This window comes from Paenibacillus sp. sgz302191, assembly GCF_057749925.1.
In genome coordinates, this window is sequence record NZ_JBYLHY010000029.1 from 57,239 (window position 1) to 107,555 (window position 50,317).

The following is a 50,317-nucleotide window of genomic DNA, read 5'->3' on the forward strand; positions in this document are numbered from 1 at the left end:
TTATTGACACTTTTTCGTGCAGTGCACGTACATGTATAGTAAATTTCATACCCAAGTTCGGCAAGGAGGGGTGTCTTATAGTTTCGGTTTTTGTTTACGGCACGCTTTTGGCAGGGGAGAGCAATCATCATGTAGCGGCGCCGCATGTTTTGTCCGTTCAGCCGGGGGCAGTCCGGGGGCGTTTGTACGACGTTGGCGCTTATCCGGCTCTTGCGCTCTATGACGAACGGGAGGCCTTTTCAGAAGGGACGGTCGTCGGCGAGTGGCTGGAAGTGACCGAGGAGGGACTGAAGGCGATGGACATTTTGGAGGACTACTACGGACCTGGCGGGCAAAATGAATACGAACGCGTGTGGGTGGCGGATATCAGCGGCCTTCGGGAAGGCTGGGTCTATGTTTGGAAAGATGTCACAGGACTTAAGGAAATTGCCGGCGGTTCGTGGAAAAAGTACAGGATAAAATGATATAATTGGCACGAATACATGTTATAAGGAGAGCATTCATGTCTGCGCATAAGATTTTGCTGGCTGACGATGAGGTGGCGCTGCGGTTTTTGCTCACGGAAACATTATCGGATGACGGCTACGAAATTACGGAGGTCGAAGACGGCCTGCAGGCGATCGACCGGCTGCAAAAGGAATCTTACGATTTAATTATTTTGGATTACATGATGCCCGAGCGAACCGGCGTCGAGGTATGTGAATGGCTGCGGAAAAGCGACAATGCCAACCGGAGCATTCCCGTGATTTTGCTTACCGCCAAGGCGCTCGACAAAGATAAGGAAAAGGCGAAGGCGGCCGGCGTCACAGCCTACATTGTGAAACCGTTCAGTCCGCTTCAATTGCTGGAGACGGTCGGACATTTGCTGAAAAACTGACACAGTATACGGGAGGACTTCATTCCTCAAAGATAAAGGGTGGTCGAACACGATGAACAACATCAATGAGGAACATGCGTCGGACAAAGATGCGAGAATTTTGCGGCAGGGCAGGAAGCTGTTCGTTCAAGAGCTCCATAAACAGTTGGACCAGATGGAGAAGCTGCTGCGTTTAATCCAAGTGCAGCCTGAATTTGATCCCGTGGCCAGGTTTTACCGGATTGCGCATACGCTTAAGGGCAGCGCGCCGATTTTTGGCTACCACCGGATCGGCAAGCTGGCGGAAGAGCTGGTGCACTGCTGGGAATGGAGCCAATCGATGACGAGCGAGAATGCGTCGTCCGTGATCATGCTGTCCCCCGTAGACGATAACATTGCATTTAGCCGGCGATCCCTGCTGCAGTTGAGCATGGAGCTTGATATTTGCGAGACGGAGCTTCAACTGGACGAACAGAAAAAGCCGGGAGGCGGCACGCTGCTCGGAACGTTAAAGAGCCGTCTTCTGCTCGTCGACGACGATGAAGTGCTGCGTTCTTATTTGACCCGCCGTTTGCAGCTTGACGAATGTATCGTCGATGAAGCGTCGGACGTTGAATCGGCCAAGAGGCTGCTGCGCGAGCATAACTATGATTTGGTGACGCTGGATTTGCTCATGTACCCGCAATCCGGATATGAGCTGTTTGAATATTTGAAAGAAGATCCGACGTTGAAGTGGCTTCCGCTCATTGTTCTTTCCGGGCGCGACGACTTGAATGACAAAGTCCGCTGCTTTCATCTCGGGGCCGACGATTACGTAACAAAGCCTTTTCAGTATGAGGAGTTGGCGGCGCGGATCTACAGTATTTTGAAAAGGACGAAAAATTTCGAGCAGCTCGCATTTCGCGATCCTTTGACAGGCGCGTTCAACCGCCGTTATTTCGATCTGCAGATCGGTTTGGAGCTGCAACGACTTGAGCGGTATCCGGCGCCGATTTCGCTTGCTTTTATCGATATCGACCGCTTCAAATCGATTAACGATACGTACGGGCACCATGTCGGAGATCTGGTGCTTCAGGGATTGGCGCATTTGCTGCAGGTGAATCTGCGGTCAACCGACTTGCTCGCGCGTTTCGGCGGCGAGGAGTTTGTCATCGCTATGCCGGGTGCTTCAGTCGGGCAAGCGGTACAAGCTTTGGAGCACGTTTTGGACAAAGTGCGGCAAAATCCCGTCGCCCAAAATGAAGGGCAGACGTTCTCCATTACTTTTTCCGCAGGCATAGCGGAATGGCAGCCAGGCATGGCCATGGAGGAGTGGATCGACCGGGCGGACAATGCGATGTACCAGGCGAAGCAGCAGGGCAGGAATCGCGTTGCCGCCGCCCGGGATGCGGAAGCAACGGACCGCGAATCCAAGCCCGCGCCCGACGCTCCAGCCAGAAAGAAGCTGCTTATCGTTGACGACGATCACATTTTGCGCTCGATTTTGACGTCTCACTTGGAGCATTTGCCTATAGATATTACGCTTGCTTCGGATGGCGAAGCTGCTTACCGGATGCTGCTGGAGAAATCGTTCGATGCTTGCATTTTGGATGGAATGATGCCCAAAATAGACGGTTTCAACTTGCTGGAGCAGCTTAAAACGAATCCCGTTCTGTCGCAGCGACACATGAAAGTGCTGATGCTTTCCGGGAAAAAGCGGGAAGACGATTTGCTCAAAGGCTACCATATGGGCGCCGATGACTATATGACCAAGCCGTTCTCTTTGGTGGAATTGGAAATACGGGTTCGCCGCTTAATGAAGCTGCCGTAAATAAGGGGATGGGAGCCGAGCCCGTTCCTTTTTTGCTGCAATAAAAGTTTGCCTGGAGAGGAGGCTTCACTCTATGTCCGATAAAGATGCGTTAGTCCGCTTCGGGATTTCGATGCCGCAGTCGTTGATCGAACAATACGATCAATTGATCGCCTTGCAGGGCTACGACAATCGTTCGGAAGCGATACGGGACCTCGTGCGCAAAGCTTTGCTCGTAAACAGCTCCATGCAGGAGGAGGAAACGGTGGCGGGCACGATTGTAATGGTCTACGATCATCACGTGAGCGACCTGCCGATTACGCTGACAGAGCTTCAACACGATTATCATCATGAGATTATTTCCACCATGCATATTCATTTGAATCATCAGCAATGTCTTGAAATTCTTGTCGTTCGGGGAAAAGTACGTCTGCTCCGGACGCTTCAACAGCGCATTCAGGTTCTTAAAGGAGTCAGTTATGCGGAATTGTCGGTCACGCATGTAGACGAGGCGCATGGACACGGTTCGTAGTCATGCCGGTTTTTTGATAGAATCGAGAGTAGGAGGTGCCGGAAGTGTCGGGAAAATATTTTACTTTGCAGCAGGCGAATGAGCTGTTGCCTGCAATCGACAAGGAACTGCGGGCCGTACAAGCGTTGAAACGGCAATTCGAGGATAAATACCGGGCGCTTCGCCAAAGCAAGGAGGAGTACTCGGGAGAGCAGCTCGGGGATGGAGAAGATCCGTTCTTTTTTATGGAGGCGGAACTGGAATTCATTCAGATCGAGGCGCGGGGACATATTCAAGGGTTTCAGCTCAAGGGAGTGGAACTGAAGGACATCGATATGGGACTCGTTGATTTCCCGGCTTTGATCGACGGCGAAGAAGTGCTTTTGTGCTGGCGGCAGGGAGAAGAAAGCATCCGCTATTATCATAGTAGGCAAGATGGATTCGCCGGCCGCAAGCCCATTTCGGAATAGAGGTTGAATGATGATAAGAAATCGTTATAACCGCCGGCTTGCCAAGCTTCGGCTGGCGGTCGTTTTGCTGGCATTCGCAGCGGTTATTCTGGGGATGATTTCCACCCCTCAGAAGGCACTGGCCCATGCCTCGCTGGTACAAGCCGTACCGGAAGCAAACAGTACGCTGAAGGATTCGCCCGCCCAAATATCCGTTACGTTCAATGAACGACTGGATGAGGGGCTCTTTTACATCAAGGTGCTCAACAGCAAAGGCAGCGAAGTTACCAAAAGCAGGGCGGTCATGAACCCGGAGCACACCGGTATGGTCCTTGCGCTGCCGAAGCTTTCCGAAGGCGTCTATTTGGTCAGTTATCATGTGATTTCGGAGGACGGCCACCCGGTTGGGGGCAGCTATCCGATCACGGTCGGCAATCCGCCGCAAGAGGAAAAGCTTCAGCTTCCGGCGGGTCAGGTCAACCATCAGCATGAGTTTACCGGTTCGTGGAGCAACAAGATTATGATTCAATACGCGGTTCGCGGGCTGTGGTATTTGGCCGTGCTGGCGCTGGCGGGTTGGGTCGTTTGGTTAAGGATCGACCGCAGAGGGGGAGCCGAAGCGCGGAAATCTTTATCCGCCTGGACATTGAATTTGCAGCGGGCCCAAGTGCTTGCGCTGCTGCTGCTGATTTTTACGCATATCGAGGATCTGCTGGGCGGCGGAGGTGCGGAGGAGCTGTGGCAGCTGTTCAGCGCGACGAGTATCGGGATCAGCTGGCTGCTGCTGCTGGTGCTCTCATGTTTAGGTTTTGCGATCGTGGGCAGGCTGGCCTGGCTTGATATATTGTGGGCGCTCGCCCTGCTGGCCGCCAAAAGCTTCAGCGGCCATGCCGCGTCCTATTCACCGGTCAGCGCAACGGTTACGCTGGATTTTATTCATTTGGCGGCCGCGGCGCTTTGGGCCGGCGGGCTGCTGCTCCTGCTCGTCAAGTGGCGCAAACGCAGCGAAGAGACGCCTGATTTTGTGAAAGCATTCTCGAAAATGGCTTTCGTGTCGATCATCGTTCTTACATTGACAGGCGCGGCATCGATTCTATTGTTTTTGCCCGGTTTGCACTACTTGCTTTACACGACATGGGGAATTTTGATGCTCGTGAAAATCGGGGCGGTCCTGCTGGTCATTGTCGCCGGAATCGTAATCCGCATGTATGTACGCAAGCGGAAGGCCCCGCAGGCTTACTTGTGGGTGAAAATCGATTTCGCCTTGATGGCGGTCATCGTAATTTTGGTCGGGCTGATTACCTACATGGCTCCCATCCCGTCCAATCAGCCTTTGGTGTGGCACGTTATGGGGGACAAGGTGCACATGACCTCCGGCATTAGCCCGAAGGCGCAGGGAACGAACACTTTTGAAACGAAGGTGTTTCTTCCGGAGAAGGCGGGCAAGCCAAAGCAGGTGCAAATGATTCTGCATTATACGGACGATACGGATATCGCTCCGATTCAAATTCCTTTGCAGCCTTTTGCCGATGAGAAGCAGGAGGAGTCTTACGGTTTTGTCAAATATAGCTACACAGCTTCGGGCGCATACTTGCCTTTCCGCGGCAACTGGGATTTGGAAGTCAGAGTAATGGACATGGAAGATAACGAAACCGTGTACCATAAGGATTTTATCGTGTACTAGAAAAAACGGCCCTTTTGCCAGAGGGCCGTTTTCATTTTGGGCGGCTGCAGCGATTGCTTTACAGCCTTATTGTTTCCACGCTTGCGGGTGATTGTCGCTGATCAGCTCGACGGCGCTTGCATTGGCGGCAACCTGCTCAGGGTTTTTGCAGCCCGGGATGACGGCGGTCACGGCCGGGTGCTTGAGGCACCACGCAAGCGCCCATTTGGCCATATCCATGCCCGCGGGAACCTCTTCCTGCCGGATGCGCTGCACTTCTTCCAGCTTCAACCGAGTGCTCTCCTGATCGTGGCGGTGCCGAACGTCCGTCGTATCGAAAACGGTGCCGGGCTTGTATTTGCCGCTAAGATATCCGCTGGCGAGCGGCACCCGGGCTAAAACGCCCAAATCCTGGCGCTCGCAGGATGGGAATACTTGCTCTTCCGGCACGCGGTCGAGCCGGTTGTAAACGACCTGGATCGCCTGCGAGTTGACCTTGGTCGACGCGTCCGTTTGGTGGATGTTGGCATTGCTGCCGATAGAGGTGCCCAAATGGCGTATTTTGCCGGCTTGAATTTGCTTGTCCAGCGTCGTCCACAGCTCGTCGTTGTCGAATGCGGCGTCCGGACCGGAATGGAATTGGTATAAATCTATGTAGTCGGTCCGCAGCGCTTTGAGCGAAGCGTCCAACTGCTTCACAACATCTCCGGCGGAGTAATCGTCGGTTCTGGTGAACCGTTCGTGGAAGTGATGACCGAACTTGGTCGCTACGACCCAATCCTCACGCTTGCGCCGCGACAAATAGTCGCCTATGAACGATTCGGACAAGTGATCGCCGTAGCACTCTGCCGTATCGATCAAGTTGATGCCGAGTTCGGCCGCCTTGTCCAGAATAGCGTCGGCTTCCGCCTGCGTGAACTCCAGTCCCCATTCTCCACCGAACTGCCAGGTGCCTACGCCTATGATGGAGACCTTTAATTCCGTTTTTCCGAGTCTGCGGTATTTCATTTCGACCACTCTCCTTATAAGGGTATCCAAATTCATTAAACGACAAAGCGGATGCCATGTCAAAGACAACGCTTTCTTTAACATTTTTATGTCAGATTAATGTTTGCCGGGCTGCGATCGTTTACAGTAAGACTTATCATGTTCACAAAGGAGAGAGCCATGAAGAAAAAGCTACTGTCCCTCGTCAAAGAGTGGGTGCCCAGCATCGCTTTTGCGGTGGTCCTCGCGCTGTTCGTCAATACGTACGTGGCCCAGGCGATGAGCGTCCCTACCGGGTCGATGCTGCCGACCATACAGCTGCAGGACGAGCTGGTTGTCGAGAAAATGAAGCCGCTCACCCATTTTGAATTCGGCGACATCGTCGTGTTCTGGCCTCCTCTGCCGGACAATAAGGACCGTTATGTGAAACGGCTTATCGGCTTGCCGGGTGATACGATCGAAGTGAAGGGCGGCGCTTTGTACCGCAACGGGGCAAAGGTGGACGAGCCGTATGTGAAAGAAGCGATGAATTATACGTTTGACAAAGTGACCGTACCTGCGGGCGAATATTTTTTCCTCGGCGATAACCGGAACGACAGCTACGATTCGCATTTGTGGCCGACGCCTTTTGTGCCGGAAAAAGACCTTATCGGCAAAGCCGTATTCCGGCTTCTTCCGCTTAATCATATGGGCAAAATCGAATAAAACCCAAAAAGCTCCCTTCCGGCGGAATCCGGTTGGGAGCTTTTTTTATTAGGCGGGCTCGGGAGCCGCCGCCTCCGTTTTTTTGGATTTTGGGTTGGAAATTTTGATCGGGCCGATAAAGAAAGTAACGACGGCGCCCAGCAGCACGAAAACCAATCCGTAAAAAAATACTTGGTGAAGCGAAGCGACAAGCGCATTTTTGATAATCGGCAGCAAATTGTCCACGAATTCTTTAGGCATCTTGGCCAGCGTCTCGGGGCTGAGCAGCGAAGAATACAGCCCTTGCGGATTCGTATGGATCATCGAGGTCAACTGGCCGGCCATTTGGCCGGATTGCGCAGGCAGCTGTTTGATGACGGGAATTAAGTTGTCTTCAAGCAGCACTGTCGATTTATGATTCATAATTGCGCCGAGAATCGTCATCCCGAACGTACCGCCGATTTGCCGGAAAAACTGGCTCGAAGACGTTACGACCCCAAGCTCGGATTTGGGGAAGCTTTCTTGCAGCGCGAGTGTAAGAATCGGCATAACAAGCCCCATGCCAAGACCCAGAATAAGCATGTAGCCGGAAGCGGTCAGTTTGGTCGTATCCATGCCCATCGTGCCGAGCAGCAGGAAACCGGCCGCCATAATGATCATTCCGATCAGCATCTGTCTGCGCACGCCGACTTTGTGAATGAACTGCCCGGAAACCATGCTCGCGATAATCATGGTGATCATCATCGGCGTCATCACGGTGCCGGAAGCGGAGGCGCTGATGCCGACGATGCCCTGCATGAACAAAGGGACGAACATGATCGCGCCGAACATGCCGACGGACATCAGAAACCCGACGCCGTTGATCGTTGTGAACGTCCTGTTCTTGAACAGGCGGACGGGAAGGATCGGCTCTTCGGCCCTGTTTTCGATAAAGGCGAAGGCGGTTAGCGATACGACGGCAATGGCGAACAGGCCGATAATTTGCCAGGAAGCCCAGGCGTAATCTTTGCCGCCGAAAGTTAAAGCGAGCAGCAGGCTGACGACGCCGATAATCATGGTGACGATGCCGGGCACGTCGAATTTTACATTGCCGGCAGCTTTGTGCTTAGGCAAAGCGATCGCGATCAAAACAGTAGCGAGAATACCTACGGGAAGGTTGATGTAAAAGACCCAGCGCCAGCTCAGGGAGTCTACGATCCAGCCGCCGACCTGCGGGCCGATTACGGTCGCCAGACCGAAGATCGCACCGAAGACGCCCTGCCATTTGGCCCGCTGCTTGCCGCTGAACAAATCCCCAATAATAATCATCGCCATCGGCATCATAATGCCGCCGCCGATTCCTTGCAAGCCGCGGAACCAGATCAGTTCCGTCATATTTTGAGCCATTCCGCACAGGGCGGAGGCGCCGATAAAAATAATCAGCCCGGTCACATAGACGACGCGGCGGCCGATCAGGTCGGCCAGCTTGCCCGCGATCGGCACGACGACCGTCGAGGTCAGCATATACGCAGTCGTCAGCCAGGCCATCAGGCCGAGACCGCCGAACTCCCCGACGATGCGCGGCATCGCGGTGCCCACGATCGTTCCGTCCAACGCCCCGAAAAGCATGGCGATGATCAAGCCTGTCAACAAAAGGCCGCGGTTTTTCACGGCCGGCGATGCGGATTCTTCAAGCGGACCGGATGTCTTCGTATGATTGTTTTCCACTCTACTCACTCCTTGTTTTCAATGCCTCAGACTGTTACGGCGAAGTATGAAGCGATTTTTTCAAATGACTTGACGAAAATGTCAAGCTCTTCAGACGAGAGCTGCGATAAAGCTTGCGCCGAGACTTCCTTGTGAACTTCCATCGCTTTTTGCACGATTTGGTCGCCCGACTCGGTCAGTTCGACAAGCACAATACGGCGGTCCGTTTCGTGATGTTTTCGAATGACGTAACCGTTTTGAACCAGCCGGTCGATCATCACCGTAATCGCGCTGGGCTTGACGCCTAATTTGTCCGAAAGCTGGGTTTGCTTGATGAGGCCTTCTTTTTTAATGATAAAAAGCATGAAATACTGAGGCCCCGTAATATCAAATTCCAGCTTCGAAAGTACGGCATGGCCCAGTTTGCGGTGAGTCATTTCGAAAGCGGTCCGAAACCGGTCCGTATATGCGTGAATGGACTCGTCCATAGCAGTCCTCCTTTGTTATAATGGTTAAATTTTAAATGATATAATATTTAAATGATTTAAATAAATTATAAGCCGCTTCGCAGTATATGTCAAACCTTTTAACTCGATTATGAAGAATGCCCACTTGCATATAAGGCGTATCTTGCATATAATTACTCATAAATATACGAGCAAATGCTTTGACGGAGAAGAGTACGCAGTGCTTCTTGACAGGGAGGGAAAGCCGAAGATTGAGAGCTTGCCCCGGGAATCAGGCTGCCGAAGTTCGCTCCCGAGCAGTCTTTTGAACAGGTTGGGCTTATGGAGCCACGGCCTCAGTAGAGAGAACCGGACGGTTCGTCCGTTATCCGCAATGAAGTGAGATTCGGCTTGTGCATAACAAGTCCGGGTCTAATTAGGGTGGTACCACGGCTTTTTCGTCCCTTGTCCGGGGATGGAAAAGCCTTTTTGTGTTTTTATTAAAGGTTCTGCGTTTGAGGGACTAATTTCAGGAGGGATTTCGATGAAAGAGCGGTTAGAGGCTTTAAAGCAGGAAGCGCTGCAAGAGCTCGGAAGCGTTCAGAGCCAGCAGGAACTGAACGACCTGCGAATCAAATATTTGGGCAAAAAAGGACCGTTAACGGAAATTTTGCGCGGTATGGGCGCATTGAGCGCTGAAGAGCGCCCTGTCATCGGACAGGTTGCCAACGATGTCCGCGCGGCCATTGAAAGCGTAATTGAACAAAAACAAGCGGCCTACCTGCAGCAGGAAACCGACAACCGTCTCCGCGCCGAGACGATCGACGTCACTTTGCCGGGCCGTCCGTCGCAGCAAGGGGCCGTTCATCCTTTGAACAAAGTTATTCAGGATATTGAGGACATCTTCATCGGGATGGGCTATACCGTGGCGGAAGGTCCGGAAGTGGAACAGGATTACTACAACTTTGAAGCGCTGAATTTGCCGAAAGATCATCCGGCCCGGGATATGCAGGATTCCTTCTATATTACGGAAGAAATTCTTATGCGCACTCAGACCTCCCCCGTGCAAGTCCGCACCATGGAAAAACGCAAGGGCGAAGTGCCGATCAAAATTATTTGCCCGGGCAAAGTGTACCGCCGCGACGATGACGATGCGACCCATTCGCACATGTTTACGCAAATTGAGGGTCTTGTGATCGACCGGAATATCCGGATGAGCGACTTGAAAGGAACGCTGCTGCAGTTCGTTCAGGAAATGTACGGCAAGCAGACCAAAATCCGTCTGCGTCCGAGCTTTTTCCCGTTCACGGAGCCGAGCGTCGAGGTGGACGTAAGCTGTGCCATGTGCGGCGGCGCAGGATGCAGAACGTGCAAGCAAACCGGCTGGCTTGAAATTCTTGGCGCCGGCATGGTGCACCCGAGAGTACTTGAAATGGGCGGATACGATCCGAAGGAGTACAGCGGATTTGCCTTTGGCATGGGCGTTGAACGGATCGCCATGCTGAAATACGGCATCGAGGACATTCGCCATTTTTATACGAACGACTTGCGTTTCTTGAAGCAATTCTTGCACGTGTAGGCATAAAGTGAAACTTATGCTTGCCATGCAAATTTTGCGGCGGCAAAACTTTAAGGAGGAATGAGACCATGAAGGTATCCTATCAATGGTTATCGGAATATGTAGACGTATCCGGCTATACGGCGGAGGATTTGGCGGAAAAACTGACCCGCAGCGGGATTGAAGTTGATATCGTAGAGGATCGCAACAAAGGTGTGACGAACGTAGTCGTAGGTTATGTAAAATCGCGCGAAAAGCATCCGGACGCAGATAAGCTCAGCGTTTGTATCCTCGACGCGGGGCAAGGCGAAGACTTGCAAATCGTCTGCGGCGCAAAAAACGTAGCCGCAGGGCAAAAAGTGCCCGTAGCTCTCGTAGGGGCCGAACTGCCGGGCGGCTTGCAAATCAAACGCGCCAAGCTGCGCGGCGTGGAGTCGCAAGGCATGATCTGTTCAGCCAAAGAACTGGGGCTGAACGATAAATTGCTGCCTAAAGAAATCCAGGAAGGCATTCTGGTCCTTCCTGAGGATACCGTTGTAGGCAGCTCTATCCTTGAAGTGCTGGCGATCAGCGACAAGGTGTTGGAGCTTGATCTGACCCCGAACCGCTCCGATGCGCTAAGCATGATCGGAGTGGCGCACGAGATCGCTGCGATCCTCGACCGCAGCGTCAAGCTGCCGGATGCGGAGGCCGCACTGCAAGCTGCGGAAGCAGCTGCAGTTAGAGCCGCGGACCGCATCAGCGTGAACATCACAGCGAAGGAGCAGTGCACCCACTATGCGGCGCGCCTCATCGAGGGCGTCCGCATCGGCACTTCCCCGCTGTGGATGCAAAACCGGTTGATGGCCGCGGGCATCCGCCCCATCAACAACATCGTCGACATCACGAACTTCGTGATGTTAGAGTACGGACAGCCGCTGCATGCATTTGACGCGGATCAGCTGAACAACGGCCACATCGATGTACGGCTTGCCGAGCCGGGCGAGAAGCTCGTCACGCTGGACGATGTGGAGCGCAATCTTGAGCCGCACATGCTGCTTATCACTGACGGCACGAAGCCTGTCGCGCTTGCGGGCGTAATGGGCGGCGCCAACTCCGAAGTGACCGAGAGCACGACGCGGATTTTGCTGGAATCCGCGAGATTCGCGGGCAGCTCCGTCCGCCGCACGTCCCGCCAGCTTGGCTTGCGCTCCGAAGCGAGCCTTCGCTTCGAAAAAGAAGTCAACCCGGAGGCCGTGCTTCCGGCTTTGAACCGCGCTGCGGCCCTGATGGCTCAGTATGCAGCGGGCCAAGTTGCCGACGGCATCGTCGAAGCCGTCGCCGGATCGCACCAGCCGGTCCGTATCGAGCTTGCGGTGGACCGCGTCAACAACTATCTCGGCACCGCGCTGACGCTGGCCGAGATCGAGAAAATCATGGAGCGTCTCAGTTTCACCTTCGTTAAGACGGACGACGGACAGCTGCTCGTTCACGTTCCGAGCCGCCGCGGAGACATTACCCGGGATGTCGATCTGATCGAAGAAGTTGCACGCCTCTTCGGCTACGACAACATCCCAACGACACTCATGAGCGGCGTAACGACTCCCGGCTCATTGACCAAAGAGCAGTCGATCCGCCGCATCGCGCGGAATCTCCTGACACAAAGCGGGCTGCATGAAGTTATTACCTATTCCTTCACGCACCCCGATCAAAATTCGCTGCTTGCAGGCCTCTATCCTGCAGCAAAACCAATTCCTCTCGCCATGCCGATGAGCGAGGAGCGCAGCCAATTGCGCACAAGCCTGCTGCCTCATTTGCTTGAGGTTGTCAGCTACAACCGCAATCGGAGCAACGACGACGTGGCTGTGTTCGAGACGGCCAGAGTTTTTGTCAGCGAAGAGTCCGTCCTGACCGCTTTGCCGCAAGAAAAGCTGCTTCTTTCAATCGCCATGACAGGCAAACGCCGCCAGCCGCATTGGGGGCAAAAATCGGAGTCCGTCGACTTTTTTGATCTAAAAGGGATCTTCGATCGTCTAATTCATTATTTGGGAATTGAAAACCTGGAGTACGTTTCTGCAGCTCCTGAGGGCTTCCATCCGGGCCGCACGGCCGAGCTCTACTTGCATGGCGCAGGGGGAAGACAACTTATTGGAAGAGCGGGCCAGCTTCATCCCGCGCTTCAGCAGCAGCGCGATCTTGACGATACCTACGTTCTCGAAGTCGAGATGGGGCCGTTAATGGCCGCGGCAACCCATTCGATTGCCTACAAGCTTCTTCCGCGTTACCCGGCAATCGGCAGAGATATAGCTGTCGTTGTGAACGCAAACGTTCCGGTCGGTCATATGGAAAACACGATCCGCGAAGTGGCAGGCGAACTGCTGGAATCCATCCAGGTGTTTGACATTTATACGGGCGAAAGACTGGGGGCCGGCAAAAAGAGCGTAGCGTTCGCATTGATTTATCGCCATGCCGACAGGACATTGCTTGATGAAGAAGTAACGGACCTCCATGCAAAGGTCGTTCAAGCCCTTGAACGGCAATTTGAAGCAGAGCTAAGAAAATAGTGTGACTTATAGCGTTGAGGCAGGAAATCAGGCTGGTCTTATCGAATTGTTGTCGATAGGACCAGCCTTTCATCTAAGGGAGGATATAAAGAGTGAGCGCTGAAGAAAAGACTAAAATAACCGTTGAAATATACGGCAACCAATACAAACTCATGGCAAGCACTAGCACCAACTATATGAAGCGCGTTGCTGAGCACGTGAACGACCAAATGTTTCGTATCGCCAAAGGATACCCGCGCCTGGATTCGCAAAGAATTGCCGTGCTGGCTGCCGTTAACATGGCCGATGAACATCTTCGGATAAACACGGAAATCGAATTGCTCCGCCAAGAACAAGCAAAGCATGAAGAAGCACAGAAAGGGTATGACCAACTGCTCCAGAACTTCAATGAGCTAAAACTGGAGCACGAAGCCAAACTTCTACTCATCAACGAGCAAAATAACCAGCTTAAGCAGCTTCAAGACCGTCAGGAGGCCGCACAAGAGCAATTGATCCGCCAACACCAGGAAGAAAAAGAAGCCATCATCAAACAAAGCCAGGAAGAAAAAGAAGCCATCATCAAACAAAGCCAAGAAGAAAAAGAGGCAATCGTCCGACAAAACCGTGAAGAGAAAGAAGCTATCGTCAAACAAAACGAGGAAGAAAAAGACACTGTTGTCAGACAGATTCAAGAAGAGAAAGAAGCTGCCATCAGACAATATCAGCAAGAAAAAGAAGCGGCGGTCCAACAGCTGCAGGCGGAAAAAGAATCCGCGGCCCATGAATTCCGCTCCGAGAGAGAAGCCTTGCTGCAAAGACACGGCGCAGAAATGGAATCCATAATCAAGCAATATCAAGCCCAACTGAATGATCTGAATAGACGTCATAAAGAGCATCATGAAGAAATGGGGCAAATGTATGAGAATGAAAGAAGGCAGCTCATGGAGCAAGTGCAAGCGGAAAGAGAAGAACTCGTGCAGCGAAATCTGCAGGACGAATCGCTTCAAAGAGAACTGAACAAAGTACGGGCTGAATACCGTGAACTGCGGGAGGAATACACGAAACTGCAGAACGAATACAATGAATGGATCGAACTGGCCGAAACAGATGGTCCCGGCAGGTAATCTCCGTGCACATGAATAACTTGGATTACATCATTTTGGCAGTAGTAGCCCTCGGATTGCTTTTCGGTTACTTTAGAGGATTTATTGCGCAAATCGTATCGCTTTCCGGTTTTTTGCTTGCTTACCTGGTTGCGTTCTTCTTTTATAAAAACGTGGCCCCGATCCTGCGCCTTGCAGTTCCGGTCCCTGCATACGAGAACTATCAACGGTATGAATTTATCGTTAAAGGTCTGAATCTGGATACTTATATCTTCAATGCGCTGGCCTTCGCCATTCTGTTTTTCGGAACCAGGCTTGCAATAAGCATCATAGGCAAAACATTGAACGTTATCGCCAAAACGCCGGGACTTAACCTCATCAATCGCTGGAGCGGAGCTCTACTTGGTTTGGCGGAAGCGCTCCTGATCGTCGTTATTGCCGTCAACGTCTTAACGATAGCCCCGTCAGACGGATTGCAAAAGCTTTTGTCCGGCTCAACTATAGCCCCCTACTTCATTAACGAACTCCCCAGCATTGCCGGAAAACTCCAAGAATTATGGAAGCAAGGAATCTCCGTATAAAAGCTGCCTCTTTCCTACCCGAGGGACAGGGGGCAGCTTATCAACAAAACGCATTTTCTGTGTCATCTACAAAAACAGAGTGTCGGCACCTCTTCACGACCTCACCCCCAAAAGCCGCCGCTGCAACGACCAAAACAAAGCATCGGTCCTGCCTGCCTTAAGCAACCCAAGCAAACGCAGCAAATCCAAATCACCAAAACATACTAATCCACACAAAAACCCGAAATCACTTGACGGGACACACTCCTCTTTCGCTAGCCGAGACCTTATTTGGAGACACATCTCTTTAAATTGATGGGACCTTATTTGGAAACACATCCATTCGCTTGATGAGACCTTATTTGGGAACACATCTCTTTAAATTGATGGGACCTAACCCCATCACTTGCCAGAACCTTATTTGAAATACTTCCCTTCACATAAGAGGCGATCCAGTTCCCAATCTGGCCCAAAGATCAGATCTATTCAAGATTACATTGAATGTGGGATTTTCTGGTATCCGGCATGTCAAGCGACTCACTTCCAAAGTATTTGATATTTAAGCACAATGTGTGGTCGACCGACCGCCGTCAAGCAGCGCAACACCGCGCGCTGGGAGCTGCACACGTACCCGGAATCGGGCGCAGGGGTATTTTTGGTTTCTCAGCAGCTTTACCTGACCGACAAGAGGCTTTGTAGATATTACAGAATTGTGGTGTATGTGGTGGACCGGCCACCGTCATGCAGAGCAACAACGCGCACTGGGAGCTGCACACGTGCGATTTATCGTCATGGTGGTTTTCGCCTGCTTTAAAAGTGGTTGACCACCGTCAGGTGACGCCAAGCACTGCGCGCGGTGCGGAGTTTTTGCAGATACTACAGAATTTTTTTTAGAACGATGTAGCTCGATGAGATAGGGGGCAATTTATTCTTTACATACGAACATATATTCTGTATAATGGAATAAAAGGGAATGTTTGTTCCTGTTTGGGGAGGGCGGAGAATGGACTTTTCGGTGGAATCTTTGGATCGGATGTTTACCAGTGAGGAAGATTGTGTAGAGTACTTAATGAACAAGCGGTGGAGGAATGGATTCTGCTGCCCTCGCTGTGATCATACGGAATTTTTCAGGATTCGTACGAGGAACTTGTTGGAATGCAAAGAATGCAGAACGCAAGTTTCGTTAACCGCAGGCACGGTTATGCATAAATCGAAACTTCCGCTGTTAACATGGTTCAAAGCGATATACTTGCTTATTCGGACTGAACAAACCTATACCGCTTCTGCATTAGCACAACAAATTGATGTGAATTATCGAACTGCAAGGCTTATGTTGAATAAAATTCAATGCTCTTTGCATAAACGATATGATCGAATAGATTCTCCCAAAGCTAATGAATCGGCAGCTTCTAAACGACAAATGACCGCCGCGACTTCCCATAATCAAGCGGAGTTAATTCAAAAGCTTGCTGCTCGACAGCTCGCGGCGAAGTTTCCGTTGAAGGGAGCAGTTAACTTGACCTCATTTATTTTTAAAAGTTCCGGGCTTATACTCCATAATACGGATGTTTTGCTTTCCAAATGGGTCGATGCCTGTATTTCGGTTTTTCAATATCCGCGATTTTTGCGGTATCATCAAGTCCATTAAATAAGTGAATATCAAAAACAGCCCAATCGCAGTAAAAGCGATAAGGCTGTATGGGAAAAAGAATAATTATTCAACAATAAGGGTTGCTTTCATTTCAGCGTGTCCGGATCCGCACATGATAGAACAGATGATGGGGTATGAGCCGGCTTTATCGGGCGTAAAAGTTAACGTTTTGTTGTTGTTGTCCAAGTTCACTTTGAAGTCTTTGATTTGGATACCATGAGCGCCTTGCGTGTTATCAAGGGTGATTTTTACAGGCTCTCCCTTTTTAACGCGGTACTCGGCTTGATCAAATTTAAAGTTGCTTGCTTTAACTACGACTTCTTGTGCTGTGCCTTGTGCGGAATCTGCTCCATTTGTCGACTCGGCTGTTTTTTGATCTTTGCTGCCGCAAGCCGCAAGTGCGAGGATTAGGCAAACTCCCATTGCGAGAACGAGTAATTTCTTCATCGTGTAAACCCCTCCATAAAACTGGATTAAGTACAAAACCCATTTTACACGACCTTTTGCAAAAAAGCAGTGACAAACTCGTGAAAAGGAAAAGATCGACCCGGCGAATGGATACGCTGCAGGCCGATCTTTTTTGGACTTTAGCATTCGCAATTACCGATTTTCTCTGCCTGCCGCACCTTGTTCGAAAGGGGTTTTGACAGGAATGAACAAGTCGATAATCCCGATGACTAAAGCTGCTAAAATCGCACCTATCATGCTTATGGAAACATTGCTTACGATGAATTGCGCTATCCAGATTACAAGAGCGCTCACCAAAAAGCCAACGATTCCTCTGCCAAAAGGAGTAATTTTTTTGCCGAAGATTCCTTCAATAATCCAAGCGGCAAGGGCAATGACCAGAGCCAGGAAAAAAGCGCTCCAGAAACCGCCGACTCGAAAACCCGGCACCAACCAGCTGACAAACATCAAAACCACAGCGGATACAACGAACCTGACCAAATGACCAAGGAAATGCATCCACATCCCTCCTTCATGTAAATATGAAACGAAGCTGTTGCGAGAAAGGTTTTGCCTAACAGTCATGGTGCCGATTGGGTGCTTGAAGGTTGTACTTCTTTTGGCAACAGGTGCACAACTTAGTATGCACGAAATCAGAAAAAATATAGGCAGCGGAATTATTTATAACGATTGTCTGCATAGCTAATCATTATCGCTTTGGTTTATAATAAAGGATAGTGAAAAGGGGATGGAGATCAATTGAACAAGAAGATTATTAAAACATTGGAATATGAAAAGATTTTACATAAATTGAGTCATCATGCATCGACTTCTCTCGGCAAGGAGGCTGCCGAACATTTGGAGCCTGTCGGAGATTTTGAACTAGTGAAGCTCAGATTGCAAGCGACGGATGAAGCGGTGAACATCGAACGGCTGAAGGGCAATGCGCCGTTTGGCGGAATTCGTGACATTCGCGCGGCTTTGCATCGCGCCAGAATCGGCGGGACGCTCAATCCGGCGGAGCTTCTTGACATTTCCACGACGATGTTCGGAACAAGAAGGCTAAAAAGGTTCGTCATGGCCGTCGACGAGGAGTATTCAGTTCCGATGCTGAAGGAACAGGTTGATTTGCTGTCTGAAAACAAGCCTGTTGAAGACAAAATCAACAGCTGTATCGATGAAAATGCGGCAGTACTCGACAGCGCAAGTCCGGAGCTGGGCCGGATTCGAAGCGAACTTCGCACGGGGGAATCGAGAGTACGGGAAAAACTGGAGCAAATGATCCGCACGCCATCCATTCAAAAAATGCTGCAGGACGTGCTCGTAACGATCCGAAACGACCGGTATGTCATTCCGGTGAAACAGGAGTACCGCTCCAATTTTGGCGGTATGATTCATGACCAATCCGCTTCCGGTGCGACGTTGTTCATTGAACCTGAATCGGTCGTTCAGCTGAATAATAAAATCCGAGAGCTCAAGCTGAAAGAAGAAGCCGAGATTGAGAAAATTTTACGTGCCCTGACAGCTTTGGTGGCGGAAAATGTGGAATTGTTCGTTTCCGACGTGGAGCTGCTTGCGCAGCTTGATTTTATTTTTGCCAAAGCGGGGCTGGCAAGAGAGTTGAAGGCTACGATGCCGAGGCTTAATGACCGCGGGTTTATTAAAATCAAGCGGGGACGGCATCCTTTGATTGCTGCAAATGCGGTTGTCCCCCTTGATTTGGAGCTGGGGAACAACTATCAGACGATCATCGTCACCGGACCGAACACGGGCGGTAAAACGGTGTCCTTAAAAACTGTCGGCTTGCTTAGTCTGATGGCGATGTCCGGGCTTTTTGTGCCGGCTGAGGAAGGCAGCCAGTTATGTGTGTTCGATGCGATTTATGCCGATATCGGCGACGAGCAAAGCATTGAGCAAAATTTAAGTACGTTCTCCAGCCATATGACGAACATTATTAGCATTTTGCGGGATATGACGCCGAAGAGCCTCGTTCTTCTGGATGAACTTGGGGCGGGAACGGATCCTGCCGAAGGTTCTGCACTGGCGATTGCCATTTTAGAATACATCCATCAAATGGGCTGCCGAATCATCGCTACGACTCACTATACGGAGCTGAAAGCTTACGCTTTCCAACGGCAGGGGACTATCAATGCAAGTATGGAATTTGACGTCCAGACGCTGAGTCCGACCTATCGTTTGCTTGTCGGCGTCCCGGGGCGAAGCAACGCTTTTGCTATCGCGCAGCGGCTGGGGTTGTCGAGCCGGATTATCGAGCATGCGCAGGGTCAGGTGGACGAAGAGGACAAGCGCGTCGAATCGATGATCGCATCGCTTGAGGAAAACCGCCTTACGGCGGAGGCCGAGCGCCAAAGCGCGGAGCAGCTGCGGCGAGAGGCCGACGAGCTGCGCCGGGAGCTGGAGGCGCAGAAGGCGAAGTTCGACGAGCAGCGCGACAAGCTGCTCGAAAAAGCCGAGCGCGAAGCGCGCGAGGCCGTCGCCAAGGCGCGGCGCGAGGCGGACGAAGTCATCGCCGAGCTGCGGCGCATGGCGCAGGAAGAAGCCGGTGCCATCAAGGATCACCGGCTCGTGGAGGCGCGCCGCCGGTTGGACCAGGCGGCGCCGGAGCTGCGCGAGAAGCGCGAAGCTCGCGCGGCAAAGAAGCGGCCTGAGCAGATCGAGGCCGGCGATGAAGTGCGGGTCGTGAACCTCGGCCAGAAGGGTCACGTCGTGGAAATTGCCAGCAGCACGGAAGCGATCGTGCAGCTCGGCATTATGAAAATGAAGGTCAACTTGGCCGACCTTGAAAAAACGGGTTCCCCTGCACCGAAAAAAGCGGTGCAGCAAACCGCCGCGACTGTCAAAAGGTCGCGCGACGATCATGTGCGCACCGAGCTCGATATGCGCGGCCTCAATTTGGAGGAGGCGCTCATCGAGGCCGACCGGTTCCTGGACGAATCGTTCCTTTCCAACCTCGGCCAAGTTTATTTGATACACGGCAAAGGCACAGGCGTGCTTCGTACCGGGATGCAGGATTATTTGCGGCGTCATAAACATGTGAAAAACTATCGGATCGGCAACTACAACGAAGGCGGAACGGGCGTCACTGTAGTTGAGTTGAAATAACTCATAAAAAAATAAAAACTTTTTGAAACTCCGCCTTAAGCATTTGCGTATGTAATGAGTGTAAGCACCGGTGACCAAAAAAGAATTTGCAATACCCAATCATAGACGATTTTCAAAACTAGGAGGAATTTACAAATGGGAATTTTTAAAAGACTGCGCGACATGACTATGGCTTCAATCAACGACCTGCTTGACAAAGCGGAAGATCCGGTGAAAATGCTGAACCAATTCCTGCGCGATATGGAAGAAGATATTTTGGAAGCAGAATCCGCAGTTGCCAAGCAAATTGCGATCGAGAAGAAATTCAAGCAGCAGTACGAAGAAGCCGAAGAAATGGTTACCAAACGCACTGAGCAGGCGATGAAAGCTCTGGAGCAAGGCAACGAGGATCTTGCCCGCCGCGCTCTTCAGGATAAGAAAGAGCATCAAGAGCGTTTTGACGAGTTGAAACGTCAATACGATATCGCCAAAACTAACGCGGATCAGCTGCGCAACCAGTTGACTGAAATGAAAGACGAGTTCAGCAAAATGAAAAACAAGAAAGACCTGCTGATCGCTCGCGCCGAGTCTGCAAAAGCACAAAAGCAAATCAATCAGGCGATGTCCGGCTTCGGTACGGATAATGCGGCAAAAGGCTTTGACCGGATGACGGAAAAAGTGCTGCAAATGGAAGCCGAAGCGCAAGCAAGCGGCGAAATTCGCGCGAAAAACCGCAGCCTCGACGATGAGCTCGATCAACTCGGCAAATCGGACGGCGTAGACGATGAATTGGCTGCTCTGAAAGCAAAGATTGCTGAAAAAAAACAATCTTAATGATATAATGTGGAAGCACCTGCGAGAGACTGAGTACTGCTCAGTCTCTTCGACCTTTTGTAAGGAAGGCAGGAGTCGATATGAACGAAGAGGTGGATGTATTGCTCAGTAACCCGTATTTGGGCACTCTGGCGTTTTTCGCCGTGGCCGTCATTGCACTTGTGGTGTTTCTTACTGTGTTTGAACTCGTTACGAAGTATGATGATTGGGCTGAAATCAAGGCGGGCAATTTATCCGTCGCGATGGCGACCGGAGGTAAAATTTTCGGCATTTGCAATCTGTTTCGCTTTTCGATCCTGAACAACGACACGATGATTCACTCATTGATTTGGGCGGGGTACGGGTTTTTGCTGCTGCTTGTCGCGTACTTTATTTTTGAATTTTTAACGCCGTATTTTAAAATTGACGAAGAAATTAAAAAAGATAATCGTGCCGTCGGCTTCCTTTCCTTGACGATTTCCGTATCGATCTCTTACGTGGTCGGAGCATGCGTAACCTAGGGAGGGGCTAAGCAATGAAATACTTATGGGGCAGCTTGTTTGCCCTTGCATTTGTTTTTGTGGCGCTAGGAGTATATTATTTAATGAAATAGGTTTGTGAATGATGTGGAGGATTACGAAATGAGCGCCAATGAAGAAGTCGTGTGCCCCTGGTGTCAGACGGAAATTGTATGGGACCCGGAAATCGGCCCTGAGGACGAATGTCCGCACTGCTTTAACGAACTGAAAGATTATCGCAGCATCCAGCTGACGGTGAAACAGACAGGTCAGCCTTTGCGCTTTGAAGAAGAGCCGGATGAGGGAGAAGAAGATTTCACCGCAGCCTGGGAAGGCTTCGATGAGCCTCTTGACCGTTATGGGGAAGCGGTGCAGAGCGTTACGGATGAGCAGGAAGAAGCGCCTGAATGTTCGGGCTGCCACGAATTTATGCTGCTGGCCGGCAAAGAGACCGTGTCAGGGGAAAGTTTTGATCCCCATATTTCCAAAACGATAGGCAGAGCATTCATACAAGCTCCTTTTTCGTTAGATGTGTACGTATGCCCGTCCTGCTTTAAAGTGGAGAAGCTGCTTTCCGATACCGATCGGATGCTGATGGTGCAAGCCATCAAAGAAAGTAAATAACAAGCCGAATCCGTTATGGATTCGGTTTTTCGTTTCTTTTTGCCTGCTCATATTTTCACTCGATTGGGGAAGCTTAACTAAAGCTAATTCAATCCAGGGGAAAGGTGAGGAACAGCCTTGCAGCACAATGATAGCGGACATCGGATTCATCCCGGATGGAGTCGGGGTCCGGCAAGCGGCAATTACTTTGCAGATCGCGGAAATGCCGAGGTTAACAGAGCCGGAAAGGGCCGGAAGAAAAAAGGGCGGCTAAATGCCCAAGCTGTTTTGTTATTGGCTGTGAATGCGCTGTTCGGGGTTGCCAATGCATTATCGGGCACGTTCGTAGGCGTGTACTTATGGAAAGCCAAAAATGACTACGCGCTCATCGGCTGGTTCACACTGGTAACGCATTTGACGATGGCGCTGACGTTCTGGGTTGCGGGCAAATGGGTCAAAGAGCATAATAAAATGAATTGTTTGCGCGCAGGAGTGGCTGTTTCCGCCTGTTTTTATATGCTGGTACTGTGGCTCGGGCGTGGCAGCATTCATTACATCGTAGTTTTGGGGATCGTTCAGGGGATTTCATCGGGGCTGTTTTGGCTCGCTTTTAACGTCGTTTACTTTGAAGTGACCGACCCGGACAGCCGGGACCGTTTCAACGGTTGGGCAGGGCTGCTGGGTTCCGGGGCCGGCATTGTTGCGCCGTGGATATCCGGGATGCTGATTGTGTCCATGGGCGACAAGATCGGGTATCGCCTTATTTTTTCAATTTCTCTGGGCATTTTTGTGCTCGGAGTCATTGTCAGCTTTTTTTTGAAAAAAAGAAAAGTTCAGGGAACTTATGAATGGTTTCTTCCCGTTCGCTGCCTCAAACAAGCGGAGACGCCATGGAAGCGTGTCAGTCTGGCGCTTGTCGCCCAAGGCTTCAGGGAGGGCGTATTCGGGTTTATGATCGGTCTGCTCGTGTATATTTCGACTTCCAGCGAAGCGAGTCTGGGCAATTTTGTGCTGATCAATTCCGCAGTTTCGCTGATCAGTTTTTGGGTGGCAGGGCGCTATATTAAGCCGCGTTTCAGAAAGTGGGCAATGCTTGCGGGAGCGGCGATGATTGTGGCCGTCATATTGCCCTTTTTTTGGAAGATGAACTTTGCCACGCTGTTGATTTTTGGGGTTGGCGTTTCGCTTTTTCTTCCGCTGTACACCATTCCGATGGTTTCCGAAGTATTTGATTTGATCGGTTCCGAGGACAGCAGCGCGAGACAGCGGGAAGAGTATGTCGTATTGAGAGAGCTATCCCTCAATGCCGGGCGGGTGCTGGGCGTTCTTCTGTTCATCATGGTCGTATCCTGGAGCAGAGCCCCGATGGTGCTGAATGTACTGCTGTTGATTATTGGGAGTTCCCCGTTGGTCAGCTGGTTTTTTATGCGCAGGCAGCTTTCGCTAAATAAAGCTTGACTTCCGCGGTAATCCCGATAAAAATGGTTGGTAAAGGTTTATTGGGTTGGGGGAAGGGAGGCCGAACTTTGGCGCATCGTAAAATGGTAAACAACATTACAGAACTGATCGGCGATACGCCTGTCGTGCGCATCCGGCGGCTTGTCGATGGCGATGACGCGGAGCTGTACGTGAAGCTCGAATATTTCAATCCGAGCGGAAGCGTGAAAGACCGTGCAGCCTACAACCTGATCGCGCAAGCGGAGAAGGACGGGCGGCTGTTGCCCGGCGCTACGATCATTGAGCCGACGAGCGGCAATACGGGCATCGGCCTGGCCATGAACGCGGCGGCCAAAGGGTACAAAGCCATTCTCGTCATGCCGGACAACATGACCAAAGAGCGCATCAATCTGCTCAAGGCTTACGGAGCAGAGGTCGTTCTGACGCCCGCGGCGCAGCGGATGCCGGGCGCGATCAGCAAGGCCATCGAGCTGAGCGAGCGGATGCCCGGCAGTTTTATCCCGCAGCAGTTTGAGAATCCGGCGAATCCGAATATTCACCGGACGACGACGGCTGTGGAAATTTTGCAGCAGATGGACGGTCGGCTGGACGCTTTTGTAGCTACCTCAGGAACAGGCGGAACGATAACCGGAACCGGGGAAGTGCTGAGGGAGAAACTGCCGGGGATCGGGATTTATGTCGTCGAGCCGAAAGGTTCGCCGGTGTTGTCGGGAGGCAGTCCGGGCCCGCATAAGCTCGTTGGGACAAGTCCCGGCTTTGTGCCCAAAAACTTGAATACCGGCGTTTACGACGAGATTATTCAAGTTTCCGACGAGGACGCGATTCAGACGGCTAAAGATTTGGCCGCCAAGGAAGGCATTTTGGTGGGACCTTCTGCCGGCGCTTCGGTGTGGACTGGATTGCAAATCGCCCGCAAGCTGGGCGCCGGCAAGAGAGTGTTGTGCATCGCGCCGGACACGGGCGAGCGATATTTGAGCATGGACATTTATTGAAAAAAAATGGTTCCTTGGGCTGCGTGCGTACGGCTGCTTTCAGGGAATCATTTTTTTTGAAGGTGTTGAATATTTATACATCATAGTGTATAATTATATAGAGAAGAGAAAGTTGTTCGGAAGGTGGAGTTAACAGTGAAAATCGCTTATGTCAATGAATTACCCGGGCAGGAACAGCTTGCGGCATTCATACAAGCATATACAAAAGAATGCATGATGCTCGGGGAAGCTCCGGCGGACAAGGTGAGCGTCAACGGCTCCGCCTGTGTGATATCTGTTTATGATAATCAAGACCTGATCGGAATCGGCTGCTTGCATGACAGCCTTGAAGTCCATGTGCTGCCAACTTACCGTCACCGGGAGGTCGAAGGGAATATAAACAAGCTGCTGAAGGCGGAAAGCAAATATTGCTACAGCGTCTAGAGCTTATAGAGAGCCATGAGGGTTTTGCGTCCCTCGTGGTTCTTTTTGTGTTGTTCGTCCGGCCGTATAAAGGTAAGGGAACGAGCGCTTGAGGTGGCGTCGGCGGCCGTTTTATGAATCGGCTGGGATTGGTAACCGGAAAAACCTGCGAAAGTGCAGGCTTTTTCTATGAAAGCGGTTCGTTTTGGCGAAAAGCCTGCGAAAGTGCAGGAATTTCCGGTGAAAATACGTCTGAACCCGGATGTTCGATGAAAAACCTGCACATTTGCAGGAATGTTCCGTTGCTTGGCGTAGAAACGAGCAAAAAGCTGCACTTTTGCAGGTTTTTTGCGTGCAATGATGGCCGGAAGTCTGCGGAGCCCGCGGAGGTCTACGCGAATGCTCGCGGAAGTCTGCGCCATGCCCGCGTGGCTCTTAACGCTCGTCGGCCAGCAGCCGGAGCGAGACTTTGTCATTCAGTTGGAACTGCATGGGGGAGCTTATCTCCCATTGCCCGTCTTCCGACTGAATATGATAGTGATATTCCCTGCCCTGAAACTGGATGTTCGCGATTTCGCCGCGAATGCCGGGCTGGTCAGGGGCACACAGCTCAAATTGATCCGGCCTGACGGGGTACAGGCCGCATGATTTGAAATGGCCGGCCACACGGCGGCCGAGCCACTGCACGGTGCCGTCCGAGCTTGTCGGCACGAACGTATCCAGGTTCCAGCGTCCGCGAACCAGGTTCGCTTTGGCCACGAATTTGGCGACGAATTCGGTTTCGGGGCGCAAATAAATGTCCTGCGGCGTTCCGACCTGCTCGATGCGCCCGTCTTTCATCACGACAATCCGGTCCGCCATAGCCAGGGCCTCTCCTTGGTCGTGCGTGACGTATACGATGGCGGTGCCGGTCTGTCTATGAACCGCCTGGATTTCCCTGCGCATATCCATGCGCAGCATCGCATCCAGACTGCTGAGCGGCTCGTCCATCAGCAGGAGGGAAGGCTCGGCGGCGATGGCTCTGGCAATCGCCACCCGCTGCTTTTGCCCGCCGGATAGCTCGTGGGGCATACGGCTGCCGTGCTCGGACAAGCCGACCATTTGCAGCACGCCGGCGATGCGGTCCTGCTCCCTGCTGCGAATGGAAGCAGGGATTCCTTTATGGTGACGGATCGGAAAGCGCACATGCTCCGTCACATTCATGTGAGGCCAAAGGGCAAAAGCTTGAAACACCATGCCGATTCTGCGTTTTTCCGGAGGCAGGCTGAAGCCGGGCTTCGCTACCTGCGTTTGATTCATATAAATTTCTCCGGTTGTCGGCTGCTCGAATCCGGCAAGCAGTCTGAGCAGCGTCGTTTTGCCGCAGCCGGACGGACCGAGTATGGCGACGAACTCCCCTTCGGCTATGGCGAGATTCAAAGATTTGAGCGCCTGAAAGCTCCCGAATGATTTGCTGACTTCGATTAACTGAATGCTCATGGCTGCTGATCTCCTCTTTTGGTTTGAAGCTTTTGCAGGATTTGCAGAACGATCATTCCGAGCAGGATCAGAACGACGATCAAGCTGGACAGAGCGGTCGAGTACAAGGTGCTGCCGGCCTGTTCGAAGCTGAATATCGTAACCCCGATCGTTTGCGAGCCTGTGGACCCCAGCAGAGCGGATACCGTAAGCTCGGTGAATGCGGTCAAAAAGACAAGAAACGCCCCGCTAAGCAGCCCTGGCAGCAGCAGCGGCAAAAGCACGAAAACCCACTTGCGCCAAAAACCGGCGCCGAAAACATGGGCCGCTTCCTCCAGCGAAACGTCGATCTGAGTGAAAGCCGTTATGCCCGCTCTTACTTGCAAAATGAGAAAACGGCATACGTAAGCGATGAACAAAATCCGGACCGAGCCGTAGATGCCGGGATTCCAGCCGGGAATCGGCTCCATCCAGGTGAAAATCATGCATAAGCCGAATACGATTCCCGGCAGCGTGTAAGGCAGGGCGACGGCGAGCTCCGCCGATTTGGTCACCCAGGAAGGGTTGCGCACCCTGGCGTAAGCGAGCAGGGACCCGAGCACGAGGCAGATGCCGAATGTAGTGACGGACAGCACCAGGCTGGTTTGGATCGATTGCCACACCTTCGGATTGTCCAGCAGGATGTACCGATAGTTGGACAAAGTTAAATTCGCCGCCTTAAACGGGACTCCATACGCTTTCTTCAAAGAAATGGCGACCATGGATACAAGGGGAACGGCGGTGATCAGAGCCAAAGCGGCCCAGACGGCCGACGTCGCCAATCTCCGGTACTTGCCAAGCGAATAGCGAGGGCTGTTGTCGATGGCGATCGAGTCTGCGGCTTTAATTTTTCGGACGGCAAGCCATTGCAATAGTGTCCCGATAATGGCGATAATGCCAAGCATGACGGACAAAGCCGCCCCTCTGGCAAATGCGGAAGGGCCGAATCCGATAATTTCCTCATAAATGAGTGTGCTCAAAACCGAAATGTTTTTAGGAATGCCGAGAAAAGCCGGGATTCCGAAGTTGTCCAAAGAAGCGAGAAAAACGAGCAGCCCTCCGGCCGTCAGGCCAGGCAAAGCGAGGGGGAGCGTGATGAGGCAAAACGTTTTCCATTTGCCCGCACCGCTTGCTCTTGTCGCCCATTCCAGATCGCGGGGAATTTTTTTCAGCACTTCCACCGTCAAGAGATACACGAGCGGAAAATGATGAATGCCCATAACGAAAATAATGCCGCCGTAGCTGTACATGCTCCACGGTTTCATATCGGGGCTAAACCCGTGCAGCACCTGGGCGACTACCCCTTGATTGCCCATAAACGAAGACCAGGACAACGTCAAGACGTAGGACGGCAGTATTAAAGGGAGCAGCATCGCCATATGCAGCGGCTTTTTGTGCTTAATGTCCGTAAAGGCTATCAACCAGGCGGCTACGACGCCTAATATGCAGGATACGACGGTAGAGCCTGCGACGATAACGAACGTATCTTTCAGCGTTTTCCATAAACGGGCCTGGCGCAGCATTTCGGCGTAATGCTCGAACGTCGGTCCGGCATTCCCCTGCGCGCTTAAATAGACAAGCTTGGCGACCGGGACGACAAACAGCACTGCAAGAACTAGCAGGAGAAGCGCTGCGGCAATGCGTTTTGCGATTCGGGAAAAGCTTCCGGGGAGGGCAGGGCCGACCCTGCCGTTCTCCCTCGCAAGCTGAGTTGGTTCTGAATCCGACATGTATGATGCGCTCCGCTTCCTATTGTCCGAACACTTGGCTGAATTGTTTTTTATCCGCGTCGCGGGCTTCCGCCAGCTTGGTAATATCCGAGGAAATCACTTTGAATTCGGAAATGCTCTTCAGCCCTTTCGGCGCAGCGACGCCTTCGCGGATCGGTGTATACCCGATATCGGAGGACACTTTTTGCCCGTCTTCGGACAGCACGAAATCGACGAATGCTTTGGCGGCTTTTTCGTTGGCGGCATTTTTCATGATGCCGATTGGCTCCGTAATGACGGGCACGCCTTCCGTCGGGTAGATCAGATCGACCGGCGAGCCTTTGGCTTTTTCGCGGGCAACCAAATAATCGACCACCATGCCGTACGACTTCTCGCCGCCGGCTACAGCGTTCAGTACGGCTCCGTTGCCTTTTACCACAGACGTGTTGTTCGCCTTGAGGTTTTTGAAGAAGTCCCAGCCGAAGCCGTCGGTACGCGTCAATACGCCCACGTTGTATGCTGCAGCGCCGGAGTACAGCGGACTCGGCATGATGCCGGCATCCTTGCTCTCAGCGGACGCTAGCGCCTTCCAGGAGGTCGGCGGCGTTTTTACTTTTTGCGTATTAATGGCCAGTACGGTCGCCATCACTTTCGTGCCCGTGTACATGCCGTCCGGGTCTGCGAGATCCTTCGGAATTTTGGATAACTCCGGCGATTTATAGGAGCCTAGCAAATTTTGCTTCTTGAGCCCTTCGAAAGTTACCGCATCGGCCAGCAGAAGCACATCCGCCTGGACTTTGCCGGCCTGGTTTTCCGCCTGAATTTTGGCGGTTACTTCCTCGGTGCCGGAACGGAAGCTTTCGACCTTCACATCGGGATACTTCTTATTGAATGCCGCCACTAGTTTGGTCACATCTTCCTCCGGTTGGGATGTATAGAAGGAAAGCTTGCCGGAAACCGGGCTTGCGGCTTCTTGTTTCGGAGACGATTGGGGTGTCGATTGCGCGCCTTGCGTTGCTGCAGGTTGTCCGTTAGTTCCGCAGCCGCTGAAAATCAGCAGAGCCGCTGCGCTCATCATCAAAGATCCTTTTTTTAACAAAATGGTTTCTCTCCCTACGTTTTTGTCTATGTTCTCTTCGAAACTCATTATATAAAGCGAATGTTAGACGACTGTAAATTGGGAAGGCTCGGTTTGTAAAATGCTTTTGCTCCGCCAGGATTGAATTCGGACAGCAGTTCATTGTAAGATTGAAAGATGAACATATTTCCACCAACGAAAGGTAGGGTTAACCATGGATGCTTTGAAGCTTAAAATTCTCGAAATATTGAAGGAAGACGCCCGCCGCAGCGCGGAACTGATTGCCACCATGCTGGGAACGCCGGAGGCTGAGGTAGCGCAGGCGATACGCGAGATGGAAGCGGATAAGGTCATCGTCAAATACGCCACGGTTGTCAATTGGAGCAAGGTGGATGATGAGAAGGTTACGGCCCTGATTGAAGTGCAAATTACGCCGGAACGCGGCCGCGGCTTCGATGCGATTGCGGAACGGATTTATTTATATCCGGAAGTAAGATCCGTTTATTTGATGTCCGGCGCCTACGACCTGCTCGTCGAGATCGAGGGCAGATCGCTTAAGGAAGTCGCTTCGTTCGTTTCCAACAAGCTTTCGCCAATCGACCGCGTGCTGTCGACGAAAACTCATTTTATTTTGAAAAAATATAAACAGGACGGCATTATTTTCGAGGATCAAGAGGACGATCACCGAATGCTCGTCTCGCCGTAAGGGAGAATTTCGCCATGATTAAAGATGAACCGACGGTCCGCAAGCCAAAGTCGATGACGGATTATTTGGCTCCTATGGTAAAAGCGATCCCGCCATCGGGCATTCGCAAATTTTTCGATCTGGTCAGCAACAGCAAGGAAGATATTATTTCGCTGGGGGTCGGGGAGCCGGATTTTTCCACGCCCTGGCACGTTCGCGAAGCCGCCGTATATTCGCTGGAACGGGGCCGGACCAAATATTCGCCGAATTCGGGAATACCGGAACTGCGGGAGGCGATTGCCGAATACTTGCACAATTCGTTCCAGGTAAGCTACGAGCCCGGCGACGAGGTGCTGGTGACCGTAGGAGGAAGCGAAGCGATCGACCTCGCGCTGCGGGCGCTGATTACGCCGGGGGATGAAATTTTGATCCCCGAGCCGTGCTATATCTCTTACTCGCCCATCACGACCATCAGCGGGGGGAAAGCGGTAGGCATCGAGACATTTGCCAAAGACCAGTTCAAACTGACCGAGCAATCGCTGCGAGCGGCGATAACGCCCCGATCCAAAATTTTGATTTTGTGCTATCCGAGCAATCCGACCGGCGGCATTATGACTTATGAAGACTGGCTGCCGATCGCCAAAGTCGTCGAGGAGAACGACCTGATCGTCATTTCGGATGAAATCTATGCGGAACTCACGTACGGACAAAAGCATGTGAGCTTCGCGGCCATGCCGGGAATGAAGGACCGGACCATCCTTGTGAGCGGTTTTTCCAAAGCGTTCGCCATGACGGGCTGGCGCATGGGATATGCGTGCGGGCACTCCGACCTGATTTCCGCGATGACCAAAATTCACCAATACACGGTGATGTGCGCGCCGATTATGGGGCAGGTGGCCGCCCACGAAGCTCTCAAGAACGGGCTGGAAGAGAAAGACCGCATGATGGAATCGTACAATCAGCGCCGGCGCCTGATCGTCAAAGGATTTCGCGAGATCGGGCTCGAATGCCACGAGCCGCAGGGCGCGTTTTACGCGTTTCCGAGCATTGCGGCGACGGGGATGACTTCGGAGAAATTTGCCGAAAGATTGCTGTTCGAAGCGAAGGTGGCGGCAGTTCCCGGACACGTATTCGGGCTTGGCGGAGAAGGCTTCCTGCGCTGTTCTTATGCGTATAGCGTTTCCCAGCTAAATGAAGCATTAGAACGAATAGGAAAATTCATCAAAAAAATGTAAAACATTTTAAAAAGATATTTTCAATAGGGACAAAAACTGGTATCCTTGAGGTAAGGAGGGAAGAGCATGGCTTTTATGGAATATCAACTTGCTTCATATAACAAACATTTCCAAATTCGGGAAGATGATTCCGATCGTAGCTGGTTGATCAAGCATGCTAAGAAATCCGCCTCCTTGAGTCCGCTCGAAGAAGAGATTCATTCTTTGAGACGGATGCTCGAACAGATGGTTGTCGAAGGCAAGGAAATGACTTCCGAAGCCGTCGTCGAGCTCAGCACAGTCCTCGATCAAAAAATAAACGAATATATGAATAGAGGCAAAAAAAGTCGGTGATGAGCCGGCTTTTCTTATGACCGTACAAAACTTCGGAAGGATTGAAACTGCATGAGAATCAAGCTGCTTTTAGTGAGCATCGCCATGCTGGCGGTGCTGTTGGCCGGGTGCGGAGGCCCGAAGCCTGATGTGCCTATTTTCGCCATGGGAGCGAACGGATTTCCTTCGGAAATCGGCGACAAGCTGGAAGCTTCCCTTGCGGCCAAGGTAGGCGAGAAGCCGACCGTAAAGTTCGTCTCAACGCCGATTTTTTCGATGGAAAAAATGATTGTCGAGCTTGCCGCCGGCGGCAACGGCATTCTTATTTTGCCGGACGAACAGTTTAAAGCGCTGTCCAAGCAGGCCGGGTTCGTAGCTCTTGACGACGTGATCAAGCCGGAGGATTATCCGGATGGGGTTATGGAACTAGCCGAGGACGGAAAGCCGGCGGAAAAGCATCTTTACGGCATTCCGATGGCAGGCAACAAATGGCTGAAAGAGCAGGGGCTGGAGGGCAAAGGGCTAACCGCCTTTATTCCACAAAACTTTAAACAAATCGATGAGGCCAAGCAGGTGCTGAAGGTCATCGCCGCGAAGTAATTCGCCTTCGGCTTGTACATGCCGGGAAACTCATCTATAATCGACAAAGAGATACTGAATGTTGTAGCTATGCAGCCACAGGTGCCGGCAGCTGTGCCCGATCGATCGGGCGCTGCCGCTTAAAAGGGAAGCCGGTGCAAATCCGGCGCGGTCCCGCCACTGTAACCGGGAATGTTCCTCATGATGCCACTGTTCCGATTTAGGGGATGGGAAGGCGGGGAAGCTCGATACCCGAAAGTCAGGAGACCTGCCTATGGTGCCGTACACGACTTCCTTCGAGGAAAAGGATGGCGTTAAATCAGGGAGCAGCCGGCGGCTGTCAGCTGCCTGGATTTATCGTCCCCTGCTGTTCCTTCGGGAAACGGCAGGGGATTTTTTGGCAGGATGGAAGTCCTGGAAGTCCTGACGGACGAGGAAAAGGAGAAAAGCGAGATGAAAGTGAGCTTGTGGAAAAAGACCGCGCTGCTGGCTCTTGCCGCAGCTGCGGCAATCAGTCTTGCAGGCTGCGGCAAGACAGTGGAGAAGCAGCCGGAGCTGACGGACCCGGCCAAGCTGGGAGCGGGCGAAACGAAAGCCCCGTCCGCGACGGCGACGGCTGCGTCAACCGCCAAAGCGTCCAAAAAGACGCAGTACCCGCTCAAAATCAAGGATGCGACGGGAAAAGAATTTACGTTTGACAAGGCGCCGCAGCGGATCGTATCCGTATCGCCCGCCGAGACGGAAGCGCTTTTTGCTATAGGGCTCGACAATCAGATTGTCGGCGTATCGGACCTGGACGATTATCCGGAGGCGGCGAAATCGAAGCCGAAGATGGGCGGCATTACGAAGCCGAATCAAGAGGCGGTCATCGCTGCTAATGCGGACATCGTTTTCACGGGCGTTTCGATGAAGGCCGACACTGTGGAAAAGCTTCGCGCGATGAATATCAATATGTTTAAAGTGGAGCCCAAGACGCTCGACGACGCCATTGCCGACGTGCTTACGTTCGGGGTCATTACGGATCATCAGGAACAGGCGGAGCAGGTGGCGGACAAAATGAAAGCGGACCGCCAGAAAGTGGTCAGCGCCGTGAAAGACGTGAAGCAGGCCAATAAGAAAAAGGTCTACGTCGAATTCAGCGCAGGCTGGACGGTCGGCAGCGGCGAATTTATGGACGAGCTGATTCAACTGGCCGGAGGCGTCAATGTTGCAGGGGACAAGAAGGGCTGGTACCAAATCAGCGAAGAGAAGATCATTCAGCAAAACCCCGACGTCATTCTTTTCGCGGCTGGCGTGACCGATGACAAGAGCAAAAAAACGCTCGACGCGATCATTCGCGAACGCAGCGGATGGGATCAGATTGAAGCCGTGAAAACGAACCGGGTTGTCGGCATCGATCAAAATCTGCTCAGCCGCCCGGGCCCAAGAATAACGGACGGCCTGCTTGCCATGGCCAAGGCGATTTACCCCGAACTGGTGAAGTAGATGAAAAGAAAACTGATGCTGTGGGGAGGAGTAGGAGTCTTACTCCTTCTTCTTTCTATTCTGATCAGCTTGTCTTTGGGCACGGCCCATGTCCATGTGCTGCAAATAGCCGGTATTATCGGCAAGCACATTCCGTGGCTGGGAGAGCGAATCGAAGCGGATTGGCCGCAATCTTCCGAGCAGATCATCATGAAAGTCCGGCTTCCCCGCGTCATGCTCGGCATCCTTGTGGGCGCCTCGCTGTCGGTAGCGGGGGCGGCTTTTCAAGGAGTGCTGCGCAACCCGCTGGCCGATCCTTACACGCTGGGCGTATCTTCGGGCGCTTCGGTGGGCGCAGCTTTTCTGATTTATTTCGGGCTGCAGTATTCTTGGCTTGGGCAATGGTCGATTCCGGCCGTGGCGTTCGGTACCGGGCTTATTTCGCTGCTGCTCGTGCTGAAGCTGGCGCAAATCGACGGCAAGCTCAAGCTGGAGACGCTCATTCTCTCAGGCGTGGTCATGCAGGCGTTCCTGGGCTCGATCGTTGCGTTCATGGTATCTTTATCCAACCAAGTCATTAACGAAATCGTATTTTGGCTGATGGGCAGCCTGGCATTGCGGGGCTGGTCCTACGCGGCGTTGGTAACGCCTTATTTGCTTATCGGCTTTGCGGTATTGATCGGCTTGGCCAGATCGCTGAACCTGCTCGCGCTCGGCGAGCGCCAAGCCGCCCATCTCGGGGTCAATGTCGAACGGACGAAATTGACCGCACTGATCGTTGCGACATTCGTTACGGCGGCGGCCGTATCCGTGGCCGGAGTTATCGGCTTTGTAGGACTTATTATCCCGCATCTGGTGCGCCTGTTGGTCGGCCCCGATTACCGCCTGATTATGCCCTTATCCGTTCTCGGCGGCGGAATTTATGTGCTATGGGCGGATACGTTGGCCCGCACGCTGCTGAGCCCGACGGAAATACCGCTCGGCGTCATTACCGCCTTTTTGGGGGCGCCGTTCTTCGCTTACTTGTTGAACAAAGATAAGAAAGCGCAGAGAGGTTGATCTTGATGATACAAGTCGAAAGCGTTTCGAAAAGCTTCCACGGGAAGCAGGTGCTGCAACATATGAGTTTCGAGGTCGAAGCGGGCGAATTTTTCGGCATTATCGGGCCTAACGGAAGCGGCAAATCGACGCTGCTGCGGATCATGTCGGGCATCGACCCGGCCTCCGCAGGCGATGTGCGATTGGCCGGCAGGCCGGTGGCTTCCTACAGCCGCAAGGAGCTGGCCCGCCGGCTCGCCGTGCTGCAGCAGGACGCCCTGCCGCCTGTCGGCTTCACCGTGCGGGAGGTCGTGGAGATGGGCCGGTACCCGTTTCAAAACTGGCTTGGCGAAGATTCGCAGAATGCCGGGCATTTGATTGCAAGCATCGTGGAGAAGCTCCATCTGGAACCGCTCATCGGCCGCACGGTAGACCGCCTTAGCGGGGGTGAGCGGCAGCGCGTAGCGCTCGGCAAAGTAATGGCTCAGCAGCCCAGGCTGCTGATGCTCGACGAGCCGACGACCTTTTTGGACATCGGATATCAAATCCAGATGATGGATTATGTCAGGGCATGGCAGCGGGAAGAGGGTTTGACCGTCGTAGCCGTGCTGCATGACTTGAACCTGGCTGCGCAGTATTGCAGCAGGCTGCTCGTCGTCCATGACGGCAAGCCGGCGGCCATAGGGACGCCGCAGGAAATTATAACGAGCAGGCTGATCGCAGAGGTGTACGGAACCGAACCGATCGTGCTGGAGCATCCGTTGAACCGGGCGCCGCAAATATTGCTGCAGCCCGGCAAATAACTGAAAATGCGAGGGATGAAATGATGTCTAGATTAGATCAAGAAATCAGCGCTATTCAACCGATCGATCAGGAGTTCGCCGAACTGGCCGGGCGGCATTTGGATCAGCTTACGAAACCGCCGGGAAGCTTGGGCAAGCTGGAGGCGATCGCGTGCCAGACAGCCGGCATTACCGGTGAAGTAAAGCCTGTATTCGAGAAAAAAGCCGTCATCGTGATGGCCGGCGACCATGGCGTCTGCGAGGAAGGCGTCAGCGCGTTTCCGGCGGAAGTGACGCCGCAGATGGTACTGAACTTCGTGCACGGCGGCGCGGCCGTCAACGTGCTGGCGCGGCATGCCGGGGCGGAAGTCGTCTGCGTCGATATCGGTGTAAACGCGGATCTGGAGCATCCGCAGCTTGTATCGAAAAAAGTGCGCAAAGGCACGCGCAATATGGCCCGCGAAGCGGCGATGACGCGTGAGGAAGCGCAGCAGGCGATTATGGCCGGGATCGAAGTGGTGGATGAGCTTGCCGGCAAAGGTTTCCGGCTTTTTGCTACAGGGGATATGGGAATCGGCAATACGACGGCGAGCGCGGCGATTCTTTGCGCGATGACCGGACTTGATGCGGGGATGGCGGTAGGACGAGGCACTGGCATTGACGATGCCAGATGGCTGCACAAGCAATCCGTCGTCAAACAAGCGCTGGAAGTGAACGCCCCCGATGCCGACGATGCGCTCGACGTGCTGGCCAAAGTCGGCGGCCTGGAGATCGCCGGTCTCGTCGGCGTCATCCTCGGAGCGGCGAAGAACCGCTGCCCGGTCGTCATCGACGGCTTCATCTCTTCGGCGGCTGCGCTGGTGGCCAGCCGCTTGGCGCCGGTGTGCGCGCCGTACATGCTCGCTTCACATTTGTCGCACGAACAGGGTCATGCCCGGCTGCTCCAGGCGATCGGCCTCGAAGCGATGCTGCAAATGGATATGCGGCTTGGCGAGGGGACAGGCGCGGTGCTTGCCTTTAACCTGATCGATGCCGCAAGCAAAATTATGCGGGAGATGGCGACTTTCGAGAGCGCGGGCGTGTCCCGCTCGTAGGAAGTTTGAGCCGAGCGGGTGCGGGAGGTCCGATCATGGCAGTATTGGTAACAGGCGGCGCGCGCAGCGGCAAGAGCGCCTTCGCCGAGAGGCTGGCGATGCGCGGCAGCGCCAGAGGCATTTATATCGCGACCTCGCAAATCTACGATGAGGAAATGAGGGAGCGGGTCAGTTTGCATCAGCGGCAGCGGCTGGAGTCGGGGTTTCCGTGGGAAACCCTGGAGGAGCCGTATGCGCTGCGGGAGCTTCTGCTCCGGCTGCAGGCGGACGGGCGCAGCGCGGAAGCTTCGGTGCTGGTCGACTGCCTGACGCTGTGGCTGTCGAACTGGCTGCTGCGCCATGAGAGCGAGCCGGAAGCGATTATGGCGCAAATCGAGGAACTCGTCCGCGCCGTGTCCTCCTACAGCGGACAATTGGTGCTCGTCACCAATGAAGTCGGGGACGGGATCGTGCCGGAGTATCCTTTGGGACGACGCTTTCGGGATTTGGCCGGACGGATGAACCAGCGGCTGGCCGAAGTGTGCGGCGAGGTGTTCCTGGTGACGGCCGGAATCCCGATCGAGTTGAAAAGCAGGGCGTACCGGCTGGATTAGATGCGGAAGATGACTAACAACAAGCTTGATAAAGGGCCGCCCCCGCTCTTTCCCAACCTGCGCCTCTCCTCACGGGTCGTGGCGCTGAAGTGGGGGGACAAGGCGGCTTGGCGGGGAGAAAACCTGCGATTATCAGGCTGCCCGAGAAAGTGACGACACTAGAGGGGACGCCTAATGCTTGGCGCAGCCGCGCGCTCCCGGTTGTGCCTCCCCTGGCGTGGTTACGCGGCTGTATGACGGGCGGTCATGAGACGGTTTGTACGTCAGGACAGGAGAAAACCTGCAAAAGTACAGTTTTTTCCTGCAGAATCGGTCTGTTTTGGCGAAAAGCCTGCGAAAGTGCAGGAATTTTTGCCAAAATGAACCTGAGTCCATGTCCGGCCGCGAAAAGCCTGCACAATTGCAGGAATTGTTCTTGGCAGGCAGATCAAGGTCGCAAATTCATGTATTTTTGCAGGTTTTCTTCGCACCGCCAGGCAGATCGCGACTACCGACGTTACGCGGCTGTATGGCGGGCGGTCGTGAGACGGTTTGCAAGGCCAGGACAGGAGAAAACCTGCAAAAGTACAGTTTTTTCCTGCAGAATCGATTTGTTTTGGTGAGAAGCCTGCGAAAGTGCAGGAATTTTTGCCAAAATCAACCTGAGTCCATGTCATGCGGCGAAAAGCCTGCACAATTGCAGGAATTGTTCGTGGCTGGCGGATCAAGGCTGCAAATTCATGTATTTTTGCAGGTTTTTTCGCACTGCCAGGCAGATTGCGGCTATCGACACCGGCTTGGGGGTTTTTCAACAGGCGAGAGGCTTTCGACAGTCTGGATTTTGCAGGAATTTTCGATGAAGACGAATATGAGCATTGGCAGGATAGCTTCGGGGGAACGGCAATGTGGTGGGTATATTCTTGGAAAGAGCTGGCCGTCATGACGGCGGCGGCTCTCGCACTCGACTGGATCGTCGGCGATCCCAAATGGCTGACGCATCCGGTTGTCTACATAGGCAGGTGGATTCAATTCATGGAGCGCCGGCTGCTCCGGGGAGCGGCCTTGAAGGCCAAAGGCGTGCTGCTGGCGCTCTCCACGGTGCTGCTCGGCTTCGGCGCAGCGCTGCTGCTCGTGCTGGCCGCCCGAGCGGTGCACGAATGGCTCGGATATGCCGTGTCGACGTGGCTGATTTCGACGACGGTCGCCGTCAAAGGGCTGAAGGATGCCGCATATTTGGTGGCCGTGCCTTTGCGCAGCGGCAATATGGACGACGCCCGCAAGTACACGGGGTATATCGTGGGCCGCGATACCGCGCATCTCGGGGAGGCGGAATTGACTCGGGCCGTCGTCGAGACGGTGGCGGAGAACATCGTGGATGCGGTCATCGCTCCACTGTTTTATGCGCTGCTCGGCGGAGCGCCGCTGGCGATGTTCTACAGGGCGACCAATACGCTGGATTCGATGGTCGGCTACAAAAATGAGAAGTACCGCCAATTCGGCTGGGCGTCGGCCCGCTGGGACGACGTCATGAACTGGATTCCGGCCCGGCTGACCGGCCTCCTGCTCGTGCTCGTCGCCCTGCTGCAGCCGGGGCTTTCGGCGAAGCGGGCAGCGGCAGCGATCCGCCGCTTCGCGCACCTGCACCCCAGCCCGAACAGCGGGATTCCCGAGTCGGCGGTAGCCGGAGCGCTCGGGATCGAGCTGGGCGGGCTGAACGTCTACGGCGGCGCCAAGAGCGAGCGGGCGCGCCTCGGCTGGCCGCTGCGGGAGCGGACGCAGCGGGATATCGTACTCGCCGTACGGATACTGTACGGCGTCAGTTTTGCCGCGATGGGAGGAATGCTATGCGCAATCGCGATGTTGTGGTAGGCTGGCTGCATGGACTCATTGCAGCTTTTCAGTTTTTGACAAGACTGCCGGTTCCGGTGCAGATTGCTTATACGGAGCAGGTGTTTCGGCGAAGCGTCGTTTTTTACCCGCTGGCCGGCGCAGTCATCGGGCTGCTTCTCGCCGGTGCGGGAGCGGGCTTAAGGCTGGCGCTTCCCGCTTTTCCGGCGGCGGTCTTGCTTCTCGCGCTTTGGGTCATCCTCACCGGCGGTCTGCACCTGGACGGTTTGATGGATACGGCGGACGGCATACTCAGCCATAGACCGCGCGAACAGATGCTGGAAATTATGAAAGACAGCAGGGTAGGCGCGATGGGGGTTATCGTGTGCGTTCTGCATTTGCTGTTGAAGCTCTCGCTGCTTTACACGCTGCTGGACGTTCCTTCCGCTGGTGTTCGGCTGACGGGCGGCATGCTGCTGGCGATCATTCCGATATGGAGCCGCTGGTTTATGGCCGCAGCGATCTATGGATGGCCTTACGCCCGGCGCGAATCCGGACTCGGCAGTTTATTTCAGGGCGTAGGGCGGAAGGAAGTGGCCATGTGTACGGCGGCGGCGCTGCTTGCGACATCGCTTACGGTTTTGGCGGTCCATGCGTCAGCAGTTCCGGTTTCCGAATATTTGAACATCTGGACGATAACCGCAGGTTTTACGCTCGGGACGTTCATGGCCGGCTGCGGCATTGCCGGTTATATCAGCCGCAAGCTTGGGGGATTGACCGGGGACACGTACGGCGCTTTGAACGAACTGCTGGAGGCTTTGCTCCTGCTGGCTGCCGCTGCGGTCTTCATTCACATATAGAGAGGTGAGTTTTGATGCTGGAACGTTTTGGACACGGAGGGGATGTGTGGACGGCGGAAGAGGCTTTCGGGCGCCCGAAAGAACAGTTTCTCGATTTCAGTTCGAATATGAATCCGCTCGGGCCTCCTTCCGTCGTTGAGCATATTATGCGCAGCCGATGGAAGGATGTGGTAAAATATCCGGACCCTGCGGTGCGCGAGCTGCGCAGCAAATTGTCCCGCAAATACGATATTCCTGCGGAAAGTATTTTGGTCGGCAACGGAGCTGCGGAGCTGATCGATCTTGTGGCAAGAGCGCTTAAAACGGTCGTTACCGGTCTGGCGAGACCGTCCTTTACGGAGTACGAGGAAGCGGTTCTGGGGTCCGGCGGCTCGGTTCATTCCATTCCGCTGCACAGAGAACATGAGTTCGTGCTGCAGCAAGAGGATGTGGCCGCGGCGAAATCGTTCTGCGATTTGCTTTTTCTCGGGCATCCGAACAATCCTACGGGCAAACTGATTCCCCGCCGGGTGCTGCGCGATCTTGAACAAAGCGGCGTCCGTCTGGCGCTCGACGAGGCGTTCATGGATTTCGTGCCGGACGAGCGCGAGCATTCGATGCTGCGGGCGGCGGCCGATAGCAAACGTTTGTTCGTCCTGCGCTCGATGACGAAATTTTACGCCATTCCGGGCATCCGGCTCGGCTTCGTGGTTGCGCATCCGGACTGGATCGCACAGCTGAAGGCGATGCAGGTGCAGTGGAGCGTGAACTACTTGGCGCAGCTGATCGGTTCGGCGGTGCTCGACGATGAGGAGTTCGAACGGGCGAGCAGAGCATGGCTTGCGGCGGAAAAGCCGTGGCTGACGGATCAGCTGGAGCGGCTCGGTTTGGAAGTCGTGCCGAGCGATGTCAACTTTTTGCTGTTCGCCTTTCCTAAGCAGTCGGGCGTTACCGTGAAAGAAGCGCAGCAGGTTATGGGGCGGCAGGGCATTTTAATCCGGGATGCGTCCTTGTTTGAAGGGCTGGATCGCCGTTACTGCCGGGTGGCGGTGCGGCTCAGGGAAGAGAACGAACGGCTGGTCGGAGGTTTGCGCTCCATGCTGCAGACGTTCCGGGAAAGAGGCGGCGACGATGAGCGATAAAACGCCGTATGCGGCTGCATTGATGATCCAGGGGACGGCGTCCGACGTCGGCAAAAGCATTTTAACTGCGGCACTCTGCCGCATTTTTGTACAGGACGGCTTGCGTACCGCGCCTTTTAAATCGCAAAATATGTCGCTGAATTCATACGTCACTTACGACGGCAAAGAAATCGGCAGGGCGCAGGGGGTTCAGGCCGACGCTTGCGGCATTTTGGCTACGACCGACATGAACCCGATTTTGCTCAAGCCCAAACAGGATATGGTCGCCCAGGTGGTGGTGCACGGCAGGCCGCTCCGGGATCTGGATGCGCGGACGTACCGGGAAACGTATTTGCCGCAGGCCGAGCAAATTGTGAAAGACGCGCTCGCAAGGCTGCGCAGCGGCTATGATCTCGTCGTTCTGGAGGGCGCCGGCAGTCCGGCCGAAGTGAACCTGAAGGACCGCGACATCGTCAACATGCGGCTTGCGGGTTGGGCGGACAGCCCGGTCCTGCTCGTGGCCGATATCGATCGCGGAGGGGTGTTCGCATCGATTGTCGGGACGATGGATATTTTGACGCCCGAGGAGCGGGACAGGGTGAAGGGGTTCGTCATCAACAAGTTTCGCGGAGACATCACTCTGCTGAAACCGGGGCTCGACTGGCTGGAGGAGCGTACGGGCAAGCCGGTGCTGGGCGTCATTCCCTATATGCCGCAGCTTGGCATCGAGGATGAGGATTCCGCTTCGCTCGACGCCAAGCGCGCGAAGCGTGAGCGGGACCCCGTCTCGCGGCCCCGGCCGGCGGACAAGCTTGATATCGCGGTCGTCCGTCTGCCACGGCTGTCCAATTTTACTGATTTCGATCCGCTGCAGGAAGAGAGCGATGTTCATTTCCGCTACATTTCGCATTTGTCGGAGTGGGGGGAGCCGGATGCGGTTGTGCTGCCGGGCAGCAAAAACACGATGGACGATTTGCGTTATTTGCGGGAATCGGGGCTTGCCGAGCGCATTGTGCAGTTTGCTCTTGCAGAGCGGGGCTGGGTCGCGGGGATATGCGCCGGCTATCAAATGCTGGGCCGAAGATTGCTCGATCCGGACGGTCTCGAAGCGGGTTATCCCGAGCTTGAAGGATTGGGGCTTTTGCCGACGGAGACCGTGTTTACGGTCGACAAGCGCACCGTTCAGGTGCAGGGCTACAGCGCCTTGTTTGCGGCAGCCCGGCCGGAAATCGCGATCGACGGCTATGAGATTCACATGGGCAGAACCTCGTATGTCGAAGACGTGGAGCCGCCTTTTCGGGTGAAAGCCCGGCATGAGGCCGATGTGCTTCCTGCGGGTCGGGACGATTTGCACGGTGACGGGGCTTCCGCTTTTGGAGGGCGCGTCTGGGGGACGTACCTGCACGGCATTTTGCATAACGACGATTTGCGCAGAGCTTGGCTGAACGAGATCCGCAGGCAAAAAGGGCTTGCTCCGTTGGAAGCGGGACCGGGCTTCAAGCAGCGACGGGAAGCCGCTTTTGACCGGCTGGCCGATCATGTGCGCCGGCATTTGGATATGAATCGCATTTATGAGATTATACATGTATCGAAGCGGCAATAAAGGAGGATGAGCCTGATGAAAATTTATACGCGCACGGGGGATGCGGGGCAAACCGGCGTAGTCGGCGGCAGAGTCGACAAGGACGATGACCGGGTTGAGGCTTACGGGACCGTAGACGAGCTGAATTGTTATCTCGGGCAAGCGATGAGCTTCATGGACCCGGACAAATTCAAAGATTTGCTGGAGGATATGCTGAAGGTGCAGCACGAGCTGTTCGATTGCGGTTCGGATCTGGCTACGCTGAAAAAAGAAATCCGCCCCTACAAAGTCACATCCGACATGGTCGATGCGCTGGAAGGCTGGATCGACAAGTACGATGCGGAGACGCCGGACATTTCGCGGTTTATTTTGCCGGGCGGCGGCCGTGTATCCTCCGCGATCCACATTTGCCGGACGGTATGCCGCCGGGCCGAGCGCCGGGTGGTCACATTGGCCCGCACGCAGGAGATTAATCCGGAAGTACGGCGGTATTTGAACCGCTTGTCCGATTTGTTCTTTACCGTCGCCCGTACGGCGAATTTCCGCGAAGGTGTCGCGGACGTGGAGTACGAGCGCAGCGGGCACGTATTCCGCCGCAAATCATGAGCTACTACGAGCCGCTGGTATACGTCGTTCCTCCCGAGGAAGAGGGCATGCTGCTGAAAACGATTTTGCACAACAGGCTGATGGTTTCCCGCAAGCTGCTATCCCGCCTGAAGCTGACGGAGCAAGGCATTACGGTGAACGGCGCCAGACAGTATATCAGTGTCAAAGTAGCCGCAGGCGACAGGGTTGAAGTGAGGATGGAGCAGGAGGAATCGGAAGATATTTTGCCGCAGGACCTGCCTCTCCACATTTTGCACGAGGACGAGCATTTGCTCATTGTAGCCAAAGAGGCAGGCATCATCGTACATCCGACGCACGGGCATTACGTCAATACGATTGCCAACGCCGTCGTGCATCATTGGCGGCAAATGGGGATCAGCTGCCGCTTTCGTCCGGTCCACAGGCTCGATCAAGAGACGTCCGGCGTGCTCGCCATTGCGAAGACCCCTTACGTTCACCAGCAAATATCCGAACAAATGATCAGGCATACGGTCAAGAAAGAGTATCTCGCATTCGTATGGGGCGATGTGGCCCAAAAGCAAGGGACGATCGATGCGCCGATCGACCGCGACCCCGAGCAGCCTCATGTGCGGATTGTGACGCCTGCCGGATATTCGGCCGTCACTCACTACGAGGTGGTCGAGCAGTATGCCGATGCCGCTCTGGTCCGGCTGTGGCTGGAAACGGGGCGAACGCATCAAATCCGCGTGCATATGAAACATTTGGGCCATCCCCTGCTGGGAGACAAAATGTATGTGCTTCCGGACTTTGCGGAAAGCGACGAGGCCCGCGAGGTTGCTGGGCTGCTCGACAGGCAGGCGCTGCACGCGTTCAGGCTCGGATTCGTTCATCCCGGGACGCGGGAATGGGCGGAATTTGGCGCTCCGCTGCCGGCGGATCTGGCCCAATTGCAGGCATGGCTGAGGGCGTAGGCCGCGAATCGCATAGCATGCAAAAACCAATCGGACTTTCCGAATGGTTATTTGCACTGTCCGAAAAAGCAAGTACAACTTGACTTTCCCGCCCGTTTGGCCCAAAATTTTAAGAATAGTTATACATTATCGCAATAAAAGGAGAAAACAGCGTCGTGGGAGTAAAAGTTTTTTGTTATGATAAATGCGGGACGTGCCGCAGCGCGTTAAAATGGTTGAAGGCGCATGACGTGGACGTCGCGGAAAATGTCCCACTGTTCGACACGCCGCCCTCCTCTGCGGAACTGGCCAAGCTGCTGGCTGACAGCGGACTGCCGATCAAGAAATTTTTCAATACTTCCGGCGAAGTGTATAAGGAAATGGGACTTAAGGACAAGCTGCCGGGCATGTCCGAGCAGGATATGCTGGAACTGCTTGCCTCCAACGGCAGGTTGATCAAGAGGCCGATCGTAACGGACGGCAGCAAAGTGACCGTAGGGTTCAAGGAAGAGGACTACGAGGCGGTATGGGGAAGGGAGTGAAGCCATGGCGCAATCGGGCAAACCGAATCGTAAAAATCCATTCTGGGTGCTTGGCGCAATCGGAATGTTTCTTGTATCGCAGGCCAAGCTGATTCTGCCGCTGCTCAAACTGGGGAAATTCGGCGGAGTCGTGATCAGCATGTTTATCAGCATAGGAGCTTACGCGATCATGGCGCCGCTGCCTTTTGCCATCGGAATCGTGATTATGATTCTTATTCATGAACTGGGCCATGTGCTTGCGGCCAAAATCAAGGGACTTCCCGTCACAGCCCCTGTATTTATTCCATTTCTGGGAGCTTTGATCACGATGAAAAAGCATCCCAGGGATGCGGCCACAGAGGCTTTCATCGGGATTGGCGGGCCCATTCTCGGGACTGTCGGTGCGGTAGCCGCCTTTGGACTTGGCGTGGCTGTCGGCTCTCCCCTTCTTGTTTCCATATCGTATCTTGGATTTTATCTCAATCTGATCAATCTATTGCCGATACATCCGCTTGACGGAGGCAGAATTTCCACCGCCGTAACCCGCTGGCTCTGGCTTGTCGGACTTGTCGGCGGGCTTGTCGTCATTTACTATATGGAGAGCATCTTGTTTTTCATTATTTGGTTGATGTTTGCATGGGATTTGTATAATAAATATGTGAAAAACAGGAATAAAGGCGGAGTCAGATCGGCGAACACGCGCTTCGAGTTTAATGCTGAGCATCTGCTGCAGCACGGCATGATCGTTCCCGGCGAAGGCCATACCCGCGAGCTTGAGTTTACGACTTTCTCCGAGCTGGACGCGCAGGCCGAAGGCAGCCAAAAAATCGTGATGTGGTGGCAAGCCATCGGGTTCGAAGGCTATTTGCATTTGCCGAGACAAGCGCTGATCAAGAAAGTATCCGTCGTGAAAGTCGAGCATCTGCACAAAGAGATCGAAGGCATCGAACGCACGGACAACGGATACGGGCTGCATTTGGGCATTCATGTCAAAATCGACTTCGTTCCGCTCGACGAGCTTAACGAATATTACGATGTCCCGGTTCGCACCAGATGGACGTTCGGCGCTGTTTATCTGGCCCTTGCGGCCTTCCTGTTCTTTATGATCAGGCAAGTTCATCAGACAGGAATTGGAACGGGTTTGTAGAACATATTAAATGATTTATTACGTTAATTAATAAAAAGAAGGTTTTTGTCCATGAAGATTAAAGGTTCCGAACGTTTGACCCGGCTTGGTTCGGCTATTTTTGCAGAGGTAGCCGAATGGAAGAGAGAGGTTATGAACCAAGGGGTAGACGTCATAGATTTAGGTATCGGCAGTCCCGATTTGCCGCCTTCAAAGCGGATTCTCGAAGCGATTGCGCAAGCTGTGGGCAACCCGAAGCTGTACGGCTATCCTTCCTCGGAAGGAAGCCCGGAGTTTCGCGAAGCGGTGGCCAAATGGTATCGGTACCGATTCGGCGTCGAACTCGATCCGGCCGATGAAATTTTAACGCTGATGGGCTCCCAGGACGGTCTGGCGCATTTGGCGCTGGCGTTATGCGACCCTGGCGATATGGCGATCGTGCCCGATCCCGGCTATCCGATTTATTCCGCAAGCCTTGTTTTGGCCGGGGTTAAACCGTATCTTGTGCCGCTTCGCGCAGATAACGATTATTTGCCGAAGCTGGACGATATTCCGGCGGATGTCGCTGCGCAGGCGAAATTTATTTTGCTCAATTATCCGAGCAATCCGTTGGCGGCTGTCGCAGACCGGGCTTTTTTCGAACAATTGGTCGCTTATGCGAAAAAGCACGAACTGCTCGTTGTGCATGATTTGGCGTACTCGGAGATGGCTTTTGACGGATATCGGCCGATGAGCATTCTTGAAATTGCAGGAGCCAAGGAGGTTGCCGTCGAATTTCATTCGCTATCGAAGAGTTTTAACATGGCAGGCTGCCGGATCGCCTTTTTGACGGGAAATGCCGAAGCCGTGAAAGCTCTGAAGACGCTTAAGTCCAATATTGATTACGGCGTGTTTCAGGCCGTTCAAGCCGCAGGCATTGCAGCTTTGGAAGAAGATATGGAAAATGAGCATTCCGTTGCCGGGATTTACCAAAGCCGGAGAGACGCGTTTCTTGCAGCGCTTGCCGAAGCGGGCTGGCATATTCGTCCGCCCAAAGCGACCATGTTTATTTGGGCCCCTGTGCCGCAAGGCTGGACCTCTCGACAAATTTCCCGGGAAATGCTTTACCGCGCAGGCGTTGTCGTCATTCCCGGAGACGCTTTCGGGGCAGAGGGGGAGGGATTTGTCAGAATCGCCATCGTACAGGATGAGCAAAGGCTGCTCGAAGCCGCGCGCCGAATTGGAGAATGGCTTCGTTCAATAGAATGAAACTAAGATTTTTTGGAAAAAATAGGAGAAAGAGAACCGTATCGAATATTGATTTGAAAGGGGTACCTATGATGGATGCTATTAATTCATTATCCGAGCTCTTGGCTGAGCAAAAACATTCAACGTTTGTAGAAATCCCGGGAACATTGGGGCATACCTTCGGACAGCCTACCATAGCTGCAACATTGCCGATGAGCAAGCTGTTTTCGATCTATGAAGTGGATTTGGAAGTGCAGCGCGCGATTATTCCGCGCAATCTGTCCAAACTGATCGATTATGTCAATTTGTATTTGGAAGACCGGCAGCCGATTTATTTCCCCGGCATTATTTTTTCGGCACGGGGAGCGGGCCATTATGACGAGGAGCAGCGGATGCTTCGCTTGCAGCCAATCGAAAAGCTGTATGTCGTCGACGGACAGCATCGCCTGGCCGCTTTTCAGCGCATTATGGAAACATTGCAAAGCCAAATGGCGCGGGCCAAAGACCGCCGGGAATACGATAAAATGGAAGAGATTACGGAGAAGCTGCGCAGATTGTACGCATTCCCGATCTCGACGATGACTTATTTGGACATTAACGCCCGGCAAGAGCGCCAGTTATTTTCCGACATCAACAAGCTTCCGCGCAAAATCGGCGGAAATCTGGCCGTTCTTCGCGATCAGCGCAGATTTTATCATGTCGCCGCAACGGAGCTGGCCGCCAAAGCGCCGGCTATGCAGACGCTGACGGTTGATATGTTTTCCGAGCGCGGCAAAGCGCCTGAATATTTGTTTTCCTATCACCTGCTGATTGAAATTTTGGTCGCTCTGTTTGAAGGCCGGATGAAATCGGCGGCGCGAAACAACGGGTATCAATACGAAGACAAGGAACTGCAGGAGCATGTGTCGTTAGCGGCTTCTTATTTCAGCGGATTGCTAAACTATTTGCCGACGCCGACCAAAGGCGAGCTGGTCTGGAGCGAAAACATTCAAATCGCGCTGGCGCTCTTCATCCACGAAGAAGCGACAAAAACCGGAAAATTCAATCGGTACGCATTGGAGCACGCTTTGAAAATATTGCCGCATGTGAACTGGAACGGCATTTATGCGGGCGATGAAAAGGACCGTCTTCCAAGACGTTCGCGGATTATGAAAGCATATCAATTCATCAAAGGCTTCTACCAGGAGCAAAATGTTTTTCTCATCAGCGATAAGGAGGATGCGGGCTAATGGAAGGTTTGCGTTTGCGGATGACGATTCATCCATTTTGTGACAAATTCGGGCTGGCCACGGTCGCTCTTCGCGTACAGGATTTGCTTAACTACACGATGATCGATCCGATGGTTCAACGGAAGCTCAGCAATATGCAAAGACGGAAAATTTCTACGTATTTGCAGGAGCGCGAGCTGGATCATGTATTTTTCGGACCGGTAACGCTGTCTTTGCGCGAGGTGAACCAGCTGTCCAAGGGCGACAAGGAGTTTCTCTTGAGACACGGCAGCAAATTGAGCATCCTCGACGGGCAGCACCGGATTCTGGCGCTAGGTTACGTCAACGACCAGATGCAAAAGGAAGTGCGGCGGTACGAGAAAAAGCTCGCTCTGTTAAAAATCAAACAGCGCAGATTTCCGGAAGATGCCGAGCTGAAACAGGAAGTGGATCAAACCGAAGGCGTTGTGAGCCAGTTGGAAGGCAGACGGCTGGATTTGATGGAAACGGAGCTTGCCGTGCAAATCTATATCGGCCTGTCCGAGGAAGAAGAGCAGCAGTTGTTCGGCGATATTAACTCCAAAGTACAGCTTGTGAGCAAAGAACTGGGCCATTCCTTCGACTCGATCGATCCGCTCAATCTGGTCATTCAGCAGGTAGTGGACCATAACATTTATCTCAAAGCGGCCGGCGTGGAGCGCCGCAGCAACTTGACGGCGTTCAACCGCAACTTTACGTGCTTCAGCTGGTTGTATTCGACGGCAACGATGCTGTTCTCCGGCAGAATGCAGCCTTCCTACGAGCTGCAGCGCAAAATTCGTCAAGACCCGTCCACCTACGTGGAAATTTTGCATCAGTTCTTTAACACGATCCTTCCGATGATGCCTGAACAGCCGGGACTGGCTTCGTACACTTCCGCCAACCGCGTCATTCAGGAAAGCATCGCGCTGTACGCCAACCGGTTCTTATTCCCGGAGGGACAGTACAACGAGGAATGGACGCAGTCGTTGAGCATTCTCGAAGGCTTCGACTGGTCGCACGATAATGAGGAATTGATTTACGTATTCGGAACGCTCGATAACGGCAAAATCAACCTGATTCACGAAAAATCGCTGAAAAAGCATGTCAAACTCGTCCAGTTTTTCCTGGAGGGCACAGACGCCGCATCTTCGGGAGAAGATGAAGTAGCTTCGCCGGCATAAATCGCGAACCCCCTTTTACGTACAACTTGAATGTTGGACGTGAAAGGGGGTTTTTTGCCGAACCCGCCCGGGCTTTGAGGGCGGGTTTTCCATGCGGCGCCACAGCCCGGGTCGGCCCGGCAAAGCGGCTTGAGTCAGCGCAGATACTTGGCCTGGCCTTGCGTAGCTCTGCAATGGCTCGAGGCAGCGGCAGATACTTGGCGTGGCATGGCATGCATGGCAGCGTGAGGAAAACCTGCAAAAGTACAGTTTTTTGCCCGGCGATGTGCTTGGGACGAAATATTCCTGCAAAAGTGCAGGTTTTTCGCCGCAAACATGGGCTCAGATTCATTTTCAGCGAAAATTCCTGCACTATCGCAGGCTTTTCGCCAAAACGAGCCACTTTCAGTGAAAAAGCCTGCACTTTTGCAGGTTTTTTATCGAACACATGTGCCCGCTCGGGCGCATTTCCACCGAAAATTGCTGCAATCGCAGGCTTTTTGCCAAAACGAGTCACTTTCAGCGAAAAAGCCTGCACTATCGGCACAATCGCAGGTTTTTCGGCGTGCCCGAGTCCAGGCAGGTTCAAGAACGGCTGCCGGGGCGGGCGAACCGAGCTATGCTCCAGCATTGGCCCACGACGAAGTGTTTGAAATCGCTACCAAAAGATGCGACCGCCACCATGCCCCCACCACGAAACACGGTCATGCAGCACCACCATGCAGCACCGCTATGCCGCCATCGCACTGTCACAAAGTAGCCCAGCCAGACAGTAACACCGTACAGCCATGTAGCCCGGCCATGCCCCCCACCATGAAGCACGGCCATGCAGTACCGCCATGCAGCACCACCATACAGTACCGCTATGCCGCCATCGCACCGCCACCATGCAGCACCGCCATGCGGTAACACTATGCAGCCGTGACACAGCGATGCACCGCCACCATACCCCCAATGTTGTCAGGTTAGTAGATTTTGGTATAGTAGAGGTAAACGATAGAAACGGATGATAGCGCGTGAAAAAAACGGAAAAACGGCCTTATCCCGTGTGCTTAACAAGATGAAAAGCGAGGAATTCAAAGAAAGCGCGAAGAAGAATACGCAGGATTTTAAACGCAATCGCAAGATTGGTTTCTTTCCGCTGCTGCTTCTCATCCTCCGCATGGTCCGAAAATCGACGCAGTTGGAGTTGGATAAATTTCGCGAGATGTTCATGCCAGAAGAGGCGACAACGACAACGTATACGAAACAGTCCTTTTCCGAGGCCAGACAAAAGCTCTCCCCGGCCGCGTTCACCTTGCTAAATGACGAACTGGTTCAGGC

At 53.4% G+C, this 50,317-nt stretch carries 50 protein-coding genes, 1 pseudogene and 1 riboswitch; of the genes and pseudogenes, 40 read left to right on the forward strand and 11 right to left on the reverse strand.

All coding sequences use genetic code 11. The annotated features are described in order from the left end of the window. Positions 1 to 77: 77 nt before the first annotated feature. The 6 genes from AC3G2T_RS30530 (at position 78) to AC3G2T_RS30555 (ending at position 5,289) form a co-directional block, all read left to right on the forward strand. Positions 78 to 464: a gamma-glutamylcyclotransferase family protein gene (locus AC3G2T_RS30530; RefSeq protein ID WP_474685178.1), complete on the forward strand. Its 387-nt coding sequence runs from the start codon at positions 78 to 80 to the stop codon at positions 462 to 464. A gap of 38 nt (positions 465 to 502) precedes the next feature. Then, a complete protein-coding gene (locus tag AC3G2T_RS30535) occupies positions 503 to 877 on the forward strand; it encodes a response regulator (protein ID WP_474685128.1) in 375 nt (124 codons plus the stop codon). Between the two features lie 52 nt (positions 878 to 929). Further along, entirely contained in the window at positions 930 to 2,666 is a 1,737-nt protein-coding gene (locus tag AC3G2T_RS30540; RefSeq protein ID WP_474685127.1) for a diguanylate cyclase, read from the forward strand. 73 nt (positions 2,667 to 2,739) lie between these two features. Then, positions 2,740 to 3,177, forward strand: coding sequence for a nickel-responsive transcriptional regulator NikR (gene nikR / locus AC3G2T_RS30545; RefSeq protein ID WP_474685126.1), 438 nt, complete (start codon positions 2,740 to 2,742; stop codon positions 3,175 to 3,177). 44 nt (positions 3,178 to 3,221) lie between these two features. Beyond that, complete coding sequence (locus AC3G2T_RS30550; RefSeq protein ID WP_474685125.1) at positions 3,222 to 3,626, forward strand: DUF2203 domain-containing protein; 405 nt, start codon at positions 3,222 to 3,224, stop codon at positions 3,624 to 3,626. A gap of 7 nt (positions 3,627 to 3,633) precedes the next feature. Next, entirely contained in the window at positions 3,634 to 5,289 is a 1,656-nt protein-coding gene (locus AC3G2T_RS30555) for a copper resistance CopC/CopD family protein (protein WP_474685124.1), read from the forward strand. 66 nt (positions 5,290 to 5,355) lie between these two features. Here the strand turns inward: AC3G2T_RS30555 and AC3G2T_RS30560 are convergent, their stop codons facing one another. Continuing rightward, positions 5,356 to 6,276, reverse strand: a complete 921-nt coding sequence (locus tag AC3G2T_RS30560; protein WP_474685123.1) for an aldo/keto reductase — start codon at positions 6,274 to 6,276, stop codon at positions 5,356 to 5,358. 159 nt (positions 6,277 to 6,435) lie between these two features. On the opposite strand from AC3G2T_RS30560, the gene lepB reads away from it, so the two are divergent. Continuing rightward, on the forward strand, positions 6,436 to 6,960 hold the full coding sequence (lepB, locus tag AC3G2T_RS30565) for a signal peptidase I (protein WP_488437870.1): 525 nt from the start codon (positions 6,436 to 6,438) through the stop codon (positions 6,958 to 6,960). A gap of 48 nt (positions 6,961 to 7,008) precedes the next feature. On the opposite strand, the gene AC3G2T_RS30570 is transcribed toward lepB, so the two are convergent. Continuing rightward, complete coding sequence (locus AC3G2T_RS30570; RefSeq protein ID WP_474685177.1) at positions 7,009 to 8,547, reverse strand: MDR family MFS transporter; 1,539 nt, start codon at positions 8,545 to 8,547, stop codon at positions 7,009 to 7,011. Positions 8,548 to 8,672: 125 nt separating this feature from the next. Continuing rightward, positions 8,673 to 9,113 carry a MarR family winged helix-turn-helix transcriptional regulator gene (locus AC3G2T_RS30575; RefSeq protein ID WP_474685121.1) on the reverse strand — a complete coding sequence of 147 codons (441 nt, stop codon included), beginning with the start codon at positions 9,111 to 9,113 and terminating at the stop codon, positions 8,673 to 8,675. Between the two features lie 502 nt (positions 9,114 to 9,615). On the opposite strand from AC3G2T_RS30575, the gene pheS reads away from it, so the two are divergent. From pheS to AC3G2T_RS30600, 5 genes are all read left to right on the forward strand, one after another. Beyond that, positions 9,616 to 10,650 carry a phenylalanine--tRNA ligase subunit alpha gene (gene pheS / locus AC3G2T_RS30580; protein WP_474685120.1) on the forward strand — a complete coding sequence of 345 codons (1,035 nt, stop codon included), beginning with the start codon at positions 9,616 to 9,618 and terminating at the stop codon, positions 10,648 to 10,650. A 68-nt stretch (positions 10,651 to 10,718) separates the two neighbouring features. Next, positions 10,719 to 13,172: a phenylalanine--tRNA ligase subunit beta gene (pheT, locus tag AC3G2T_RS30585; RefSeq protein WP_488437871.1), complete on the forward strand. Its 2,454-nt coding sequence runs from the start codon at positions 10,719 to 10,721 to the stop codon at positions 13,170 to 13,172. Positions 13,173 to 13,264: 92 nt separating this feature from the next. Continuing rightward, entirely contained in the window at positions 13,265 to 14,275 is a 1,011-nt protein-coding gene (locus tag AC3G2T_RS30590; protein ID WP_488437872.1) for a cell division protein ZapA, read from the forward strand. Positions 14,276 to 14,286: 11 nt separating this feature from the next. After that, entirely contained in the window at positions 14,287 to 14,835 is a 549-nt protein-coding gene (locus AC3G2T_RS30595; RefSeq protein WP_488437873.1) for a CvpA family protein, read from the forward strand. A gap of 982 nt (positions 14,836 to 15,817) precedes the next feature. Beyond that, positions 15,818 to 16,462, forward strand: coding sequence for a transposase (locus AC3G2T_RS30600; protein ID WP_488437874.1), 645 nt, complete (start codon positions 15,818 to 15,820; stop codon positions 16,460 to 16,462). Between the two features lie 66 nt (positions 16,463 to 16,528). Here AC3G2T_RS30600 and AC3G2T_RS30605 read toward each other — a convergent pair whose 3' ends face one another. Beyond that, the gene (locus tag AC3G2T_RS30605) at positions 16,529 to 16,912 is read right to left on the reverse strand and encodes a cupredoxin domain-containing protein (RefSeq protein ID WP_488437875.1); all 384 of its coding nucleotides are present in this window, start codon (positions 16,910 to 16,912) and stop codon (positions 16,529 to 16,531) included. Between the two features lie 153 nt (positions 16,913 to 17,065). Next, the gene (locus AC3G2T_RS30610; RefSeq protein ID WP_474685114.1) at positions 17,066 to 17,431 is read right to left on the reverse strand and encodes a phage holin family protein; all 366 of its coding nucleotides are present in this window, start codon (positions 17,429 to 17,431) and stop codon (positions 17,066 to 17,068) included. 240 nt (positions 17,432 to 17,671) lie between these two features. Here AC3G2T_RS30610 and AC3G2T_RS30615 point away from each other — a divergent pair, with 240 nt between their 5' ends. The 7 genes from AC3G2T_RS30615 (at position 17,672) to AC3G2T_RS30645 (ending at position 24,821) form a co-directional block, all read left to right on the forward strand. After that, the gene (locus AC3G2T_RS30615) at positions 17,672 to 20,035 is read left to right on the forward strand and encodes an endonuclease MutS2 (RefSeq protein WP_488437876.1); all 2,364 of its coding nucleotides are present in this window, start codon (positions 17,672 to 17,674) and stop codon (positions 20,033 to 20,035) included. Positions 20,036 to 20,170: 135 nt separating this feature from the next. Beyond that, complete coding sequence (locus tag AC3G2T_RS30620; protein ID WP_474685112.1) at positions 20,171 to 20,848, forward strand: PspA/IM30 family protein; 678 nt, start codon at positions 20,171 to 20,173, stop codon at positions 20,846 to 20,848. Positions 20,849 to 20,928: 80 nt separating this feature from the next. After that, on the forward strand, positions 20,929 to 21,348 hold the full coding sequence (locus tag AC3G2T_RS30625) for a DUF350 domain-containing protein (protein ID WP_474685111.1): 420 nt from the start codon (positions 20,929 to 20,931) through the stop codon (positions 21,346 to 21,348). A 120-nt stretch (positions 21,349 to 21,468) separates the two neighbouring features. Then, positions 21,469 to 21,969, forward strand: coding sequence for a hypothetical protein (locus AC3G2T_RS30630; RefSeq protein ID WP_474685110.1), 501 nt, complete (start codon positions 21,469 to 21,471; stop codon positions 21,967 to 21,969). A gap of 117 nt (positions 21,970 to 22,086) precedes the next feature. Continuing rightward, complete coding sequence (locus tag AC3G2T_RS30635; RefSeq protein ID WP_488437877.1) at positions 22,087 to 23,406, forward strand: MFS transporter; 1,320 nt, start codon at positions 22,087 to 22,089, stop codon at positions 23,404 to 23,406. Between the two features lie 23 nt (positions 23,407 to 23,429). Further along, positions 23,430 to 24,398 carry a cysteine synthase A gene (gene cysK / locus AC3G2T_RS30640; RefSeq protein WP_488437878.1) on the forward strand — a complete coding sequence of 323 codons (969 nt, stop codon included), beginning with the start codon at positions 23,430 to 23,432 and terminating at the stop codon, positions 24,396 to 24,398. A 135-nt stretch (positions 24,399 to 24,533) separates the two neighbouring features. Continuing rightward, a complete protein-coding gene (locus AC3G2T_RS30645) occupies positions 24,534 to 24,821 on the forward strand; it encodes a hypothetical protein (protein WP_474685107.1) in 288 nt (95 codons plus the stop codon). On the opposite strand, the gene AC3G2T_RS30650 is transcribed toward AC3G2T_RS30645, so the two are convergent. Genes AC3G2T_RS30650 through AC3G2T_RS30665 form a run of 4 tightly spaced genes read right to left on the reverse strand, consistent with a single transcriptional unit; the run spans position 24,818 to position 29,084 of the window. Next, on the reverse strand, positions 24,818 to 25,222 hold the full coding sequence (locus AC3G2T_RS30650; protein ID WP_474685106.1) for a hypothetical protein: 405 nt from the start codon (positions 25,220 to 25,222) through the stop codon (positions 24,818 to 24,820). The genes AC3G2T_RS30645 and AC3G2T_RS30650 overlap by 4 nt on opposite strands. A 13-nt stretch (positions 25,223 to 25,235) precedes the next feature. After that, positions 25,236 to 26,279: an ABC transporter ATP-binding protein gene (locus tag AC3G2T_RS30655; protein ID WP_488437879.1), complete on the reverse strand. Its 1,044-nt coding sequence runs from the start codon at positions 26,277 to 26,279 to the stop codon at positions 25,236 to 25,238. Continuing rightward, positions 26,276 to 28,027, reverse strand: coding sequence for an ABC transporter permease (locus AC3G2T_RS30660; protein WP_488437880.1), 1,752 nt, complete (start codon positions 28,025 to 28,027; stop codon positions 26,276 to 26,278). Before AC3G2T_RS30660 ends, AC3G2T_RS30655 begins: the two co-directional genes overlap by 4 nt. A 19-nt stretch (positions 28,028 to 28,046) precedes the next feature. Next, the gene (locus tag AC3G2T_RS30665) at positions 28,047 to 29,084 is read right to left on the reverse strand and encodes an ABC transporter substrate-binding protein (protein ID WP_488437899.1); all 1,038 of its coding nucleotides are present in this window, start codon (positions 29,082 to 29,084) and stop codon (positions 28,047 to 28,049) included. Between the two features lie 214 nt (positions 29,085 to 29,298). On the opposite strand from AC3G2T_RS30665, the gene AC3G2T_RS30670 reads away from it, so the two are divergent. The 9 genes from AC3G2T_RS30670 to cobU all read left to right on the forward strand — a co-directional run bounded on the left by AC3G2T_RS30670 (position 29,299) and on the right by cobU (position 36,866). After that, positions 29,299 to 29,790 carry an Lrp/AsnC family transcriptional regulator gene (locus AC3G2T_RS30670; RefSeq protein WP_474685103.1) on the forward strand — a complete coding sequence of 164 codons (492 nt, stop codon included), beginning with the start codon at positions 29,299 to 29,301 and terminating at the stop codon, positions 29,788 to 29,790. Positions 29,791 to 29,804: 14 nt separating this feature from the next. Next, positions 29,805 to 31,004 (forward strand): aminotransferase class I/II-fold pyridoxal phosphate-dependent enzyme, encoded by a 1,200-nt coding sequence (locus AC3G2T_RS30675; protein WP_488437881.1) that lies wholly within the window; start codon positions 29,805 to 29,807, stop codon positions 31,002 to 31,004. 66 nt (positions 31,005 to 31,070) lie between these two features. Then, entirely contained in the window at positions 31,071 to 31,337 is a 267-nt protein-coding gene (locus AC3G2T_RS30680; protein WP_474685101.1) for an aspartyl-phosphate phosphatase Spo0E family protein, read from the forward strand. Between the two features lie 51 nt (positions 31,338 to 31,388). Continuing rightward, positions 31,389 to 31,916 (forward strand): hypothetical protein, encoded by a 528-nt coding sequence (locus tag AC3G2T_RS30685; protein ID WP_474685100.1) that lies wholly within the window; start codon positions 31,389 to 31,391, stop codon positions 31,914 to 31,916. Between the two features lie 62 nt (positions 31,917 to 31,978). Beyond that, a riboswitch (cobalamin riboswitch) is annotated at positions 31,979 to 32,185 on the forward strand. A gap of 115 nt (positions 32,186 to 32,300) precedes the next feature. After that, complete coding sequence (locus tag AC3G2T_RS30690; RefSeq protein ID WP_488437882.1) at positions 32,301 to 33,380, forward strand: ABC transporter substrate-binding protein; 1,080 nt, start codon at positions 32,301 to 32,303, stop codon at positions 33,378 to 33,380. Then, positions 33,381 to 34,418, forward strand: coding sequence for a FecCD family ABC transporter permease (locus AC3G2T_RS30695; protein WP_474685098.1), 1,038 nt, complete (start codon positions 33,381 to 33,383; stop codon positions 34,416 to 34,418). A 5-nt stretch (positions 34,419 to 34,423) separates the two neighbouring features. Further along, positions 34,424 to 35,200 carry an ABC transporter ATP-binding protein gene (locus AC3G2T_RS30700; RefSeq protein WP_488437883.1) on the forward strand — a complete coding sequence of 259 codons (777 nt, stop codon included), beginning with the start codon at positions 34,424 to 34,426 and terminating at the stop codon, positions 35,198 to 35,200. Between the two features lie 20 nt (positions 35,201 to 35,220). Further along, positions 35,221 to 36,273: a nicotinate-nucleotide--dimethylbenzimidazole phosphoribosyltransferase gene (gene cobT / locus AC3G2T_RS30705; RefSeq protein WP_488437884.1), complete on the forward strand. Its 1,053-nt coding sequence runs from the start codon at positions 35,221 to 35,223 to the stop codon at positions 36,271 to 36,273. 35 nt (positions 36,274 to 36,308) lie between these two features. Next, positions 36,309 to 36,866, forward strand: coding sequence for a bifunctional adenosylcobinamide kinase/adenosylcobinamide-phosphate guanylyltransferase (gene cobU, locus AC3G2T_RS30710; RefSeq protein WP_488437885.1), 558 nt, complete (start codon positions 36,309 to 36,311; stop codon positions 36,864 to 36,866). Between the two features lie 263 nt (positions 36,867 to 37,129). Here cobU and AC3G2T_RS30715 read toward each other — a convergent pair whose 3' ends face one another. Then, the gene (locus AC3G2T_RS30715; protein ID WP_488437886.1) at positions 37,130 to 37,786 is read right to left on the reverse strand and encodes a hypothetical protein; all 657 of its coding nucleotides are present in this window, start codon (positions 37,784 to 37,786) and stop codon (positions 37,130 to 37,132) included. Between AC3G2T_RS30715 and cbiB the strand changes: the two genes are divergently transcribed. The 11 genes from cbiB (at position 37,749) to AC3G2T_RS30770 (ending at position 49,015) form a co-directional block, all read left to right on the forward strand. Next, positions 37,749 to 38,714: an adenosylcobinamide-phosphate synthase CbiB gene (gene cbiB, locus AC3G2T_RS30720; RefSeq protein ID WP_488437887.1), complete on the forward strand. Its 966-nt coding sequence runs from the start codon at positions 37,749 to 37,751 to the stop codon at positions 38,712 to 38,714. The two genes, AC3G2T_RS30715 and cbiB, sit on opposite strands and share 38 nt — an antisense overlap. After that, on the forward strand, positions 38,690 to 39,532 hold the full coding sequence (gene cobS / locus AC3G2T_RS30725) for an adenosylcobinamide-GDP ribazoletransferase (RefSeq protein ID WP_488437888.1): 843 nt from the start codon (positions 38,690 to 38,692) through the stop codon (positions 39,530 to 39,532). The genes cbiB and cobS overlap by 25 nt, the downstream gene beginning before the upstream one ends. A 14-nt stretch (positions 39,533 to 39,546) precedes the next feature. Further along, positions 39,547 to 40,653, forward strand: a complete 1,107-nt coding sequence (gene cobD / locus AC3G2T_RS30730; RefSeq protein ID WP_488437889.1) for a threonine-phosphate decarboxylase CobD — start codon at positions 39,547 to 39,549, stop codon at positions 40,651 to 40,653. Continuing rightward, positions 40,643 to 42,235 carry a cobyric acid synthase gene (locus AC3G2T_RS30735; protein WP_488437890.1) on the forward strand — a complete coding sequence of 531 codons (1,593 nt, stop codon included), beginning with the start codon at positions 40,643 to 40,645 and terminating at the stop codon, positions 42,233 to 42,235. The genes cobD and AC3G2T_RS30735 overlap by 11 nt, the downstream gene beginning before the upstream one ends. Before the next feature lie 15 nt (positions 42,236 to 42,250). Further along, entirely contained in the window at positions 42,251 to 42,820 is a 570-nt protein-coding gene (locus AC3G2T_RS30740) for a cob(I)yrinic acid a,c-diamide adenosyltransferase (RefSeq protein WP_488437891.1), read from the forward strand. Further along, the gene (locus tag AC3G2T_RS30745; RefSeq protein WP_488437892.1) at positions 42,817 to 43,752 is read left to right on the forward strand and encodes an RluA family pseudouridine synthase; all 936 of its coding nucleotides are present in this window, start codon (positions 42,817 to 42,819) and stop codon (positions 43,750 to 43,752) included. The genes AC3G2T_RS30740 and AC3G2T_RS30745 overlap by 4 nt, the downstream gene beginning before the upstream one ends. A gap of 155 nt (positions 43,753 to 43,907) precedes the next feature. After that, positions 43,908 to 44,273 (forward strand): arsenate reductase family protein, encoded by a 366-nt coding sequence (locus tag AC3G2T_RS30750; protein ID WP_474685087.1) that lies wholly within the window; start codon positions 43,908 to 43,910, stop codon positions 44,271 to 44,273. Between the two features lie 4 nt (positions 44,274 to 44,277). Beyond that, the gene (locus tag AC3G2T_RS30755; protein ID WP_488437893.1) at positions 44,278 to 45,399 is read left to right on the forward strand and encodes a site-2 protease family protein; all 1,122 of its coding nucleotides are present in this window, start codon (positions 44,278 to 44,280) and stop codon (positions 45,397 to 45,399) included. Positions 45,400 to 45,450: 51 nt separating this feature from the next. Continuing rightward, positions 45,451 to 46,626 carry an LL-diaminopimelate aminotransferase gene (locus tag AC3G2T_RS30760; protein ID WP_488437894.1) on the forward strand — a complete coding sequence of 392 codons (1,176 nt, stop codon included), beginning with the start codon at positions 45,451 to 45,453 and terminating at the stop codon, positions 46,624 to 46,626. A gap of 71 nt (positions 46,627 to 46,697) precedes the next feature. Next, on the forward strand, positions 46,698 to 47,834 hold the full coding sequence (locus AC3G2T_RS30765; protein WP_474685175.1) for a DNA sulfur modification protein DndB: 1,137 nt from the start codon (positions 46,698 to 46,700) through the stop codon (positions 47,832 to 47,834). Next, positions 47,834 to 49,015: a DNA sulfur modification protein DndB gene (locus AC3G2T_RS30770; RefSeq protein WP_488437895.1), complete on the forward strand. Its 1,182-nt coding sequence runs from the start codon at positions 47,834 to 47,836 to the stop codon at positions 49,013 to 49,015. Before AC3G2T_RS30765 ends, AC3G2T_RS30770 begins: the two co-directional genes overlap by 1 nt. Here AC3G2T_RS30770 and AC3G2T_RS30775 read toward each other — a convergent pair. After that, entirely contained in the window at positions 48,939 to 49,583 is a 645-nt protein-coding gene (locus AC3G2T_RS30775; RefSeq protein WP_488437896.1) for a hypothetical protein, read from the reverse strand. The two genes, AC3G2T_RS30770 and AC3G2T_RS30775, sit on opposite strands and share 77 nt — an antisense overlap. 471 nt (positions 49,584 to 50,054) lie before the next feature. On the opposite strand from AC3G2T_RS30775, the pseudogene AC3G2T_RS30780 reads away from it, so the two are divergent. Continuing rightward, positions 50,055 to 50,317: pseudogene (locus AC3G2T_RS30780) on the forward strand (hypothetical protein); the annotation flags it as partial.

Bases quoted from the DNA above. Each gene is read 5' to 3' on its own strand.
- AC3G2T_RS30535 (WP_474685128.1), top strand. From the start codon at position 503: ATGTCTGCGCATAAGATTTTGCTGGCTGACGATGAGGTGGCGCTGCGG.
- AC3G2T_RS30540 (WP_474685127.1), top strand. From the start codon at position 930: ATGAACAACATCAATGAGGAACATGCGTCGGACAAAGATGCGAGAATT.
- nikR (WP_474685126.1), top strand. From the start codon at position 2,740: ATGTCCGATAAAGATGCGTTAGTCCGCTTCGGGATTTCGATGCCGCAG.
- AC3G2T_RS30555 (WP_474685124.1), top strand. From the start codon at position 3,634: ATGATGATAAGAAATCGTTATAACCGCCGGCTTGCCAAGCTTCGGCTG.
- AC3G2T_RS30560 (WP_474685123.1), bottom strand. From the start codon at position 6,276: ATGAAATACCGCAGACTCGGAAAAACGGAATTAAAGGTCTCCATCATA.
- lepB (WP_488437870.1), top strand. From the start codon at position 6,436: ATGAAGAAAAAGCTACTGTCCCTCGTCAAAGAGTGGGTGCCCAGCATC.
- AC3G2T_RS30570 (WP_474685177.1), bottom strand. From the start codon at position 8,547: ATGCTTTTCGGGGCGTTGGACGGAACGATCGTGGGCACCGCGATGCCG.
- AC3G2T_RS30575 (WP_474685121.1), bottom strand. From the start codon at position 9,113: ATGGACGAGTCCATTCACGCATATACGGACCGGTTTCGGACCGCTTTC.
- pheS (WP_474685120.1), top strand. From the start codon at position 9,616: ATGAAAGAGCGGTTAGAGGCTTTAAAGCAGGAAGCGCTGCAAGAGCTC.
- pheT (WP_488437871.1), top strand. From the start codon at position 10,719: ATGAAGGTATCCTATCAATGGTTATCGGAATATGTAGACGTATCCGGC.
- AC3G2T_RS30595 (WP_488437873.1), top strand. From the start codon at position 14,287: ATGAATAACTTGGATTACATCATTTTGGCAGTAGTAGCCCTCGGATTG.
- AC3G2T_RS30600 (WP_488437874.1), top strand. From the start codon at position 15,818: ATGGACTTTTCGGTGGAATCTTTGGATCGGATGTTTACCAGTGAGGAA.
- AC3G2T_RS30605 (WP_488437875.1), bottom strand. From the start codon at position 16,912: ATGAAGAAATTACTCGTTCTCGCAATGGGAGTTTGCCTAATCCTCGCA.
- AC3G2T_RS30610 (WP_474685114.1), bottom strand. From the start codon at position 17,431: ATGCATTTCCTTGGTCATTTGGTCAGGTTCGTTGTATCCGCTGTGGTT.
- AC3G2T_RS30620 (WP_474685112.1), top strand. From the start codon at position 20,171: ATGGGAATTTTTAAAAGACTGCGCGACATGACTATGGCTTCAATCAAC.
- AC3G2T_RS30625 (WP_474685111.1), top strand. From the start codon at position 20,929: ATGAACGAAGAGGTGGATGTATTGCTCAGTAACCCGTATTTGGGCACT.
- AC3G2T_RS30630 (WP_474685110.1), top strand. From the start codon at position 21,469: ATGAGCGCCAATGAAGAAGTCGTGTGCCCCTGGTGTCAGACGGAAATT.
- cysK (WP_488437878.1), top strand. From the start codon at position 23,430: ATGGTTGGTAAAGGTTTATTGGGTTGGGGGAAGGGAGGCCGAACTTTG.
- AC3G2T_RS30650 (WP_474685106.1), bottom strand. From the start codon at position 25,222: ATGGCGCAGACTTCCGCGAGCATTCGCGTAGACCTCCGCGGGCTCCGC.
- AC3G2T_RS30655 (WP_488437879.1), bottom strand. From the start codon at position 26,279: ATGAGCATTCAGTTAATCGAAGTCAGCAAATCATTCGGGAGCTTTCAG.
- AC3G2T_RS30660 (WP_488437880.1), bottom strand. From the start codon at position 28,027: ATGTCGGATTCAGAACCAACTCAGCTTGCGAGGGAGAACGGCAGGGTC.
- AC3G2T_RS30665 (WP_488437899.1), bottom strand. From the start codon at position 29,084: ATGATGAGCGCAGCGGCTCTGCTGATTTTCAGCGGCTGCGGAACTAAC.
- AC3G2T_RS30670 (WP_474685103.1), top strand. From the start codon at position 29,299: ATGGATGCTTTGAAGCTTAAAATTCTCGAAATATTGAAGGAAGACGCC.
- AC3G2T_RS30675 (WP_488437881.1), top strand. From the start codon at position 29,805: ATGATTAAAGATGAACCGACGGTCCGCAAGCCAAAGTCGATGACGGAT.
- AC3G2T_RS30680 (WP_474685101.1), top strand. From the start codon at position 31,071: ATGGCTTTTATGGAATATCAACTTGCTTCATATAACAAACATTTCCAA.
- AC3G2T_RS30685 (WP_474685100.1), top strand. From the start codon at position 31,389: ATGAGAATCAAGCTGCTTTTAGTGAGCATCGCCATGCTGGCGGTGCTG.
- AC3G2T_RS30690 (WP_488437882.1), top strand. From the start codon at position 32,301: ATGGAAGTCCTGGAAGTCCTGACGGACGAGGAAAAGGAGAAAAGCGAG.
- AC3G2T_RS30695 (WP_474685098.1), top strand. From the start codon at position 33,381: ATGAAAAGAAAACTGATGCTGTGGGGAGGAGTAGGAGTCTTACTCCTT.
- AC3G2T_RS30700 (WP_488437883.1), top strand. From the start codon at position 34,424: ATGATACAAGTCGAAAGCGTTTCGAAAAGCTTCCACGGGAAGCAGGTG.
- cobT (WP_488437884.1), top strand. From the start codon at position 35,221: ATGATGTCTAGATTAGATCAAGAAATCAGCGCTATTCAACCGATCGAT.
- cobU (WP_488437885.1), top strand. From the start codon at position 36,309: ATGGCAGTATTGGTAACAGGCGGCGCGCGCAGCGGCAAGAGCGCCTTC.
- cbiB (WP_488437887.1), top strand. From the start codon at position 37,749: ATGTGGTGGGTATATTCTTGGAAAGAGCTGGCCGTCATGACGGCGGCG.
- AC3G2T_RS30715 (WP_488437886.1), bottom strand. From the start codon at position 37,786: ATGACGGCCAGCTCTTTCCAAGAATATACCCACCACATTGCCGTTCCC.
- cobS (WP_488437888.1), top strand. From the start codon at position 38,690: ATGCGCAATCGCGATGTTGTGGTAGGCTGGCTGCATGGACTCATTGCA.
- cobD (WP_488437889.1), top strand. From the start codon at position 39,547: ATGCTGGAACGTTTTGGACACGGAGGGGATGTGTGGACGGCGGAAGAG.
- AC3G2T_RS30735 (WP_488437890.1), top strand. From the start codon at position 40,643: ATGAGCGATAAAACGCCGTATGCGGCTGCATTGATGATCCAGGGGACG.
- AC3G2T_RS30740 (WP_488437891.1), top strand. From the start codon at position 42,251: ATGAAAATTTATACGCGCACGGGGGATGCGGGGCAAACCGGCGTAGTC.
- AC3G2T_RS30745 (WP_488437892.1), top strand. From the start codon at position 42,817: ATGAGCTACTACGAGCCGCTGGTATACGTCGTTCCTCCCGAGGAAGAG.
- AC3G2T_RS30755 (WP_488437893.1), top strand. From the start codon at position 44,278: ATGGCGCAATCGGGCAAACCGAATCGTAAAAATCCATTCTGGGTGCTT.
- AC3G2T_RS30760 (WP_488437894.1), top strand. From the start codon at position 45,451: ATGAAGATTAAAGGTTCCGAACGTTTGACCCGGCTTGGTTCGGCTATT.
- AC3G2T_RS30765 (WP_474685175.1), top strand. From the start codon at position 46,698: ATGGATGCTATTAATTCATTATCCGAGCTCTTGGCTGAGCAAAAACAT.
- AC3G2T_RS30770 (WP_488437895.1), top strand. From the start codon at position 47,834: ATGGAAGGTTTGCGTTTGCGGATGACGATTCATCCATTTTGTGACAAA.